This window comes from Massilia jejuensis, assembly GCF_042656795.1.
In the GTDB taxonomy this organism is placed as follows: domain Bacteria; phylum Pseudomonadota; class Gammaproteobacteria; order Burkholderiales; family Burkholderiaceae_D; genus Telluria; species Telluria jejuensis.
The window spans coordinates 113,401-160,447 of the sequence record NZ_JBHSMS010000047.1; the positions used below are offsets into that span (position 1 = coordinate 113,401).

At 70.0% G+C, this 47,047-nt stretch carries 42 protein-coding genes (1 of these 42 cut by a window edge); 14 read left to right on the top strand and 28 right to left on the bottom strand.

The genetic code is table 11. The features are described from left to right. Window positions 1-229: the end of an FAD-dependent monooxygenase gene (locus ACFPOU_RS15840; RefSeq protein WP_379723181.1), read on the top strand. The gene continues 1,292 nt to the left of window position 1, outside the view; 229 of the gene's 1,521 nt are visible here — the last part of the coding sequence; the start codon falls outside the window, past its left edge; it ends in the stop codon at window positions 227-229. Between the two features lie 68 nt (window positions 230-297). Here ACFPOU_RS15840 and ACFPOU_RS15845 read toward each other — a convergent pair whose 3' ends face one another. The 5 genes from ACFPOU_RS15845 to paoA all read right to left on the bottom strand — a co-directional run bounded on the left by ACFPOU_RS15845 (window position 298) and on the right by paoA (window position 6,060). After that, the gene (locus ACFPOU_RS15845) at window positions 298-456 is read right to left on the bottom strand and encodes a hypothetical protein (protein ID WP_379723185.1); all 159 of its coding nucleotides are present in this window, start codon (window positions 454-456) and stop codon (window positions 298-300) included. 66 nt (window positions 457-522) lie between these two features. Continuing rightward, a complete protein-coding gene (locus tag ACFPOU_RS15850; protein ID WP_379723188.1) occupies window positions 523-2,139 on the bottom strand; it encodes a TerC family protein in 1,617 nt (538 codons plus the stop codon). Between the two features lie 96 nt (window positions 2,140-2,235). Beyond that, window positions 2,236-4,437, bottom strand: coding sequence for an aldehyde oxidoreductase molybdenum-binding subunit PaoC (gene paoC, locus ACFPOU_RS15855; protein ID WP_379723191.1), 2,202 nt, complete (start codon window positions 4,435-4,437; stop codon window positions 2,236-2,238). Window positions 4,438-4,441: 4 nt separating this feature from the next. Further along, window positions 4,442-5,395 (bottom strand): FAD binding domain-containing protein, encoded by a 954-nt coding sequence (locus ACFPOU_RS15860; protein ID WP_379723194.1) that lies wholly within the window; start codon window positions 5,393-5,395, stop codon window positions 4,442-4,444. Next, a complete protein-coding gene (gene paoA, locus ACFPOU_RS15865) occupies window positions 5,392-6,060 on the bottom strand; it encodes an aldehyde dehydrogenase iron-sulfur subunit PaoA (RefSeq protein ID WP_379723318.1) in 669 nt (222 codons plus the stop codon). Before paoA ends, ACFPOU_RS15860 begins: the two co-directional genes overlap by 4 nt. Window positions 6,061-6,347: 287 nt before the next feature. Between paoA and ACFPOU_RS15870 the strand changes: the two genes are divergently transcribed. Then, window positions 6,348-7,241 carry a LysR family transcriptional regulator gene (locus ACFPOU_RS15870; RefSeq protein ID WP_379723197.1) on the top strand — a complete coding sequence of 298 codons (894 nt, stop codon included), beginning with the start codon at window positions 6,348-6,350 and terminating at the stop codon, window positions 7,239-7,241. Window positions 7,242-7,309: 68 nt separating this feature from the next. On the opposite strand, the gene ACFPOU_RS15875 is transcribed toward ACFPOU_RS15870, so the two are convergent. Beyond that, a complete protein-coding gene (locus tag ACFPOU_RS15875; protein ID WP_379723200.1) occupies window positions 7,310-8,365 on the bottom strand; it encodes an NAD(P)-dependent alcohol dehydrogenase in 1,056 nt (351 codons plus the stop codon). Window positions 8,366-8,520: 155 nt separating this feature from the next. Then, window positions 8,521-9,120 carry a CHRD domain-containing protein gene (locus ACFPOU_RS15880; RefSeq protein ID WP_379723203.1) on the bottom strand — a complete coding sequence of 200 codons (600 nt, stop codon included), beginning with the start codon at window positions 9,118-9,120 and terminating at the stop codon, window positions 8,521-8,523. Window positions 9,121-9,445: 325 nt separating this feature from the next. Between ACFPOU_RS15880 and ACFPOU_RS15885 the strand changes: the two genes are divergently transcribed. Beyond that, entirely contained in the window at window positions 9,446-10,270 is an 825-nt protein-coding gene (locus ACFPOU_RS15885; RefSeq protein WP_379723206.1) for a universal stress protein, read from the top strand. A gap of 100 nt (window positions 10,271-10,370) precedes the next feature. Here the strand turns inward: ACFPOU_RS15885 and ACFPOU_RS15890 are convergent, their stop codons facing one another. The 3 genes from ACFPOU_RS15890 to ACFPOU_RS15900 are packed head-to-tail and all read right to left on the bottom strand — an operon-like array spanning window position 10,371 to window position 13,941. Next, on the bottom strand, window positions 10,371-11,117 hold the full coding sequence (locus ACFPOU_RS15890) for an ABC transporter ATP-binding protein (RefSeq protein WP_379723209.1): 747 nt from the start codon (window positions 11,115-11,117) through the stop codon (window positions 10,371-10,373). After that, window positions 11,117-12,889, bottom strand: a complete 1,773-nt coding sequence (locus tag ACFPOU_RS15895; protein ID WP_379723211.1) for a branched-chain amino acid ABC transporter ATP-binding protein/permease — start codon at window positions 12,887-12,889, stop codon at window positions 11,117-11,119. The genes ACFPOU_RS15890 and ACFPOU_RS15895 overlap by 1 nt, the downstream gene beginning before the upstream one ends. Next, window positions 12,886-13,941, bottom strand: a complete 1,056-nt coding sequence (locus ACFPOU_RS15900) for a branched-chain amino acid ABC transporter permease (protein ID WP_379723214.1) — start codon at window positions 13,939-13,941, stop codon at window positions 12,886-12,888. Before ACFPOU_RS15900 ends, ACFPOU_RS15895 begins: the two co-directional genes overlap by 4 nt. Before the next feature lie 302 nt (window positions 13,942-14,243). Between ACFPOU_RS15900 and ACFPOU_RS15905 the strand changes: the two genes are divergently transcribed. Then, window positions 14,244-15,410, top strand: coding sequence for an ABC transporter substrate-binding protein (locus ACFPOU_RS15905; RefSeq protein ID WP_379723217.1), 1,167 nt, complete (start codon window positions 14,244-14,246; stop codon window positions 15,408-15,410). 117 nt (window positions 15,411-15,527) lie between these two features. Here ACFPOU_RS15905 and ACFPOU_RS15910 read toward each other — a convergent pair whose 3' ends face one another. Further along, entirely contained in the window at window positions 15,528-18,224 is a 2,697-nt protein-coding gene (locus tag ACFPOU_RS15910) for a bifunctional acetate--CoA ligase family protein/GNAT family N-acetyltransferase (protein ID WP_379723220.1), read from the bottom strand. 293 nt (window positions 18,225-18,517) lie between these two features. Here ACFPOU_RS15910 and ACFPOU_RS15915 point away from each other — a divergent pair, with 293 nt between their 5' ends. Genes ACFPOU_RS15915 through ACFPOU_RS15930 form a run of 4 tightly spaced genes read left to right on the top strand, consistent with a single transcriptional unit; the run spans window position 18,518 to window position 23,450 of the window. Continuing rightward, window positions 18,518-19,354 (top strand): universal stress protein, encoded by an 837-nt coding sequence (locus ACFPOU_RS15915; protein ID WP_379723223.1) that lies wholly within the window; start codon window positions 18,518-18,520, stop codon window positions 19,352-19,354. Window positions 19,355-19,398: 44 nt separating this feature from the next. Then, entirely contained in the window at window positions 19,399-20,451 is a 1,053-nt protein-coding gene (locus tag ACFPOU_RS15920) for an NAD(P)-dependent alcohol dehydrogenase (RefSeq protein ID WP_379723226.1), read from the top strand. 27 nt (window positions 20,452-20,478) lie between these two features. Continuing rightward, on the top strand, window positions 20,479-20,934 hold the full coding sequence (locus tag ACFPOU_RS15925; protein ID WP_379723229.1) for a universal stress protein: 456 nt from the start codon (window positions 20,479-20,481) through the stop codon (window positions 20,932-20,934). Continuing rightward, complete coding sequence (locus tag ACFPOU_RS15930) at window positions 20,931-23,450, top strand: cation-translocating P-type ATPase (protein ID WP_379723231.1); 2,520 nt, start codon at window positions 20,931-20,933, stop codon at window positions 23,448-23,450. Before ACFPOU_RS15925 ends, ACFPOU_RS15930 begins: the two co-directional genes overlap by 4 nt. Window positions 23,451-23,527: 77 nt before the next feature. Here the strand turns inward: ACFPOU_RS15930 and ACFPOU_RS15935 are convergent, their stop codons facing one another. Then, complete coding sequence (locus tag ACFPOU_RS15935; protein WP_379723234.1) at window positions 23,528-23,737, bottom strand: hypothetical protein; 210 nt, start codon at window positions 23,735-23,737, stop codon at window positions 23,528-23,530. 180 nt (window positions 23,738-23,917) lie between these two features. Continuing rightward, window positions 23,918-24,133 carry a hypothetical protein gene (locus ACFPOU_RS15940; RefSeq protein WP_379723237.1) on the bottom strand — a complete coding sequence of 72 codons (216 nt, stop codon included), beginning with the start codon at window positions 24,131-24,133 and terminating at the stop codon, window positions 23,918-23,920. A gap of 334 nt (window positions 24,134-24,467) precedes the next feature. Between ACFPOU_RS15940 and ACFPOU_RS15945 the strand changes: the two genes are divergently transcribed. After that, window positions 24,468-25,499, top strand: a complete 1,032-nt coding sequence (locus tag ACFPOU_RS15945) for an extracellular catalytic domain type 1 short-chain-length polyhydroxyalkanoate depolymerase (RefSeq protein ID WP_379723240.1) — start codon at window positions 24,468-24,470, stop codon at window positions 25,497-25,499. Here ACFPOU_RS15945 and lhpI read toward each other — a convergent pair. The 11 genes from lhpI to ACFPOU_RS16000 form a co-directional block, all read right to left on the bottom strand. After that, window positions 25,496-26,422, bottom strand: a complete 927-nt coding sequence (gene lhpI, locus ACFPOU_RS15950) for a bifunctional Delta(1)-pyrroline-2-carboxylate/Delta(1)-piperideine-2-carboxylate reductase (protein ID WP_379723243.1) — start codon at window positions 26,420-26,422, stop codon at window positions 25,496-25,498. The two genes, ACFPOU_RS15945 and lhpI, sit on opposite strands and share 4 nt — an antisense overlap. 275 nt (window positions 26,423-26,697) lie before the next feature. After that, window positions 26,698-28,053, bottom strand: coding sequence for an MFS transporter (locus ACFPOU_RS15955; RefSeq protein ID WP_379723246.1), 1,356 nt, complete (start codon window positions 28,051-28,053; stop codon window positions 26,698-26,700). Between the two features lie 44 nt (window positions 28,054-28,097). Further along, entirely contained in the window at window positions 28,098-29,363 is a 1,266-nt protein-coding gene (locus ACFPOU_RS15960) for a benzoate/H(+) symporter BenE family transporter (RefSeq protein WP_379723249.1), read from the bottom strand. A 38-nt stretch (window positions 29,364-29,401) separates the two neighbouring features. Next, entirely contained in the window at window positions 29,402-30,181 is a 780-nt protein-coding gene (pcaD, locus tag ACFPOU_RS15965) for a 3-oxoadipate enol-lactonase (protein WP_379723252.1), read from the bottom strand. A 2-nt stretch (window positions 30,182-30,183) separates the two neighbouring features. Then, window positions 30,184-30,969, bottom strand: a complete 786-nt coding sequence (locus ACFPOU_RS15970) for a 1,6-dihydroxycyclohexa-2,4-diene-1-carboxylate dehydrogenase (protein WP_379723255.1) — start codon at window positions 30,967-30,969, stop codon at window positions 30,184-30,186. A gap of 14 nt (window positions 30,970-30,983) precedes the next feature. Next, the gene (gene benC / locus ACFPOU_RS15975) at window positions 30,984-32,009 is read right to left on the bottom strand and encodes a benzoate 1,2-dioxygenase electron transfer component BenC (RefSeq protein ID WP_379723258.1); all 1,026 of its coding nucleotides are present in this window, start codon (window positions 32,007-32,009) and stop codon (window positions 30,984-30,986) included. A gap of 39 nt (window positions 32,010-32,048) precedes the next feature. Further along, entirely contained in the window at window positions 32,049-32,540 is a 492-nt protein-coding gene (gene benB / locus ACFPOU_RS15980; RefSeq protein ID WP_379723261.1) for a benzoate 1,2-dioxygenase small subunit, read from the bottom strand. After that, entirely contained in the window at window positions 32,537-33,928 is a 1,392-nt protein-coding gene (benA, locus tag ACFPOU_RS15985) for a benzoate 1,2-dioxygenase large subunit (RefSeq protein WP_379723264.1), read from the bottom strand. The genes benB and benA overlap by 4 nt, the downstream gene beginning before the upstream one ends. Before the next feature lie 23 nt (window positions 33,929-33,951). Next, entirely contained in the window at window positions 33,952-34,872 is a 921-nt protein-coding gene (gene catA / locus ACFPOU_RS15990; protein WP_379723267.1) for a catechol 1,2-dioxygenase, read from the bottom strand. Window positions 34,873-34,900: 28 nt separating this feature from the next. Further along, window positions 34,901-35,191: a muconolactone Delta-isomerase gene (gene catC / locus ACFPOU_RS15995; protein ID WP_379723270.1), complete on the bottom strand. Its 291-nt coding sequence runs from the start codon at window positions 35,189-35,191 to the stop codon at window positions 34,901-34,903. 23 nt (window positions 35,192-35,214) lie between these two features. Then, on the bottom strand, window positions 35,215-36,324 hold the full coding sequence (locus tag ACFPOU_RS16000; RefSeq protein ID WP_379723273.1) for a muconate/chloromuconate family cycloisomerase: 1,110 nt from the start codon (window positions 36,322-36,324) through the stop codon (window positions 35,215-35,217). Window positions 36,325-36,426: 102 nt separating this feature from the next. Between ACFPOU_RS16000 and ACFPOU_RS16005 the strand changes: the two genes are divergently transcribed. Continuing rightward, window positions 36,427-37,341 (top strand): LysR family transcriptional regulator, encoded by a 915-nt coding sequence (locus ACFPOU_RS16005; RefSeq protein WP_379723276.1) that lies wholly within the window; start codon window positions 36,427-36,429, stop codon window positions 37,339-37,341. 22 nt (window positions 37,342-37,363) lie between these two features. Here ACFPOU_RS16005 and ACFPOU_RS16010 read toward each other — a convergent pair whose 3' ends face one another. Beyond that, window positions 37,364-38,521 carry a glycerate kinase gene (locus tag ACFPOU_RS16010; protein WP_379723279.1) on the bottom strand — a complete coding sequence of 386 codons (1,158 nt, stop codon included), beginning with the start codon at window positions 38,519-38,521 and terminating at the stop codon, window positions 37,364-37,366. A 355-nt stretch (window positions 38,522-38,876) separates the two neighbouring features. On the opposite strand from ACFPOU_RS16010, the gene ACFPOU_RS16015 reads away from it, so the two are divergent. Next, window positions 38,877-39,704 (top strand): universal stress protein, encoded by an 828-nt coding sequence (locus ACFPOU_RS16015; protein WP_379723282.1) that lies wholly within the window; start codon window positions 38,877-38,879, stop codon window positions 39,702-39,704. 29 nt (window positions 39,705-39,733) lie between these two features. On the opposite strand, the gene ACFPOU_RS16020 is transcribed toward ACFPOU_RS16015, so the two are convergent. Next, window positions 39,734-40,756, bottom strand: coding sequence for a zinc-dependent alcohol dehydrogenase family protein (locus tag ACFPOU_RS16020; protein ID WP_379723285.1), 1,023 nt, complete (start codon window positions 40,754-40,756; stop codon window positions 39,734-39,736). Between the two features lie 29 nt (window positions 40,757-40,785). On the opposite strand from ACFPOU_RS16020, the gene ACFPOU_RS16025 reads away from it, so the two are divergent. The 3 genes from ACFPOU_RS16025 (at window position 40,786) to ACFPOU_RS16035 (ending at window position 44,754) form a co-directional block, all read left to right on the top strand. After that, window positions 40,786-42,042: a GGDEF domain-containing protein gene (locus ACFPOU_RS16025; RefSeq protein ID WP_379723288.1), complete on the top strand. Its 1,257-nt coding sequence runs from the start codon at window positions 40,786-40,788 to the stop codon at window positions 42,040-42,042. Window positions 42,043-42,140: 98 nt separating this feature from the next. Then, entirely contained in the window at window positions 42,141-42,965 is an 825-nt protein-coding gene (locus tag ACFPOU_RS16030; protein WP_379723291.1) for a universal stress protein, read from the top strand. Window positions 42,966-42,975: 10 nt separating this feature from the next. Beyond that, window positions 42,976-44,754 carry a PHA/PHB synthase family protein gene (locus tag ACFPOU_RS16035; protein WP_379723294.1) on the top strand — a complete coding sequence of 593 codons (1,779 nt, stop codon included), beginning with the start codon at window positions 42,976-42,978 and terminating at the stop codon, window positions 44,752-44,754. A 5-nt stretch (window positions 44,755-44,759) separates the two neighbouring features. Here the strand turns inward: ACFPOU_RS16035 and ACFPOU_RS16040 are convergent, their stop codons facing one another. Further along, window positions 44,760-45,884 carry an ABC transporter permease gene (locus tag ACFPOU_RS16040; protein WP_379723297.1) on the bottom strand — a complete coding sequence of 375 codons (1,125 nt, stop codon included), beginning with the start codon at window positions 45,882-45,884 and terminating at the stop codon, window positions 44,760-44,762. Window position 45,885: 1 nt separating this feature from the next. Beyond that, on the bottom strand, window positions 45,886-47,047 hold a 1,162-nt coding region (locus ACFPOU_RS16045), incomplete at its 5' end, for an ABC transporter permease (protein WP_379723300.1).

A 47,047-nucleotide genomic window follows, 5' to 3' on the forward strand; every position in this document is an offset into this window, starting at 1 on the left:
CTGGCAGGCCCACCTGTACGGCAGCGCGCGCCCGGACGTGATCACCTGGTGCGCCCTGCACGGCGTGCCGCTGCGCCAGTACGAATGGCATGCCGGCTGCGCGGCGGCTGGCCTGGCGCCCGGGGCCTGCTACCTGTTGCGGCCCGACACCTATGTCGGGCTGGCCGCGGGGACGCCGTCGATCGACGTGCTCGACGGCTACCTGCGGGCGAATGGCTTGCGCTTATGACGCAGCGCCATCCTTGGAAGCCATCCCAGCAGAAATCCGTCGTTGCTGATTCCCGCTGGAATAGGTTCTTAGTGTTTCTTGCCGCCGCCCGAGACCTTGTTCTCGGTTGCCCAGGCGCGCCGTTTCGCCTCGGCCGGCGGCGTGCCCTTCTTCTCGTAACTTTCCTCGATATGCTTGGCCTGACGCTTTTGCTTATCCGTATAGGACGATTTATCTCCACGTGACATGGTATTTTCCTCCTGACAATGTTGGTGTGGGCGGCCTGCGGCGACGCGCCCACGGTGGCGACGCGGCTATGGCGGTCCCGTCGGCCGCGCCTGGGCGCGCGTGCCCGGCACGCCCGGCCCGCGCTGCGTGCGGCCGGGCCGGCGCCCGGCCGGCGGCTCCACCCGCGTCACCAGCACGGCGGCGATGCGCCGATCCTCGACCTCGGCCACCTCGAAGCGCAGGTCGTCGAGCGTGACGCGTTCGCCCACCGCCGGCAGCGTCCCCAGGCGCTCCAGCATGAAGCCGGCCATCGAGGCGTAATCGTCGCTCTCGCTCACCAGCGCATCGATCCCCAGCTCCTGCTGCACGTAATGCAGGTCGGCCGCGCCGTCGATGCGCCAGCGGCCGGGCGCCTGTCGCACCACGGCCGGCTGCTCGTCCTCGTCGGGGAATTCGCCTGCGATCGCCTCCAGGATGTCGATCGGCGTCACCAGTCCTTGCAGGGTGCCGTATTCATCGGCGATCAGGACCAGCTGGCCATGCGAGCGCTTCAGGGTATCCATGACCCGCAGCACGTCGCCCGTCTCGGGAATGATGATGGGCGTCCTCAGATGGGCCGGGTCGATGCGCCCGCCCAGGGCCAGGTCGGCCATCAGGTCGCGCGCGCGCACCACGCCGATGATCTCGTCGAGCTGCCCCTTGCAGACCGGGAAGAAGCTGTGCGGCGTGACCATGATCTGGCCGCGGATCACCTCGGCGCTGGCGTCGATGTCGATCCAGGAAATGTCGGCGCGGTTGGTCATGATCGTGCGGATCGAGCGCTGCGACAGGCTCAGCACGCCGCTGACCATGTTGCGCTCGGCCGGCTCGAAGGCGTCGGCCGGACGCGCCGCCGCCGGTGCCGTGGGCGCGCCGGGCGGCTCGCTTTTCCCGCCCAGCATGCGCAGGATGGCGTCGGCGGTGCGCTCGCGCAGCGGCAAGCGCGCTTCTTCCCTGGCGAGGCTGCGGCCCGCGAGCTGGTTCAGCGCTTCGATCACGACCGAGAAGCCGATCGCCGCGTACAGGTAGCCCTTCGGAATGTGGAAGCCGAAGCCTTCGGCCACCAGCGACAGGCCGATCATCAGGAGGAAACTCAGGCACAGCACGACGACGGTCGGGTGGGCGTCGACGAACCGGGTCAGCGTGCTGGAGGCGAACAGCATCACGCCCATCGACACCACGACCGCCGCCATCATCACCCACAGCTCGTCGACCATGCCGACCGCCGTGATCACCGAGTCGAGCGAGAACACGGCGTCGAGGGCGATGATCTGCGCCACGACCACCCCGAACGCGGCGTAGTCGACGACGCCGCCGCGTTGCGCCGCCCTGCCTTCTATGCGTTCGTGCAATTCCATGGTGGCCTTGAACAGCAGGAACAAGCCACCCGCCAGCAAGATCAGGTCGCGCCCGGAAAAGACCAGGCCGCCCAGCGAGAACAGGGGTGCGGTCAGGGTGACGAGCCAGGACACCATGGTCAGCAGGGCGATCCGCATCAGCATCGCCAGCAGCAGGCCGAGCAAGCGCGCGCGCTCGCGCTGCTCGGGCGGCAGCTTTTCCGCGAGGATGGCGATGAAAATCAGATTATCGATGCCAAGGACGATCTCGAGGACGACGAGCGTGGCAAACCCTATCCAGATGTTCGGGTCGACAAACCATTCCATGCTGCGCCTGGCCTCCTCGATGCGATGTTGTTCCCTTGCGGCGCGAGATGCGCGGGAACCGGCGCCGCATGCGGACCGGTCCCGGCCGGCCGGGGCTTACACGTAGGCCGGCATCTTCGGCAACAGCTTGTCGAGCGTGATCGGATAATCGCGCACGCGCACGCCGGTGGCATTGTAGATGGCATTCGCCACCGCCGCCGCCACCCCGCAGATACCGAGCTCGCCGACGCCCTTGGCCTTCATGGGCGAACTGGTCGGATCGGTCTCGTCGAGGAAGATCACCTCCTGGTGCGGGATATCGCCGTGTACCGGCACTTCATACCCGGCCAGGTCGTGGTTGACGAAAAAGCCGATACGCTTGTCGACCACGAGGTGCTCCATCAGGGCCGCGCCCACGCCCATCGTCATGCCGCCGATTACCTGGCTGCGGGCCGATTTCGGATTGAGGATGCGCCCGGCCGCGCAGACGGCCAGCATGCGCCGCACCCGTACTTCGCCGGTGGCCGCGTCGACCCCGACTTCGACGAAATGGGCGCCGAAGGTCGATTGCTGCATTTTCTTTTCGAGGTCGCCGTATTCCATCATGTCCTCGGCGCTGATTTCGCCGTCCCTGGCGGCCTGGGCCAGCGGCACCGTCTTGCCGCCGGCGCGCACGCCGCCGTCGATGAACTCGGCCATGGCCGGGTCGACACCGAGCTTGGCGGCGATCGCCTCGCGCAGCTTGACGCAGGCCGCGTACACGCCGGCGGTGGACGAGTTGCCGCCCCACTGGCCGCCCGAACCGGACGATACCGGGAAGCTGGAGTCGCCCAGGCGCACCACGACGCGCTCGATCGGCAAGCCCATCATTTCCGCCGCGGTCTGGGCGATGATGGTATAGCTGCCGGTGCCGATGTCGGTCATGTCGGTTTCGATCGTGACCACGCCGTTGCGCTCGAGGCGCGCGCGCGCGGCCGACTTCATGTTCATGTTGTTGCGGAAGGCCGAGGCCACGCCCATCCCGACCAGCCAGCGGCCGTCGCGGAGCTTGCCGGGTTCGGCGCTGCGGTTCTTCCAGCCGAAGCGCTCGGCGCCCTGGCGCATGCATTCGACGAAGCGGCGCTGCGAGAACTTGCGCGAGCGTTCTTCCGGGTCGACCGTCGTGTCGTTGACGATGCGGAAGGTGACCGGGTCCATTTTCAGCTTTTCCGCCATCTCGTCGACGGCGATTTCGAGCGCCATCATCCCCGGCGCTTCGCCCGGCGCGCGCATGGCGTTCGCTTCCGGCAAGTCGAGCACGGCCAGCTTGAGCTGCGTGAACCGGTTCGCGCCCGCATACAGCAAGCGGGTCTGCTGGACCGCCGTTTCCGGCTGGCCGCCGGGCAAGTCGCCGGAGGTGCTCTCGTGGGCGATGGCCGTGATCCGTCCTTCGCGCGTGGCGCCGATGCGGATGCGCTGGATGGTCGACGGGCGGTGCGTGGTGTTGTTGAAGATCAGCGCCCGCTGTAGCGCGACCTTGACCGGACGGCCCGCGGCGCGCGCGCCGAGCGCGGCCAGCAAAGCTTCCGAGCGCAGGAACAGCTTGCCGCCGAAGCCGCCGCCGATATACGGCGAAATCAGGCGCACATTCTCCTTCGGAATGCCGAGCGTCTTCGCCAGGTCGCCCTTGCCCCAGTCGATCATCTGGTTCGCCGTCCACAGCGTGAGCTTGTCCCCTTCCCACACCGCCAGCGACGCATGCGGCTCCATCATCGCGTGCGACTGGTCGGGCGTGGTGTAGGTGGCGTCGAGCTTGACCGGCGCGCTCGCAAATCCGGCGGCGAAGTCGCCGACCTTCGATTCCGGCTTGTCTTCCTTCTTCGGCAGCTTGGCGCTGCCCTTGACCTCTTTCAGGTCGTATGCACCTTTAGTCTTGACGTATTCGATCTTGACCAGGCCGGCGGCGGCGCGCGCCTGCTCGAAGGTCTCGGCCACCACCACGGCCACGGCCTGGTGGTAGTGCTGGACTTCGGGGCCGGCCAGCAGGTGCGCCGTGTTGAACTTGCCCTTGCCGAGCTTGCCGGCGTTTTCATACGTGACGACCGCCAGCACGCCGGGTGCGCGTTTCGCGGCGGCGCTGTCGATCGAGGCGATCCTGCCCTTGGCGACGGCCGCGCCGATCACATGGCCGTAGGCGGCGTTCGGGGCCGCCGCGTGCTGCTCGTAGGCGTACGGCGCGGTGCCCGTGGTTTTCATCGGACCGTCGATGCGGTCCAGCGGTTTGCCGACGACCTTCAGCTGGTCGATCGGGTTGGTCGTGGCGGGTGTGGTGAATTTCATGCCCTCAGCCTTTCTTTGCGTCGGCCAGCACGCTCTCGAGCGTGCGCCCGATGAGTGGGACCTTGTAAGCGTTCTCGCTCGTCGTCTTGGCGCCGGCGAGCAGGGTGTCGAGCGTGGCGCGGGCGCCGCGCGGCAGGACCGCGTCGGCCGCCGGCACGCGCCAGGGCTTGTGCGCCACGCCGCCGAGGGCGACGCGTCCGCTGCCGTCTTTCTGGACGACGGCGGCCACCGCCACCAGGGCGAAGGCATACGAGGCGCGGTCGCGCACCTTGCGGTAGGTATGGAAGCCCCCGAGCGGACGCGGCAGCACCACGCCGGTGATCAGTTCGCCCGGCTGCAGGGTCGTCTCGATATGCGGGGTGGTGCCCGGCAGGCGATAGAAGTCGGCGATCGGGATCACGCGCGTGCTGCCGTTGGCGCGCACCGTCTCGACGCCCGCGTCGAGCAGCTGCATGGCTACCGCCATGTCGCTCGGATGGGTGGCGATGCAGGCCTCGCTCTGGCCGACGATCGCGTGGTTGCGCGTATAGCCGCCGATGGCCGAGCAGCCGCTGCCCGGCATCCGCTTGTTGCAGGGCAGATTGGTATCGTAGAAGTAGGGGCAACGGGTGCGCTGCAGCAGGTTGCCGGCGGTGGTGGCCTTGTTGCGCAGCTGGGCCGAGGCGCCGGCCAGCAGGGCGCGCGAGAGCACGGCATAGTCGCGCCGCACGCGCGCGTCGCTGGCGAGCTCGGTATTACGGACCAGGGCGCCGACCCGCAGGCCGCCGCCCTCGACCGGCTCGATGCGGTCGAGTTTCAGGCCGTTGACGTCGATCAGGTGGGGTGGCGCCTCGATCTCGAGCTTCATCAGGTCGAGCAGGTTGGTGCCGCCGGCGATGAAGCGCGCGCCGGGGTTGTTCTCGGCCGCGGCGGCCGCCTCGGCCGGGGAACGGGCGCGTTCGTAAGTGAAGGCCTTCATGCTTTTTTCTCCTGGCGTGGCGCGCCGGCGACTTCGGCGATCGCGTCGAGGATGTTCGAATAGGCGCCGCAGCGGCAGATATTGCCGCTCATGCGTTCGCGGATTTCATCCATGCTCAGCAGCGGTTTCACGTTCAGGTCGGCACTCACGTGGCTCGGAATGCCGGCGCGGATTTCCTCGATCACCGAGAGCGCGGAGCAGATCTGGCCCGGCGTGCAATAGCCGCACTGGTAGCCGTCGTGCTTGACGAAGGCCGCCTGCATCGGATGGAGCTTGCCGGGGGTGCCAAGGCCCTCGATGGTCGTGACCTCGTCGCCGTCGTGCATGACCGCCAGGCTCAGGCAGGAGTTGATGCGGCGGCCGTTGACGATCACGGTACAGGCGCCGCACTGGCCCTGGTCGCAGCCCTTCTTGGTGCCGGTCAGTTTCAGGTGTTCGCGCAGGGCGTCGAGCAGCGTGGTGCGCGTGTCGACGTCCAGCTCGCGCCGCTGGCCGTTCACGCGCAGCGTGGTCTTCGCGCTGGCCGGCGGCGGATTGACGGGCTGGCGCGCGCCCGCCTGGGCCGCGGCCGTGCCGGGCATGGCGGTGGCGGCGGCGGTCGCGGCGGCCGCCCCGGTTTTCAGCAAGTCGCGGCGCGACAGTTTCAAGTCGCTCAAGTCGTCCATCATGTTCGTCAAGCCTTTTGAAGTGTGGGCGCGTCGCAGCGCCCGGCGTGGATGGTTTCCAGCCGGGACGCGCGAGCGGCCCTCTGGGAAGTCGTCTTATGATAAAGACATTCATGAAGGTGGGCGGCACGGTTGACCGCGCACCGGCGTGGTGCGCCCTGGCGCCGTGGCGCCCGGTTCGCAGCGGGCTGGGCTGGCACGGATTCATGAGCGGAACGCATGAATCGGCTGTTAGAATCAGTGAAAATTCTCATCGACTGCCCGACCGATTCCAGGAGCCCGCCCCCATGGCCCGCGACAACCTCGACGACCTGCTGGTCTTTTTCGCCGTCGCCCGCGAGCGCAATTTCACGCGCGCCGCCGCCAGGCTGGGCATGACCCAGTCGGCCCTCAGCCACATCGTGCGCGCGCTCGAGGCGCGCCTGGGGGTGCGCCTGCTCACCCGCACCACGCGCAGCGTCTCGCTCACCGAAGCCGGCGAGCGCCTGCTGCAGAACGTGGCGCCGCGGATCGAGGAGATCGAGGCGGAAATCGCCGCCATCAGCGAACTGGGCGGCAAGCCGGCGGGCACGATCCGCATCACCGCCGTCGACCATGTCATTTCCAGCGTGCTGTGGCCGCGCATCGCGCCCCTGCTGCCGCTCCACCCGGACCTGCACGTCGAACTGAGCGCCGACTACCGCATCGTCGACATCGCCGCCGAACGCTACGACATCGGCGTGCGCCACGGCGACCAGGTCGACAAGGACATGATCGCCGTGCGCCTGACGCCCGACATCCGCATGCGCATCGTCGGCGCGCCGTTCTATTTCGCCGATCGCGCGGCGCCCGCCTCGCTGGCCGATCTGATGCAGCACAACTGCATCAACCTGCGCCTGGCCAGCAGCGGCGGCATCTATGCCTGGGAACTGCGCCATGAGGGCCGGGACGTCGAAGCGCGGGTGCGCGGCCAGGCGGTGTTCACCGATGCGGGCCACATCCTGGAAGCGGCGCTGGACGGGGCCGGCCTGGGCTTCCTGCCGGACGAACTGGTGGCGCCGCACCTGGCCGCCGGGCGCCTGCGCAGCGTGATGGAAGACTGGTGTCCGCTCTGGCCCGGCCTGCATGCGTACTACCCCAGCCGGCGCCATTCCTCGCGCGCGCTGGGCCTGGTGATCGACGCGATCCGCCACAGGGCTTAAGGAACGCGCGCCCCGGCGCGCACGCGGCGCGGTCGGGAACGGGAGCCGATGCCGCATGCCTGTCCCGCTCAGGCGCCGGCCTTGAGCGAGGCCATGTCGATCACGAAGCGGTACTTCACGTCGCTTTTCAGCATGCGCTCGTAGGCGCCGTTGATCTCTTCGATGGCGATGGTCTCGATGTCCGCGGTGATGCCGTGCTTGCCGCAGAAGTCCAGCATCTCCTGGGTTTCCGCGATGCCGCCGATGAGCGAGCCGCCGACCGATTTGCGGTTCATGACCATCGGCACCGTGTTCAGGGCCGGCTCGAGTTCGCCCAGGTAGCCGACCAGGACCAGCGTGCCGCCGGTGGCCAGGGTCGGAATGTAGGGATTGAGGTCGTGCACGTAGGGCACGGTGTCGATGATGAGGTCGAACCGGCCCGCGACCGCGGCCATCGCGCCGTCGTCGGTCGACAGCACCACCCGGTGCGCGCCGAGGCGGCGGGCATCGTCTTCCTTGCCGGCCGAGCGCGTGAACAGGGTCACGTCCGCGCCCAGCGCATTGGCCAGTTTCAGCGCCATGTGGCCGAGCCCCCCGAGGCCGACGACGGCGACCTTGCTGCCCGGGCCGACCTTCCAGTGGCGCAGCGGCGACCAGGTGGTGATGCCGGCGCACAGCAGCGGCGCGGCGCCCGCCAGGTCCAGTCCCTGCGGCATCTTCAGCACGAACCTATCCGAGACGACGATGCGCTCGGAGTAGCCGCCGTGGGTCGGCGTCCCGTCGTGACGGTCGAGCCCGTTATAGGTGTAGGTGGCCTGGTTCTCGCAATACTGTTCGTAGCCGTGTTCGCAGGGCGCGCAGTGCTGGCAGGAGTCGACCATGCAGCCCACGCCGACGCTGTCGCCCTCCTTGAAACGCGTGACCCCGGCGCCGACGCCGACCACGCGGCCGACGATCTCGTGGCCGGGCACCACCGGATACATCGAATTGCCCCAGTCGTTGCGGGCGGTGTGCAGGTCGGAGTGGCAGACGCCGCAATACAGGATGTCGATGACGACATCGCTTGGCCGCGGCGCGCGGCGCGCGACGGTGAGCGGCGCCACATCGGAAGTGGGGGAAGTGGCGGCATAGGCGCGTACATCCATGGGTGTTTCTCCTGGCTGGGTGTCGATGCGGCGACTCTAACCCGGCCGGGGACCCATGATAAGGGCGCATTAATGACATACGCTTATGAACTGGCGTCATGAATGGACCCGCCGGCACGGTGCCGGCGGGTCCGGGTCCTGCGCCAGGACCGCGCTCAGCGCGCCAGGCGCGCGGCGCGGCGCCGCAGCGTCGCCAGTCCCAGCGCGCCCAGGCCGAGCAGGGCCAGGCTGCCCGGTTCCGGCACTTCGGTCAGGAAGCCGCGGATCTCGCCGCCGGGAAAGGCCGTCGTGTGGATGTTGAGGTAGCTGCGTCCCGACGCCAGTCCGGCCAGGAAGGCCAGCCGCGCGCTTTCCACGGTGCCGCCATTGCCGGCGATGAAAGTGGCGTTATAGGTCGCGGCATTCGACAGGTCGAAGGTTTCGCGATGGGTCCCTTCCGTCACCCCGATGGGAAAGGCGAAAAAGGAAGGCAGCGCGGTCGCCACCCCGGCTCGGGCGGTGAATGGATCGACGGTGCAACAGTGGATGTGCGAGGCCGTGGTCGGGCCCAGCAGGCCCGAGAAGGTGGCCCGCAACGTCATCGTGTTGGCGGCCTCGTCGATCAGGACCGTGGTGCGGCCGGTGGCGGGCGACTCGTTGCGGGGATCTTCGGCCGGACCGCTCAGTGCCGCCCCGTATTTGATCACGGCGGCATTCGCCATGCCGGCGCAGCACAGCAGCAAGGAGGTGGACAAACCGAGAACAAGACGTTTCATGACGAATCCTCCGAAATGGGTGTGCCTTGTAGCGAGCATAAAACGTGCCGATCGGGGCGCACGGGGCGTCGGGCGGCGCGCGCACTGCCGAGCTGTAAAGACGGTCGACACGCGATCGATACCGGCCGTCATCGCTCGATGCCTCGTGGACTCTTCCCGCTTGCCCGGCGTCGCTTGCCCGATGCCCGCCGCCGGCCGGCCACGAGCGTCTACTGCGCCCGCCTTTGCGCATTGTCGCGCGTGCGCGAGACGGCGCGGCCGGCCAGGCGTACACTCGTGATGGCGAAAACGCTTTTCCCACTGTGTCCTTGCGCAAGGAGACGACATGTACAAAACAATCGTGGTGCACGTCGACGACGGCCGCGGCATGGAAGCGCGCCTGCGCGCGGCCACGCTGCTGGCGAAGGCCTTCGACGCCCATCTGGTCGGCAGCGCCGCCACCGGCATGTCCTGGCCCTCGTACGCCTTGCTGACCGGCTCGATGGCGGTCACGCCGATCGACGAATTCCACGCCATGTGCGACACGGCGCGCGCCAGCCTGCGCAGCTTCGCCGAACGCGCGCGCCGGCTCGGGGCGGAGTCGGTCGAGGAGCGCCTGGTCGAGGACGACCACCGGCGCGCCCTGCTGCTGCAGTCGCGCTATGCCGACCTGGTCGTCACCAGCCAGGACACGCGCGGGCTCGACACCGTGCGCGGCCTGCCGCAGTACGTGGCCGTGCATGGCGCGCGGCCGCTGCTGGTGGTCCCGGAAGGCTACGCCGGCGCGCCCCTCGGCGACGACATCGTGGTCGGCTGGGATGGCAGCGCGCAGGCGATCCGCGCCATCCACGCGGCTTTGCCGATGCTGGTGCGCGCCTGCAGCGTGCGCCTGGCGCTGGTCAACGCCGACGCCGAGTCGGGCCTGCACGGCGAGGAACCCGGCGCCGACATGGCCCTGTACCTGGCGCGCCACGGCGTGCGCGTCGACGTGGTGAAGGAAGAGACACGCGGGCCGGTCGGCGAAGCGCTGCTCGGCGTCGCCCGCGACTGCGGGGCGGGCTTGCTGGTGGCCGGGGCATTCGGACACAGCCGCTACCGCGAGCTGGTGCTGGGCGGGGTGACGCGGGTGTTGCTGCAGGAGAGCGAGTTGCCGGTGCTCGTCGCGCATTAGCCGGCGGCGGCCGCCGCCGGCCGGGACCGGGGTCGCGCCGATGCCTGCGCATCACCGCGCGCATCACGGTGCGCATCACCGTGAATGGCCGGTTCCACGCTCATGCCTGCTTCTTGTTCAGTCCCAGATAGGTAGCGATGACGTTCGGGTCGTTCGCCAGGTCGGCGGCCGCCCCTTCCAGCACGACCCCGCCCGTTTCCAGCACATAGGCGTAGTCGGCCGCCTGCAGCGCGGCGCGCGCGTTCTGCTCGACCAGCAGGATGCCGACCCCGGTTTCCTTCAGGCGCACGATGACGCGGAAGATCTCCTTGACGATCAGCGGCGCCAGCCCCAGGCTGGGTTCGTCCAGCATCAGGAGCGTGGGCCTGGCCATCAGGGCGCGCCCCAGCGCCACCATCTGGCGTTCGCCGCCGGACATGGTGCCGGCCGCCTGGGCACGCCGTTCGCGCAGGCGCGGAAACAGCGCATAGACGTCGTCGAGCTGCGCCGCGTAATCCTTTTCGCCGCGCTTGTAGCGCGTGTAGGCGCCCAGCAGCAAGTTGTCCTCGACGCTCATGGTCGTGAACAGGTCGCGGCTTTCGGGCACCAGGCTCATGCCGCGGGCGACGCGCCCCTCGACCGGATAGCCGCCCACGTCGACGCCGTCGAGCAGCACCGCGCCCGTGGCCGAGGCATTGGGCACCAGCGCGCCGGCCAGAGCATTGAGCATGGTCGACTTGCCGGCGCCGTTGGGGCCGATGACGGTGACGATCCGGCCGGCCGGCACCACGATGTTCAAGCCATGCAGGGCCTCGACCTTGCCGTAGGCGACGCGCAAGTCCTTCACTGCCAGGATCGGCGCGGCCATCAGTCGATCCCTCCCAGGTAGGCTTCCAGCACGGCCGGGTCCTGCTGCACCTGGGCCGGACTGCCCTCGGCGATCTTGGTGCCGAATTCCATGACGATCAGGCGATCGGTCAGGTTCATGACGAAATCCATGTCGTGCTCCACCAGCAAGATGCTCATGCCCTCGCCTTTCAGTTTGTTCAGCAGGGTCGCCAGCGCCTCTTTTTCCTTGTAGCGCAGGCCGGCCGCCGGTTCGTCGAGCAGCAGCAGGATCGGGTCGCAGCAGAGCGCGCGCGCGATCTCGAGGATGCGCTGCTGGCCCAGCGCCAGGTTGCCGGCCTGTTCGTACAGGAGTCCGCCGAGGCCCACCCGTTCGAGCTGGCGCTTCGCTTCGAACAGCAGCGCCGCTTCGCCGGCGCGCTCCAGCGACAGCGAACTGGCCAGCACGCCCTGCCCGGCCCGCAGGTGGGCGCCGATGGCGACGTTCTCGAGCACCGTCATCTCCGGCAGCAGGTGCACGTGCTGGAAGGTGCGTCCGATGCCCAGCCTGACGATCTCGCGCGCGGGCAGCGCGTCGATCCGGCGCAGCTGCTCGCCCGCGCCGAAGCGGATCGCGCCGCCCGTCGCCGGCAGCACGCCGGTCACGAGGTTGAACATGGTCGACTTGCCGGCCCCGTTCGGACCGATCAGCCCGACGATCTCGCCGCTGTTCACGGCAAACGCCAGGTCGTTGACCGCGACCAGGCCGCCGAACTGCTTGCGCGCCTTGTCGACCACGAGCAGCGGCCGGCCCGGGGCCGGCCTGGCCCGCTGCGGCAGGCCCGGCGCGCTCGCCGGCGCGACCGCGTCGGGCCTGGCCGGCAGGTAGCGCGCGATGAAGGGCCAGATGCCGTGACGTGCGTGCTGCAGCAGGACCACCATCAGGATGCCGAAGACGATGATCTCGAAATTGCCGCTCGAACCGAGCAAACCGGGCAGGTAGCTTTGCAGCTGGTCCTTCAGGACGGTGAGCACGGCCGCGCCCAGGAGCGCGCCCCACAGGTGGCCGGCGCCGCCGATGACGGCCATGAACAGATATTCGATGCCCGAGTTCAGCCCGAAAGGCGACGGGTTCACGGCGCGCTGCAGGTGCGCGTACAGCCAGCCCGAGACGCAGGCGAGCAAGGCGGCGATGACGAAAATGCGGATCTTCATGGCCGCCGTGTTCACGCCCATCGCCTCGGCCATCAGGCCGCCGCCCTTCAGGGCGCGGATCGCGCGGCCGGAGCGCGAATTGAGCAGGTTGCGCAGCAGCGCGACCGAGACCAGCAGGATCAGCCAGATCAGGAAGTACATCTTCTCGCCGGAACCGAGGTCGATGCCGAACAGGCGGATCGGGGGAATGCCGCCGAGGCCGTCGTACTTGCCGAGCGCTTCCAGGTTCCCGAACAGAAAGTACAGCGACAGGCCCCAGGCGATGGTCCCGAGCGGCAGGTAGTGGCCGGACAGGCGCAGCATGATGACCCCGATGAACAGCGCCGAAGCGGCGGTGATCGCCAGCCCTGCCACCAGGCCGAGCCAGGGCGAGATGCCGTGCGCCGTCGACAGGTAGGCCGTGGCGTAGGCGCCCAGGCCGACGAAGGCGGCCTGGCCGAAGGAAGTCAGGCCGCCGACCCCGGTGAGCAGCACCAGGCCGAGCGCGACGATCGCGTACAGGCCGATGTAGTTGCCGAGCGTGATCCAGTAGGCCGGCAGCGGCAGCAGGCCGAAGACGAGGGCGGCAACGGCGAGCAGGGTCAATGGGTGGCGCGTCACGCTTCGCCCTCCTCGACCTGCGGATGCACGATCGAGCGCCACAGCAGTACCGGAATGATCAGCGTGAAGACGATGACTTCCTTGAACGCGCTGGCGTAGAACGAGGAATAGGCTTCGAGCAGGCCGACCAGCAGGGCGCCGGCGGCCGCCAGCGGATAGCTGCCCAGGCCGCCGATGATGGCGCCGACGAAGCCCTTCAGGCCCATCAGGAAGCCGCTGTCGTAATAGATCGTGGTGAGCGGCGCGATCAGTACCCCGCACAGGGTGCCGATGGTCGAGGCCAGCAGGAAGGCCAGGCGCCCGGCCTGGGTGGTGCCGATGCCGACCAGGCGCGCGCCGCGCCGGTTCACGGCCGTGGCGCGCAGCGCCTTGCCCGACAGGGTACGGTCGAAATACAGGTACAGGGCGCCGATCAGCACCAGCGCGGTCGCGATCACCACGATGCTCTGGCCCGAGATGGCGAGCGTGCCGACGGCGAAGGCGGCATCGGAAAATGGCGTCGTGCGCGAGCCCTCGGCGCCGAAGATGACGAGGCCGATCCCCATCAAGGCCAGGTGCACGGCGACGGCCACGATCAGGAGCACCAGCACCGGGCTCGCGGCCAGGGGCTGGAAGGCCAGGCGATAGATCATCGGTCCCATCGGCGCGACGATGGCGAAGGTCAGCGCCAGCTGCGCCGCCATCGGCCAGCTGGCGCCGTCGGCGGTTCTCGCGGCCAGCAAGACGGCGCACGGGAACAGCACGAATTTCACCAGGCCGATGCCGAGCGCGCGCGCGCGGTCGACCTGGCCGGCGGGACTGCGCACGGCGGCATGGGCTTCCTGCAGGAAGGCGGCCACGCCCAGCACCAACAGCAAGACCGCGCTGGCGGGCGTCTTGCCCGCCTGCAGGGCGGCCATGGTCAGGGCGCCGAAGGCGAGGAATTCGCCGAGGGGAATGAAGATGACGCGGGTGATCGAGAACACCAGCACCAGCGCCAGCGCCAGCAGCACGTAGACCGCCCCGCTGGCGATGCCGTCCTGGGTCAGGATGGCGAAAATCGTGAAATCCATACCGCTGCCCGGGGCATGCCGGTCCTTGCGCGGGCGCGAAACGTCGCCCCGGCCCGCACGCGGCCCTGCCTTGACGGCCCTCCTTTTCGTGATTCGTTATCGGCAAGGTGGCGCGCGCCGGCCGCGGCGGCCCGCAGGCACGCTCCGGTTTCCCTCCACCATCGATAAATGATATGCGAAAACTGTTGAGGAACCGACATTTTTTGTGCAGGGGCGGCCTATACTAGCGCGCAGGCGGCGTGACCGGGCGTCCCCGGGCGGCCTCGCCGGCGTACATTTCAAAACACAATGAAGGAGACAGCATGACCCGCATTTCCCGCCTCACCCTTGTGTCAAAGAGCATCGTCCTCGTGGCCGCCCTGGCGGCCGCTTTCAGTGCCCACGCGCAGATCAAGGTCGGGGTGTCGATCTCGACCACGGGCCCGGCGGCCTCGCTCGGCATTCCAGAAAAGAACACCTTCGCGCTGGTGCCGAACGAGATCGGCGGCCAGAAGGTTCAGTACATCATCCTCGACGACGCCTCCGACGCGACCCAGGCCGTCAAGAACGCGCGCAAGCTCATCTCCGAAGACAAGGTCGACATCCTGATCGGCTCCTCGGTCACGCCGACCTCGCTGGCGATGCTGGAAGTGGCGGCCGAAACCGAGACGCCGATGATCACGATCGCCGGCGCGGCGCGCATCGTCGAGCCGATGGATGCCAAGCGGCGCTGGATCTTCAAGACCACCCAGCACGACGGCCAGATGGCCACCGCCATCACCCAGCACATGTCGAACGCCGGGGTGAAAACGATGGGCTTCATCGGCTTTGCCGACGCCTACGGCGAAGGCTGGTACGGCGAGACCAGCAAGTTCGCCCCGGCGCGCAAGATCAAGATCGTCGCCAACGAGCGCTTCGCGCGCACCGACACCTCGGTCACCGGCCAGGTCCTGAAACTGATGGCCGCCAATCCCGACGCGATCCTGATCGCCGGCTCCGGCACCCCGGCCGCCCTGCCGCAGAAAGCCCTGCGCGAGCGCGGCTACAAGGGCAAGATCTACCAGACCCACGGCGTGGCCAACAGCGACTTCCTGCGCGTCTGCGGCGCCGATTGCGAAGGCACCTTCGTTCCGGTCGGCCCGATGCTGGTGGCCAACCAGCTCCCGGACAGCAATCCGGTCAAGAAGACCGCGCTGGCCTACGTGAACAAGTACACGGCGGCGCACGGCAAGGACAGCGTGTCGACCTTCGGCGGCCATGCCTGGGACGCGGCGGTCCTGCTGGAAGCGGCGGCGAAGACCGCGCTGCCGAAGGCCAAACCCGGCACCAGGGAATTTCGCGCCGCCCTGCGCGATTCGCTCGAAGGCATCAAGAACGTGACGGCCTCGCACGGCGTCTTCAACATGAGCCCGACCAACCACCAGGGCCTGGACCAGCGCTCGCAGGTGATGGTGAAGATCGAAAAGGGTGCCTGGAAATACGTGCCTTGACCGCGTGCGGGCAGGTCCGCATGCAATCGGCCCCGGCGGCTTGGGCGCGCGCCGGCGCGTGGCACGGGCGCGGCCGCTGCCGGTCGGGATGGCCCTGGGCGACCAGGAGCGCCGCGCTCAAGGCGCCCCGGCCTGCGGGTTCAGCACGCGCCGCATCTCCACCGTCCCGTCGGCGGCGCTGCACAGCGTGAAGCCGAGCTTGCGCGCCAGCGCATGCATGCGGGTGTTGTCGGACAGCGCCAGGCCGACGATCGCCCCGGTCCCGCGCGCCCGGGCATAGTCGAGCAGCGCCGCCAGCAGGAGGCTGCCCAGTCCCTGCCCCTTCAGGTCCGAACGCACCACGATCGCGAATTCGCCGACGATATTGTCCGGATCGGTAACCAGGCGCGCCACGCCCAGGGTCTCGCCCTCGCCCGCCGGCCCCGGCCGGGTCAGGATGAAGGCCATCTCGCGCGCGTAGTCGATCTGGGTGAAGCGCGCCAGCTGGGCGGGCGACAGTTCGCGCTGGCTGCCGAACAGGCGGAAGTGGACATCCTCGGGCGTGAGCGCGTGGAAGAACACCTGGTGCGCCGCGCCGTCCTCGGGCCGGATCGGGCGCAGGGTGAGCACCCCGATGCGGGTATCGACCCGGCGCTCGAGCTCGTCCGGATAGGGCAGGATCGCCAGACGCGCCAGAGCGTCGCCCGCGGCGGGCGGCGGCGCGATGCGCATGCGCGCGTCGAGCGCCAGCACGCCGGCGCTGTCGGCCAGCAATGGGTTGATGTCGAGTTCGCACAGCGCCGGCAGGTCGGCCGCCATCTGTCCGACCCGCACCAGCACGTCGGCCAGGGCGTCGAGGTCGGCCGGGGGACGGCCGCGGTAGGCACCGAGCAAGCGCGCCACGCGGGTGCGGCCAATCATGTCCCTGGCCAGAACCCGGTTCAGCGGCGGCAGGCCGATCGCGCTGTCGGCCGCCGCCTCGACCGCCACCCCGCCCTGCCCGAACAGTACCACCGGCCCGAACACCGGGTCCGTGCCCAGCCCGGCGATCAGTTCGACCGCCTGCGGACGGCGCGCCATCGCCTGCACGGTAAAGCCGGCCAGGCGCGCCCCCGGGCGCAAGGCCGCGAGACGCTGGCGCATGGCACGCGCCGCCTGGCGCAGCGCCGCCTCGTCGTCGAGGTCGAGCGCGACGCCGCCCACGTCCGACTTGTGCGAGACCTCGGGGGAGACGATCTTCAGGGCCACCGGGTAGCCGATGCGCGCGGCCGCCTGCACCGCGTCCTCCTCGTCCACGGCGCTTGCGGTGGCCACGAGCGGGATGCCGTAGGCCGACAGCAGCGCGCGCACCTCTTCCTCGGGCAGCACGGCGGCGCCGCCTGCCGCCAGCGCCGCCATCCGCGCGCGCGCCTCCTCGCGCTGCGGCGGCGCCAGCCGCACGGCGCCCGGCACCTCGGTCAGGAGCGCCTGGTTGCGTTGGTAGTCGAGCAGCTGCAGCCAGGCGCGCACCGCTTCCTCGGGCGTGTCGAACTGCGGCACGCCGGCCTCGGCGCACAGGCTGCGCGCCGGCGCCGCGCCGGCTCCGCCGAGCCAGCAGCACAGCACGGGCTTGGCCGCCTGGCGCAGCGCGGGCAGGACGGCGCGCGCCACCTCGGCGCTGGTGACGATCGCGGTCGGCGCATGGATCAGCAGGACCGCGTCGGCTTCCCCGCTCTCGAGCAGCACCCGCAGGGCATGCTGGTAGCGCGCGGCGGGCGCGTCGCCGATGATGTCGACCGGATTGGCGCGCGACCAGTTCGGCGGCAAGCCCGCATCGAGCCGCGCGAGCGTGGCCTCGGCCAGCCGTGCCGGCGCGCCGCCGCCGGCGACCAGGGCATCGGTGGCCAGCACGCCGGGACCGCCGCCGTTGGTGAGGATCGCCAGCCGCCCGGCGCCGGTCCCGGCGGCGCGCGGCCGCGCGAGGATGGCCACCGCGTCGAACAGCTCGGCGGTGGTGAACACGCGCAGCATGCCGGCGCGCCGGATGGCGGCGTCGTAGACCAGGTCGGCCCCGGCGAGCGCGCCGGTATGGCTGAAGGCCGCATGCGCCGCCTCGGCCGTGCGGCCGGCCTTGACGATGACGGTGGGCTTGGCGCGCGCCGCGCTGCGCGCGGCCGACATGAACTTGCGCGCCTGGCGCACGCTCTCGGCATACAGCAGGATGGCATCGGTGCCCGGATCCCCGGCCAGGTAGTCGAGCAGGTCGCCGAAGTCGACGTCGGTACCGTCGCCGAGCGAGACGAAGCAGGAAAACCCGATGCGCCGCTCGCGCGCCCAGTCGAGCACGGTCGTGACGAGCGCGCCCGACTGGGCCACGAAGGCGAGCCGCCCCGGCAGCGCGGCGGTCGGCGCGAAACTCGCGTTCAGGCCGATGCCCGGCACCAGCAGGCCGACGCAGTTGGGGCCGAGGATGCGCAGCAGGTGCGGCCGGGCGGCGTCGAGCATGGCCTGGCGCAGGGTGCCTCCGCCGGGGGCCGGTGCATCGAGCCCGGCGCTGATGACGACGGCCGCGCGGCAGCCCATGGCGCCCAGGCGCGCGACGATGGCCGGCACGGTGGCGGCTGGGGTGCAGATGACGGCCAGGCCGGGCGCGCCCGGCAGATCGGCGACATCGCGGAAGGCCTTGATGCCGCCGATTTCCCCGGAGCGCGGATTGACCGGCCAGATGGCCCCGCGAAAACCGCCGGCGGCCAGGTTGGCGAACACGGTCGCGCCGACGCTGCCGGGCCGCGCCGAGGCACCGACCACCGCCACCGAGCGCGGCGTGAAAAAATGATCCAGGTAACGCACACTCATGATCGGGCTCCTCCGCGACCCTGTGAGCCTAGCCGCCGCGCACGGCAGAATCCATGATGCACATCAAGGATTATAGCTGGCATCCGGTTTAGCGAACCCGGCAGTGAGCGGCCGGCCGGGGCCGCCGCACCCGGCGGCGGCCTGCGCCGGGCCGTGCCCGCAGGCGTTGTTTTTTTCGCCAATCGGCGCGTGTCTTGGCGATTTTGATGCAGATCAAATACAAACAAGAACGCACCGGGGAGACTCGATCCCAGCAAGCGCCAACCGGCGCGCGCCGCCGTCGGAGATCCGCCATGGACTACAAGACCATCCTCGTCCACGCCGACCTGTCGCGTCATGCCGATGCGCGCGTCGACCTGGCCGCACGGCTGGCGGTCGAGCATGGCGCCCACCTGATCGGCGCCGCGATGACGGGCCTGTCGCGCTTCGTCGTGTCCGCCGGGCGCCCGTTCGCGCCCGGCAGCATCGAGGCCGGCTGCTTCGCGCCGCTCGACACCCTGGCCACGCGCGCCTTGCGCCAGTTTGCCCAGGTCGCCGCCAGGCATGGGCTGACGGCGGAAAAGCGGCTGGTGCGCGACCAGGCGGACGAGGCGCTGGCGCGCCTGGCACGCTTCGCCGACCTCGTCGTGATGAGCCAGGACGACCCGGACGAAGCCCTCGGCGAGCAGCCGACCCGCCTGCCGGAATCGGTGATCCTCGCGCAGGCGCGGCCGGTGCTGGTCGTGCCGCGCGCCGGTTGCCGCGGCCCCAGGTTCGACAAGGTCCTGCTGGCCTGGGACGGCGGCAAGGAAGCGGCGTTCGCGATCGCCGCTTCCTTGCCGCTGCTGCGGCACGCGGCGGCCGTCACGATCGCCGCCTTCCATCCCGACGAGGCGGCCGAGGCCGAGCGCCCGCCCGACATTCCCGACCTGGAGCGCTACCTGCTGCGCCACGGCGTGCGCAGCGAGGTAACCCTGCGCCGGCCGGCGCCCGACCCCGGCGCCGCCCTGCTCGCGCTGGCCGCCGAGCTCGGCACAGACCTGCTGGTCATGGGCTGCTACGGCCACAGCAGGTTCCACGAGCTGATCCTGGGCGGCGCCAGCAAGACCGTCCTGGCCGACACCACCCTTCCCGTGCTGATGGCGCACTGACCCGCGCCCCGCCCGTACCCCGCCCGTACCCCTGTCAGGAGACCATGATGGCGATGATGAACGCAGCAGTATTCACCGGCCCGGGCCGCATCGTCCTCGGCCGCAAGCCGGTTCCGGTCGCCGGCCCCGGCGAAGCCGTGATCAAGGTGACGATGACGACCATCTGCGGCACCGACGTGCATATCCTCAAGGGCGAATATCCGGTCGCGGAGGGCTTGACGATCGGGCACGAACCGGTCGGCGTCGTCGCCGAGCTCGGCGCCGGCGTCACCGGCTACAAGATCGGGCAGCGCGTCCTGGCCGGCGCCATCACCCCCTGCGGCCAGTGCCATACCTGCCTCGACGGCCATGGCGCGCAATGCGGCGGCCATGCCATCGGCGGCTGGCGCTTCGGCAATACGATCGACGGCTGCCAGGCCGAGTACGTGAAGGTGCCGCACGCGATGGCCAACCTGGCGCCGATCCCCGATGGCCTCTCGGACGAACAGGTGCTGATGTGCCCCGACATCATGAGCACCGGCTTCGGCGGCGCCGAGAACGGAGCGATCCGCATCGGCGACACGGTCGTCGTGTTCGCCCAGGGGCCGATCGGCCTGTGCGCCACCGCGGGAGCGAAACTGCGCGGGGCGAGCCGCATCGTCGTCGTCGACGGCGTGCCCGAGCGGCTGGCGATGGCGCGCCGCCTGGGCGCCGACGAGACCGTCGATTTCCACGCCGGCGACCCGGTCGAGCAGGTCATGCGCCTGACCGGCGGCGCCGACGTGGCGATCGAGGCGCTCGGCACCCAGCAGACCTTCGAGAGCTGCCTGCGGGTCCTGAAACCGGGCGGCACCCTCTCCAGCCTGGGCGTGTACTCGGGCAAGCTCGGCCTGCCGGTGGACGCCTTCGCCGCCGGCCTGGGCGACCACCGCATCGTCACCACCCTGTGCCCGGGCGGCAAGGAGCGCATGCGCCGCCTGATGAATGTGCTGGCCTCGCGCCGGGTCGACCTCGGTCCCCTGGTCACGCACCGCTTCCGTCTCGAGGAAATCGAACTGGCCTACGACCTGTTCGCCAACCAGCGCGACGGCGTGCTGAAAGTGGCGATCACGCCCTGAGCGCGCCCGATGTCCACAGGAGCCGCCATGTTCAAGCGCATTCTGGTCCCGACCGACGGTTCCGCGCCCGCGCGCGCGGCCACGGCGGCGGCGATCGGCCTGGCCACGGAGATGGGCGCCGAGATCGTCGCCTTCTCGGTCGTCCAGCCGGCGCCCCTGCTGTTCGCGGCCGACAACGCGATGGCACTGGCCGGCGGCGCGGACCTCGGCATCCTGGAAGACGAGGCGCGGCGCATCGTCGGCGAGGTGGCCGCGGCGGCGCACGCGGCCGGCGTGCCCTGCCGCGCGCTCACGGCCATGTCGCTGGCGACCGGCGACGAGATCGTCGACGCGGTCCGGCGCGCGGGATGCGACCTGGTCGTCATGGGCTCGCACGGCCGGCACGGCCTGGCCAGGCTGAAAGTCGGGAGCCAGACCATGCGCGTGTTGTCCACCTCGCCGGTGCCGGTACTGGTGTTACCGCCGTCCGCGCCGCGCGCATGAACGACGCCGCCGCCGATCCTGCGTCCCAGGGCCTGAGCGAGGCCGAGGCCGCGCGCCGCCTGGCCGAGACCGGCCCCAATGCCCTGCCCGAAGCGCGCGGACAGCGCTGGCGCGCCATCGTGCGCGACATGGCGCGCGAGCCGATGTTCGTGCTCCTGCTCGGCGCGGCCGGTCTCTACCTGGCGCTCGGCGAGACGCGCGAGGGCATCTTCCTGCTGCTGATGGTACTGGCCATGCTGGGCCTGACCTTGTACCAGCAAGGCCGCACGGAACGCGCCCTGCAGGCGCTGCGCGAACTGGCCACGCCGACCGCGCTGGTCGTGCGTGGCGGCCAGCGCCGCCGCCTGCCGGCGGCCGAACTGGTGCCGGGCGACCTGGTCGAACTCGGCGAAGGCGACCGCGTCCCGGCCGACGCCTGGCTCACCGCCGGCGCCGGCCTGCAGGCCGACGAATCGATGCTGACCGGCGAATCGGTACCGGTCGCCAAGTGCGCGGCGCCGGGCGAGCCGCCGGCCGCCGTCCCCGGCGGCGACGGTTCGCCCTGGGTGTATGCCGGCACGCTCGTGGTGCAGGGTCACGGCCTGGCGCGAGTGGCGCGCACCGGCGTGCACAGTGAACTCGGCCGCATCGGCAGCGCCCTGCACGCGATCCGCCCGCCGCCCAGCCGCCTGCAGGGCGAGACCGGGGACCTGGCGCGGCGCCTGGCGCTGCTGGGCGCCGCGGTCAGCCTGTTCCTGATCCTCATTCTCCGCCTGCGCGGCGGCCCCTGGCTCGAATCGATGCTGGCCGGGGTCGCGCTGTCGATGTCGGTCCTGCCGGAGGAGTTCCCGGTCGTCCTGACCGTGTTTCCGGCGCTCGGCGCCTGGCGCCTGGCGCGCATGCAGGTGCTCACGCGGCGCCTGGCGGCCATCGAGATCCTGGGCTCGACCTCGGTCCTGTGCGTCGACAAGACCGGCACCCTGACCGAAAACCGCATGGCCGTGCATGCGCTCTGGTGCGAAGGCCGCCAGGTGCCGCTCGCCGGGAGCGCGCCCCTGGCGCCGCCGTGCCGCGAGCTGCTGCGCTTTGCCCTGCTGGCCAGCCGCCCCAACGCGAGCGACCCGATGGAATCGGCCTTCGAGCGCGCCGCCCGCGCACGGCTGGCGGCCGACGCCCTGGCGCCGCCCGGCCCGCTGGTGCGCGAATACGGCATCACGCCGACGCGCCCGGCACTCATTCATGTGTGGGCCGATGGCGGCGCGCTGACGGCCGCCATCAAGGGCGCGCCCGAAACGGTGGCCGCCATGTGCGGGCTCGGCGCGGCGCAGGCCGCGGCCGTGCTGGCCGCCGCCGCGGCGATGGCCGCCGAGGGCTTGCGGGTACTGGCCGTGGGCCGTGCCCGCGCGCCCGCCGCGCTGCCCGATGACCCGGCCGACCTCCCTTTCGAGCTGCTCGGCCTGGCCGCCCTGGCCGACCCGCTGCGCGCCGACATTCCGGATGCGGTGGCCGATTGCCGCGCCGCCGGCATGCGCATCCTGATGATCACGGGCGACCATCCGGCCACGGCCCAGGCCATCGCGCACCAGGCCGGACTCGGCGCAGGCAGCGTGCTCACCGGCGCCGAGATGGCGGCCATGGACGACGCCCTGCTGCAGCAACGCCTGGCCGGCGCGGCGGTCTGCGCGCGCATCGTGCCGCGGCAAAAACTGCGCATCGTGCAAGCCCTGCAGCGCGCCGGCGAGGTGGTCGCCATGACCGGCGACGGCGTCAACGACGCGCCGGCCCTGCGCGCGGCGGACGTCGGCGTCGCCATGGGGCTGCGCGGCACCGATGTCGCGCGCGAGGCGGCCGAACTGACCCTGCTCGACGACCGTTTCGCCTCGCTGGTGCAGGCGGTGCGCGCCGGGCGCCGCATCTACAGCAACATGCGCAAGTCGATGGCCTATGTGATGGCGATCCATGTGCCGATCGCCGGGATGGCGCTGCTGCCGGTGCTGCTCGGCTGGCCGGTACTGCTGTATCCGGTGCACATCGTGTTTCTCGAACTGGTGATCGACCCGGCCTGTTCGCTGGCCTTCGAGAGCGAGCCGGACGAACCGGGGCTGATGCGGCGCCCGCCGCGTGCGCGCGCCGAGCGCCTGTTCGGGCGCGTCGACATTCACCGGGCAGTGCTGGCCGGCGGCTGGTCGCTGTTGCTGACGGTGCTCGCCTACGGCTACGCGCTGGAACACCTGCCTGAAGCGCAGGCACGCGCCTTCGCCTTCGCCGTCATGGTGCTATGCAATCTCGGCTTGCTGCTGCTGAACCGCCAGGGCAGGCTGCGCGACGCGCTGCGCGCGGCCAACCCGGTTTTCTGGGCGATCGCGGCGCTCGCGCCCGGCTTGCTGCTTGCGGCCGTCTACATCCCCAGCCTGGCCAGCCTGTTCCGGTTCGCGGCGCCGCCCTTGACCTGGATCGCCATGGCGGCCCTGCTTGCCCTCGGCATGCTGGCCGGCGCCGAAGCGGCGCGGCGGCTGGCGGCGCAATCGCGCGCTTGAGGACGCGCCCGCGGGCGGCGGTGCCGGCCCGGCATGGCCTGGTCCTCACTCATATCCAGAAGGCGCCCGGCTGCGCACTACCTGTCAGCGGCCCCGGTCCGCGCCGGGCGCGCCGTATCGGCGCCGGGCCTCAGGCGGTAGATGCGCCACACCTGGTTCATGTCCTCGGTCGACGCGACCGGCACGACGAGACGGCTGCCAATCTTTCGCAAGAAAGCCGCAGCGTTGTTCAACAAATTTGCTTGTGGGACCGGCGTCGCTGCCTGGACGCCTTCGATGCTGGACATGCTTTGACTCGCTGCTAATCGGATACGGACAGTATGATGCTTTTGAGAAATAAATCTAATTGTATTCCCGAATAGCGGACATTCAACAGTTGTATGCCCCGTCCAGGCGTACGCGATCGCGGCGGCGGGCCGGTATCCCTGCGCCCCTCGGCTTTCGGGGACGGCACGGTGCCCGCCGGGCTAGCCTGCCTGGCCGGCGCGCCGGCGCGCCATCATGTCGAGCTTGCGGGTGACGCCCGGACGGACCGAGTCGACGCCACGCGTCATGCGATAGAGCTGCCAGAGATCGCCGTTGGCATCTCCTGCCGCGGGACCCGCGACGAGTTTCTTCGCGAACTGGACTGCCCGCTCGAACAGGGTGCTTTCCAGCAGGGCGACGGTAGGGCTCGTGGACATGATTTCCTCGTTGTGTGACTGGTTGGTATGTCACCAGTATGGCGCCTACTGCCGAAAAATCTAATTGCATTTCAGAATGATGGCAATTCATGACGTGAATGTCGTCTCGAATTACGATAAACCTTAGTTGTTGCTCCCACATCATTCTTCACCATGCTGCCCTCTACGCCCGTTGGCCGGCATGACGGCAGATCGATCGGTCGTGGCTGTTTCACCGGGGTCGGACCATTCTCCTACGCGCTCTAGCGTTATCGACTGACATGCTGCGGCGCAGCATTTCTATATAGTTGCCGGATATGCGGAAGGCGTCCAATTCGACTTCGACGGAGTAAACATGATCGATCCAGCAACCGGGCAGTGGCCTTTTTTTAGTTTCAATCCGTGGGCAAGCCTGTTGGCGCCCGGTGTGCCTGCGTGCGCGCAGACGCCGAACCAGGGACAGTTCCTGTCGGGCCGCTTCGACAGCGGGGCCGCTTCCATCCCCTACAGGCTGTACGTGCCGAGCGGCAAACGCGACACGGCCATGCCGCTGGTGGTGATGCTGCACGGCTGTGGACAGGATGCAGCGGACTTCGCGCTTGGCACCGGCATGAACGAACTGGCCGAACAGTCGCAATGCCTCGTCCTGTATCCCGAACAATCGACGCAAGTGAGCTGGAACCGCTGCTGGAACTGGTACGACCAGGCCCACCACGAGCGCGACGAAGGCGAGCCGGCGCTGATCGCGGCCCTGACCCGCTCGATCATCGCCGACTACGACGTCGACGCTGCCTGCGTGTCGATTGCCGGCCTGTCGTCGGGCGGCGCGATGGCGGTCATCATGGGACGGACCTATCCCGACCTGTTCAAGGCGGTCGGCTGCCATTCCGGCCTGCCGCACCGGAGCGCCACGAGTAGCACGAGCGCCATGTCGGCCATGCGCGACGGGTCCGACCTGAGCGCCGCCAAGCAGACCGTGCCGATGGCCAGCATCCCGGTCATCGTCTTCCACGGCGACGTGGACCACACGGTCCACCAGAAGAACAGCGCCGACGTCGTCCAGCAATCGATCGACTGCTACATGGCGCGCACGCCGAGCCAATCCTGCGAGCTGGCCGTGCTGGCCGAGACGGGCGAGGCCAGCGGCCGCAGCTTCACCAGGCAGACCCATCGCGGCACGATGGGCGACGTGGTGGCGGAACACTGGACCATCCACGGCGCAGGCCATGCCTGGTCCGGCGGCGACCGGCGCGGCAGCTACACCGACACCAGCGGCCCCGACGCCAGCCGCGAGATGCTGCGTTTTTTCATGCGCCAGCCAGCCCCGAGCTGCAGAGCTGGGGTCACGTCTGACATTCGGACACGGCCTCAAGTAGAAATCGGCTAGCGGACGGCCAGGCTCCGTAGTGCCACGCGCGCGGCCGCCAGGTCCCAGGCGGCGGTGCCGACGCTCTTGAACACCGCGGGGCGCGCGCCGTCGACGCTCGCGCGCAGGAGTGCGCCGAGCGACGCCATGCGCGACCAGTCGACGCCGGCCCTGAGCAGGTCGCCGGCTTCGTGCCGGGCGCCGGCCGGATCGTCGGCATAGATGTCGCTGCCGGCCAGCAGGCGCGCGCCCAGTTCCGCCATCGACGGCTTGAAGGCGCCCACGCCGATCACCAGCCGCCCTGCCCGCGGCGCCTCGTCGTACACCGGTTCGGTGCTGGTCGTGAGCGTCACCACGACGTCCATCGCGGGTGCTCCATCCGCGCAGGGCGCGAGTTGCGCGTGCAGCATCCGGTTTTCCTCGCAAAAGCGCAGCGCCGCCTGCGCGGTCCGTCCCCGCACCCACACCCGTGCCTGCGGATGCAGGGCCTGCATGGCCTGCACGTGGTAGCGCGCCTGCGAGCCGGTGCCGACGACCAGGACGTGCTGCGGCGCGCGCGGCAGCAGATGGCGCATCGCCAGCAGCGTCACGGCGGCGGTGCGGCGGCCCGTCACTTCCGGCCCGTCGAGCACGCAGATGATGCGGCCGGTCGCCGCTTCGCACACGGTGACGGCGCCGTGAATCGTCGGCAAGCCGCGGCCCGCGTTGTCCGGGTGGACGTTGACCAGCTTGTGGATGGCGATATCGGCGGCCGCCGCCGGCATGCTGAGCATGACCGCGCCGCCGCCGAGCGGGATCACCAGGCGCTCCGGGCTCAGGATGGCGCCGGCCTCGCGTTCGGCCGCCGCAGCGGCGACGGCGTCGACCAGTTCGGCATAATCGAGCAGCGCGGCGGTCTGCCGGCGGTCGTGGACGACGATGTCGGCGGAAAGTGAATCGTGCATGCGTTCTTCCTGTTGTCGGCGTGCCGGCGAGCGGCGTAGGGGCGTGTCCGGCCAGCGCGGCACCGGCACCGGCGTCGGGCACGATTATGAAGCGCTTTGCGCCGACTGGCCGATAAACTTTCAGATGACGATGCTGCCGGCGCCGGTCCCGTGCCGGGCAGGCCGTTTTCGCGGTGCAGGAAGACGTCGCGGCCGGCGGGCGGGAAACCGGCCGCCGGCCGGGAAAGCACGGCGCGAACGCGCGCGCCGTGCGGATTGGGCAGCGTGCGCGGCGGTCACGCGGTCGTGCGCACCGGGCTTGCCTGCGGCTCGGCTTCGACGACGGCCGTGGCTGAGCGTTCATGGCGGATCAGCAGGACCGCGAGCGTCGCGACGACGGCGGGAATCGCGATCGCCACGAAATTCTGCTGCAGCGGCAGCGCCATGCCGACCAGGGTGCCGATCACGATCGGCGCCAGGATGGCGCCGCTGCGGCCGACGCCCGATGCCCAGCCGATGCCGGTCGCGCGCACCGCGCTCGGGTAGAACTGGCCCGCATAGGCATAGGTCACGATCTGGGTGCCGATGGTCGAGGCGCCAGCCAGCCCGACCAGCAGGAACAGCACCGGCGTCGAGACCGGATAGCCGAGCAGCGAAATCGACACCGCGGCCAGCGCATACATGGCCACCAGCACGTACTTGATGTGGAAGCGGTCGGCCAGCCAGCCGCCGCCGACGGCGCCGATCACGGCGCCGAAGTTCAGCACCAGCACGAAGGTCAATGCCGAGCCGAGGCTATAGCCGGCGCCGGCCATCAGCTTGGTCAGCCAGGAACTGAGGGCGTAGACCATGAACAGGCACATGAAGAAGGCGACCCAGAACATCAGCGTGGAAAACGCCCGCCCTTCCTGGAACAGCTTGCCCACCGGCGCGCCCGATGCGCGGTCGACCGCGGGCAGCGCGAAGCTGTCGCCCGACTGGGCACGGTAGGAAGGATCGAGGCGCGACAGGATCGCCTTGAGCTCGTCGAGGCGCCCCTGCCGGACCAGGAAGGGCATCGATTCCGGCATCGATTTGAGCACGAAGGGAATCAGGAGCACCGGCACGCCGGCAGCCAGGAACACCGATTGCCAGCCGTATTGTTCGATCAATCCCTTGCCGAGGATGGCCGCCAGCATGCCGCCGACGGCATAACCGCTGAACATGAGGGTGACCATGGTCGCGCGGATCTTGCGTGGCGAGTACTCGGTCATTTGCGCGACCACGTTCGGCATCACGCCGCCGATGCCCAGGCCCGCCAGGAAGCGCAGCGCGCTGAACACGTACGGGTCGTGGGTCAGGCCGGCGGCGGCCGTGAAGACGGAAAACAGCGCGACGCAGATGGCGATGGCCCAGCGGCGGCCGATGCGGTCGGCCAGGGTGCCGAGCGTGATGGCCCCGAACATCATGCCGAACAGCGCGGAGCTGACCATGAAGCCGGCGTTCTGGGCGGTGACGCCCATGTCCTTCATGATCGAAGGCAGGGCGATGCCGGCCACGGCCAGGTCGTAGCCGTCGCAGATGATGATGATGCCGCACCACATCAGGAGCGAGCCGTGGAAGCGGTTGAAGGTCGCCGTGTCGGCGAGTTTGTGGATGTCGAAGTGTCGCATGGTACGTGTCTCCGTTATCGTTTGTGTGTGTGTGCGAACCCGTGCTACTTCACTTCGTACTTCTGTTTTTGCTGCGGTTTGAAAACGTTCCCGTGCAGGATCCAGCAGGCGGCCATGCCGATCGCGATCCCCCAGAACGCCGACCCAAGGCCGAGAAAGCGCATGCCCGACGCGGTGGCGAGAAAGGTGACGACGGCCGCTTCGCGGTGGTCGTCGGCCTGGATCACGCCGGCCAGGTTGGCCGTGATCGGCCCGAGCAGCGCCAGGCCCGCGAGCGTGACGACGAGCTCCTTCGGCAGCGCCGCGAACAGCATCACGATGGAGCCTCCGCACAAGCCCGCCAGCAGGTAGAACACGCCGTTGGCGATGCCGGCCACGTAGCGCCGGCGCGGGTCCTCGTGGGCGTCGGGACCGGTGCACATGGCGGCGGTGATCGCCGCGATCGCGATCGTGATGCCGCCGGTGCAGGCGACCAGCAGCGAAACCACGCTATTGACGCTCATGATCGGGCGTACGCTGGCCGCATAGCCGGAGGTATGCAGCACCGCCATGCCCGGCAGGTACTGGCCGGCCAGCGTCACCAGGACCAGCGGCAGGGCCAGGCTGAAGGTGCTGGCCCACGACCAGGCGGGCACAATCAACTGCGGCGCCACGAGTTGCAGGCTGACGCTGGAAAAGTCGGTCGCGTCCGTGGCGAGCGCCAGCAGCACGCCGGCGGCCAGCAGCAGCATCACGCTGTAGCGCGGCACCCAGCGCCGCAACACCAGGTAGGCGGCCACCATGCCGAAGGCGAGCAGCGGCAGCGAGCCCGTCGAGCGGAAGGCATCCAGGCCGAAGGGCAGCAGGATCCCGGCCATCATGCCGCTGGCGACGCCCTTGGGGACATGCGCCATCAGGCGGTCGAAACTGCCGGAGAGCCCGATGACGAGCAGGATCGCGGCGGCCGTCAGGTAGGCGCCGACCGCTTCGCCCAGCGACAGCCCCGGAAACAGCACGACCAGCAAGGCGGTGCCGGGCGCCGACCAGGCGGTGATGACGGGCATGCGCAGCGTCCAGCTCAGCACGATGCCCGACACGGCGGCACCGATCGAGATCCCCCAGACCCAGGACGCGAAAGTCGCGCTGTCGACCTGGGCCGCCTGCGCGGCCTGGTAGAAGATCGCCAGCGGCCCGGTGAAGGAAACCAGCACGGCGAGGAAGCCGGCGCTGACCGCCGAGGCCGACCAGTCGGACCAGGCGGACTGCAGCGCTGGCGGGCGCGGGACGGCTTGCGCCGCATCGACGCGCTGCTCATGACGGGACTGGCGCATGTCCGCTCCTTGGCTAGGTGGCTCGAAAGGCGTCGGCCTCAGGCCGACAGGAAGTCATTGAGCGCGCCGGTAAAACGGTCCGGCGCTTCGAGGTTCGACAGGTGCGAGGCTTGCAGGCCGACCAGGCGCGCGCCTGCGATCCCTGCCGCCAGGGAGCGGGCGTGCGCCACGGTCGTGACAGGGTCGCAGGCCCCCGCAATGACCAGGGTCGGCGCCACGATGCGGCTCAGCTGCATCGTCAGGTCGGCATCCATCAGGGCTTCGCAGCAAGCCGCGTAGCCATCGGGGCTTTGCGCGCGCAAGGTCTTCTGCATCGAGCCGACCAGCACCGGCTGGCGCGCCGCGAAGTCAGCGGTGAACCAGCGCGCCGGCGCGCCGGCCGCGATCTCGCCCATGCCGTGCGCGCGCACCGCGGCGGCGCGTTCGCGCCATCCGTCCGGCGTGCCGATACGCGACGCGGTGTTGGCCAGCACGAGCTTGTCCAGGCGCTCGGGCGCATGCGCGCCCAGCCACTGGCCGATCACGCCGCCCATCGACAGGCCGACGAAGTGGGCGCGTCCGATGTCGAGATGGTCGAGCACGGCCAGCACGTCCGCGCCCAGTTGCGCGATCGTGGCCGGTCCCGGCGGCGCGCTCGAGCCGCCGTGGCCGCGCGTGTCGTAGCGCACGACGTGAAAGCGCAGGGACAGCACGGCCGCTTGCGCATCCCACATCGACAGGTCGGTGCCGAGGGAATTGGACAGCAGCACCGCGGGGCGGCGGCGGTCGCCGTCGCAGCGGACATGCAGGGTGGCGCCGTCGACTGGAATGGTCGCCATGTTCACCCCTGGTCGCCGCCACCGACCGGCAGCACGCTGCCGGTGATGTAGGACGCCTCGGCCGAGGCGAGGAACAGGATCGCGCCGACCTGCTCGTCGATCGTGCCGTAGCGGTGCATCAGGCTCGAGGCGAGCGTCTGGTCGACGATGCCCTGGTACCAGACCTGTTCCTGTTCGCTCAGCGGTTCCGGGTTGCGCGGCACCACGCGCGGGGGCGCCTCGGTGCCGCCGGTGGCCACGCCGTTCACGCGGATGCCGTCCTGCGCGTGCTCGAAGGCCAGGCTCGCGGTCAGCGCATTGACGCCGCCCTTGGCCGCCGAATACGGAATGCGGTGGATGCCGCGCGTGGCCACCGAGGACACGTTGACGATGGCCCCGCCGCGCTGGGCGATCATGGCCGGCAGCACCGCGCGGCAGCACCACAGGGTCGGAAACAGCGAGCGCCGGATCTCGGCCTCGATCTGCGCTTCGGCGTATTCCTGATAGGGCTTGGCCCAGATGGTGCCGCCCACGTTATTGACCAGCACATCGATGCGGCCGAATTCGCGCAGGGCCGTCCCGGCCAGTTCGCACGCCCCGGCATAGGTCTCGAGGTCGACGTTCGCCAGCGTCACCAGCGCGCCCAATCCCTGGGCCTCGGCCCCGACCTCTTCCAGCAGCCGCGCGCGGTCGGCCAGCACCAGCTGCGCCCCTTCCCGCGCCGCCGCCAGGGCCACGCCGCGGCCGATCCCCTGGGCCGCGCCGGTGACGATCATCACCCGGTCTTCGAAACGTCGACGCTTGTCCATGCTCATGCTCCTGCTCATGCTCCTGCTCCCCCGTTCGGCGAGAATTTCTCGTAGTGGAAACTGGCGGGCGCGACCCCGGTCTCGTTCAGCCAGCCGCGTACCGCATCGACCATCGGCGGCGGGCCGCACAGATAGACGTCGACCGCGCCGCCATGCATCCAGCCCGGCTCGACATGGGCGGTGGCATAACCCTTGCGCGGGTGGGTGCTCTCGGGCGCGGCCACGCAGCTGACGTAAGTGAAATTGGCATGTGCCGCCGCGATGCGGTCGAGTTCATCCAGGCCGACCAGGTCGCATTCGTTGGTCACGGCATAGACCAGGCGCACCGGATGGGGAAATCCCGTCTTCTCCAGCGACGCGAGCATCGACAGGAAAGGGGCGATGCCGGTCCCGCCGGCCAGGAACAGCACCGGGCGCGTCACGGGCCGCAGGTAGAAGCTGCCGAAGGGACCGAGGAAGGTGATGGCGTCGCCCGCCGCCGCCTGGCCGGCCAGGTAGCCGCTCATGCGCCCGTCGGGGACGTTGCGCACCACGAATTCGACGCGGCCGGCGCCGGGCGCCGAACTGAACGAGTACGAGCGCGTCAGCGCCGTCCCTGGAATCTGGACGTTGACGTACTGGCCCGGCAGGAAGCCGGGCGCCGCGCCCTCGTCGACATCGATGGCGAAGCGGATGGTCGAGGGCGAGAAGTGCTCGACCGTGGCCAGCTTGCCCTGGTAGCTGTGCGCCCCCGACTTGCAGGCTTGCGAGGTCGCCAGGATCTTGACGACGCAGTCCGAGGTCGGCCGCATCTGGCAGGCCAGGACCACGCCCCTAGCGGCATCCTCGGGTTCGAGCGCGTCTTCGATATAGCTCGCTTCGGGCATGTCGTAGCTGCCCGACTCGCAATGCGCGCGGCAGGTGCCGCAGGCGCCGTCGCGGCAGTCGAGCGGAATGTTGACCCGCTGGCGATAAGCGGCGTCGGACAGCTTCTCGTTCTCGTTGCACGCGATGAAGCGGGTGATCCCGTCTTCGAACTGCAGGGCGATGTGATGGCTCATCGTCTGTCTCCTCCCCGGTCTCCCCGGGTTTGCATGGCGTTAAATGTGGTACACGTCGATGACCTGGTGGATGTAGTCGTTCTTCAGCACGATGTACTTGTCCAGGATGCGCGGCGTCTCGCCGCCGAAATCGATGCGGTAGCGCGACATGCCGAAATGACTGAAATCGGTCTTGTAGCGATGGCTCAGCGTGTGCCAGTTGAAGCGCACCGTGAGCACGGCGCCTTCCTGTCGCTCGACTTCGATGTTGGCGATGTTGTGGCTGGTGCGCGTGTCCGGCACCGTCGCGCTCGAGCGCTCGGTCTTGATCCGGAACACGCGGTCTTCCAGGCCCTGGCGGGTCGGGTAGTAGATCAGCGAGATCTCGCGCTGCGGGTCGCTGACCAGCTGGCCGTCGTCGTCCCAGGATGGCATCCAGAACTGGGCGTCCGGGTGGTAGCAGTCGAGCCAGGCGTCCCATTGCTCGTCATCGAGCAGGCGCGCCTCGCGGTACAGGAAGGCGGCCACGTCGGCGATGGCGATCGGGTTCATGCCTGCGCTCCCTGCGCCTTGCGGGCGCGCTGCATGACGCCCAGCCAGTACCGGTGCTGGACCGTGTACAGGCCTTCGTCCTCGGTACGCGCGCCGCTCAGCACCGGGGCCAGGCCGATTTCCCTGGCCGCCTCGTCCGGCCCCTGGATCCAGTGGGTGGCGCCGCGGCACATGTCGTTCCAGGCCATGGCGCTGCCGGCATAGCCGCTCTGGCAGGCGCGGAATTCTTCCAGGTCGTCGGGCGTCGCCATGCCGCTGACGTTGAAGAAGTCCTCGTACTGGCGGATGCGGCGGGCGCGCGCCTGGTCCGACTCGCCCTTGGGCGCGATGCAATAGATGGTCACCTCGGTCTTGTCGACCGCGATCGGGCGCAGCAGGCGGATCTGAGAGCCGAACTGGTCCATCAGGTAGACGTTCGGGTACAGGCACAGGTTGCGCGAGCGGTTGATCATCCAGTCCGCGGTCGGCTTGCCGAACTGGGCGGCATACTCGGCATGGCGCGGGTAGTTCGGCCGGTCTTCCGGATTGGCCCACTGGGTCCAGAGCAGCATGTGGCCGTGCTCGAAGGCGTAGAAACCGCCGCCCTGGCGGCCCCACTTGCCGGCGTCCATGGCGCGGATCTTGTCCTCGCGCTCGGCCGGCGCTTCCTTCCTGCGGCTGGTCGTGGCGGCGTAGTTCCAGTGCACCGCCGAGACGTGGTAGCCGTCGGCGCCATTCTCGGCCTGCAGCTTCCAGTTGCCTTCGAACGTATAGGTCGACGCGCCGCGCAGCACTTCCAGCCCGTCGGGCGACTGGTTGACGATCATGTCGATGATCTTCGCCGCTTCACCGAGGAATTCCTCGATCGACGGCACGTCCGGGTTCAGGCTGCCCAACAGGAAGCCCTTGTAGTTGGCGAAGCGCGCGACCTTCTTCAGGTCGTGCGAGCCTTCCTTGTTGAACGACTCGGGATAGCCGGCGTCTTCCGGGTCCTTCACCTTCAGCAGCTTGCCGCTGTTGTTGAAGGTCCAGCCGTGGAAGGGACAGGTATAGGTCGCCTTGTTGCCGCGCTTGAGGCGGCACAGCTGGGCGCCGCGGTGGCTGCAGGCGTTGATGAAGGCGTTCAGCTCCCCCTGCCGGTTGCGCGCGATGAACACCGGCTGGCGGCCCATGTGGGTCGTGTAGTAGTCGTTGTTGTTCGGGATCTGGCTTTCGTGCGCCAGGTAGATCCAGTTGCCCTCGAAGATGTGCTTCATTTCGAGTTCGAACAGGCGTTCGTCGGTGAAGGCGCTGCGGTGCAGGCGATAGTCGCCGCGCGCGTGGTCTTCGACCAGCAGCGCATCGAGGTCGAGCCCCGCGGCGGCGGCCGGGTCCGGGGAACCCGCGGACACGGGATGAATGGGAATCATGGTGTTCTCCTGGTGGTCCGGGTTCAGGCGGCGGCGCGCTGGCGCTCGACTTGCGCCGGCGGCGCTGTCGCGACCTCGCGGTGCAGGTGGAAATCGAAGTCGATCGACGCGAACGGCTTGTCCAGGCCACGCTCGGCAATGGCCGCCGGGTCCGTGACGCGCGTCAGCGGCGGCACCAGGCCCTCGCGGCTGGCAAAGGCGAAGTCGTCCCACAGGTATTCGTCGCCGTCGATGTTGATCTGGGTAGTGAGCATGCGCTGGCCCGGCGCGCTCACGAAGAAGTGGACGTGGGCCGGACGCTGGCCATGCCGGCCCAGCTGGTCGAGCAAGGTGGCGGTACTGCCGCCCGGTGGACAGCCGTAGCCCTTCGGCATGATCGACCGGAAGGCATAGCGGCCCTCGCCGTCGGTGATGATCGTGCGGCGCAGGTTGAACGGCGACTGGGTGCTGTCGAAGAAGGAGTAGTTCCCGACCAGGTTGGCGTGCCAGACTTCGACCTTCGCCCCCGCGACCGGCTGGCCGTCGGCGTCGAACACCGTGCCCTGCATGAACAGCACTTCGGCCCGGTCCGATACGGTGCCGTCGTCCAGGCGCGCGAAACCCCGGCTTTCCGGCGCACCGGCCACGTACAGCGGGCCTTCGATCGTGCGCGGCGTACCGCCTTCGATCCCGGCGCGCGCCTCGGCTTCGTCGGCGCGGATGTCCATGAAGCGCTCCAGGCCGAGACCCGGGGTCAGCAGGCCAAGCTCGTTGTTCTTGCCGGCGTTGGTGAGGAACTCGACACCCTTCCAGAATTCGGCGGGCTCGATATCGAGGTCTTCCATGGCCTTGCACAGGTCGGACACGAGGCGCAGGACGATCGCCTGCACACGCGGGTTGGCGGGGCGGTCCGCCGCGTCGACGATCCACGCCTTGGCCAGCCGGTCGATTTCTTGATGGTTCATGGTTGTCTCCTGATGGTTGTTTGAAGGATTAAAGATCGCCGGCGCGCACCGAGGACGGGTGCCGGCACATGGGTGTGACCTCGATGCGCATGTACGGGAACAGGGGCAGCGACAGCAGCAGCGCGTGCAGCTCCTCGTTTCCGGGCACGTCGAAGATGCTGACGTTGGCGTACTTGCCGGCGACGCGCCAGAGGTGGCGCCAGCTGCCCTCTTCCTGCAGGCGCCGCGCGAGCGCCTTTTCTTGCGCCTTCAGTGCATCGGCCTGGTCGTTCGGCATCGAGGGCGGCAATTGGACTTCCATCGTTACGTGAAACAGCATGGCGAACTCCTCCGGGTGATGTGTTACTGGCGGCGCATGCGGCGCAGTTTGTCGGCATCGATCCGCACGCCCAGGCCGGGCTTGTCGGGCACGCGCAACGCGAAGTCGGCGTAGACCAGGGGCTCTTCGAGCAATTCCTCGGTCAGCAGCAGCGGCCCGAACAATTCCGTGTCCCAGGACAGGTCGGTGAAGGTGGAACACAGGTGCGCGGTGGCCGCGGTACCGACGCCGCCCTCGAGCATCGTGCCGCCGTACAGGCCGATGCCCGCCAGCTGGGCCACGGTGGCCACCTGCTGCGCCGGAACGAGGCCGCCGGACTGGGCGATCTTCACGGCGAAGACGTCGGCGCCGCCATTGCGGGCGATATCGAAGGCGTCGAGCGGGCCGTGCAGGGCCTCGTCGGCCATGATGGCCACGTCGAAGCGCGCGGCCAGGCGCCGCAGGGCGGCCCGGTTCTCGGCGCGCACGGGCTGCTCGACCAGGTCGATGCCGCCCTCTTCCAGCGCCGCGATGCCGCGCACGGCCTCCAGTTCGCTCCAGGCCTGGTTGACGTCGACCCGCACGCTGGCGCGCTCGCCCAGTGCGCGCTTGATCGCCAGCACATGGGCCACGTCTTCCTTCAGGCCGCGCGCGCCGATCTTGAGCTTGAAGATGCGGTGGCGGCGCTTTTCCAGCATCGCTTCGGCTTCCGCGATGTCCTGCGCCGTGTCGCCGCTGGCCAGGGTCCAGGCCACTGGCAACGACGCGCGCACCCGGCCGCCCAGCAGTTCGGAAAGCGGCACGCCGAGGCGCTGGCCCTGCATGTCCAGCAGCGCGGTTTCGATGGCGCACTTGGCGAAGCGGTTGCCCTGGATCGTCTTGCGCAGGTGTTTCATCAGCGGCGCGACGCCCGCGCCCTCGGTGCCGACGAGCAGCGGGGCGATGTGGGCATCGATGTTGGCCTTGATGCTTTCCGGGCTTTCCTCGCCGTAGTTCAGGCCGCCGATGGTGGTCGCTTCGCCCCAGCCCTCGATGCCGTCCTCGCAGCGCACGCGCACCAGCACCAGCGTCTGCGTCGTCATGGTGGCCACCGACAACTTGTGCGGGCGGATGGTCGGAACGTCGACCAGCGTGGTTTCGATATCGCGAATCATATTCGGTTCGTATAATGTGTGACGGTGTGTCCACGATATTCCCGAACAAATGGGCCGTCCAACACTGAATTAGTATGGCTTTGATACCCTGGAGGTATGAACATGGAGCTGCGCCATCTGCGCTATTTCGTCGCCGTGGCCGACGAGAAGAATTTCACGCGCGCCGCCGCGCGCCTGCACATCGCGCAGCCGCCGCTGTCGCGCCAGATCGGGCAGCTCGAGGATGAGCTAGGGGTGGTGCTGATCGAGAAGGGGACGCGCCCGCTGCGCCTGACCGAGGCCGGCAAGTTCTTCCACGCGCATGCCCAGGAACTGCTGAACAAGGCGGCCGACCTGAAGGCGATGACCCAGCGCGTCGGCAAGATCGACCGCAAGTTCGCGATCGGCTTCGTGGCCTCGACCCTGTACGGGCTGCTGCCGGAAATCGTGCGCCGCTTCCGCAACCGCTTCCAGTCGGTCGAGATCAGTTTTCACGAGATGACCACCATCGAGCAGTTGCAGGCGTTGAAGGAAGGCCGCATCGACGTCGGCTTCGGGCGCCTGAAAAGCGAGGACCCGGCGATCCGGCGCATCGTGCTGCGCGAGGAGGCGCTGATCGTCGCCCTGCCCGTCGGCCACCGGCTTGCCGCGATCGAGCGCCCCCTGGCGCTGGCGGAAGTGGCGCAGGAAGCGCTGCTGGTGTACCCGCAGAATCCGCGCCCGAGCTTTGCCGACCAGGTGCTGGCCATCTTCAGGGAGCGCAACCTGGTGCCGCAAAAAGTGATCGAAGTGCGCGAGCTGCAGATCGCGATCGGGCTGGTGGGCGCGGGCCAGGGCGTGGCGATCGTGCCGCAAAGCCTGCAAGGCATGATCCGCACCGACGTCGTCTACCGTCCCCTCGACGACGGCCGCGCCGTCTCGCCGATCATCTTCAGCGCGCGCCACATGGACCGCTCGCCGGAACTGGTCAACATGCTCGAGGTGATCTACGAGATCTACGACGAGCTCGGGATCTCCTACGCGAAGCAGGTGCTGTAGGCTTGGTCGTGCGCGCGCCCGGTCATGTCGCGCGCCGTGCCCGGCTGAACAGCGCGCCGACCTGGCGCCCGGCGCGCTGCAGCAACTGCTCGGCATTCTCCATCGCATACGCGAGACTCACCGGCCCCGGCTGGATCGAGAAACATCCGCCGTCGAACGCCGCTTCCAGCTGCGCGTCGGAATCGACCGCGCCGGAGAGCAGGGTCACGGGAATGCCGCTCGCGCGCGCCAGGCGCGCCACCTCGGCCGGGCCCTTGCCGAGCAGGGTCTGGCGGTCCGAGCGCCCTTCGCCGGTGATCACCCAGTCGTAGTCGACGGCGCCGGCGACCAGGCGGTGCGCTTCGAGCACGAATGCGGCGCCGGGACGCAGCACGCCGCCCAGCAGCGCGACGGCGAAGCCGAGGCCGCCCGCCGCGCCGCTGCCTGCGGCCTCGCGCAAGTCGCGTCCGAGCAGCGCGGCGCAGCAGTCGGCGAAGTGCGCCAGCACGGCGTCCGCCGCGGCCGGGTCCTGGAAACCCTTCTGGGGGCCGAACACCATGCTCGCGCCGTCCGCGCCGGTGAGCGGGCTGGTCACGTCGGTCAGGCCGATCAGCCTGAGTCCCTGCAGCCATTCGCTGCCGCGACGGCGCTCCAGGACCCGCACCCGCCCCAGGTTGTCGAACACCGGATCGAGCGGCGCTCCGGCGCCGTCGCGGCAGACGAAGGCCAGTTCGGCCAGCAGTCCGGCGCCGGCATCGTTGGTCGACGAGCCGCCCAGGCCGAGCGCGATCGTGCCGAAACCGCGATCGTGGATGGCGCGGATCGCCTGCCCCACGCCGCGCGTGGTGCGGGCGCCGGGCGGCGCGACGGCCGCCGGCAGGCCGACGATCTCGGCGACGTCGAAGACGGCGAACGGTCCGAGCGCGGGACTATGGCAGGCGGCGAAGGGCACGGCGACCGGCTTGCCGTTGGCGTCGACCGCCTCGACCTCGTCCCACTTTCCCTGCAGGCCCTGCGCGATCGCGCTGGCCGAGCCCTCGCCGCCGTCGGCGATCGGCGCCTCGACCACCACGCAGCCGGGAATGGCGGCGCGCACGCCGGCGGCGATGCTGGCCGCGACCAGCGAGGCCGACAGGCTGCCCTTGAAGGAATCCGGGGCGACCAGCACCCGCACCGGCGTGGTCTCACGTACTGAAGTCATGCATGTCTCCGAAGAGTGGATCGACCGCGCCGGAGCAGCCGGATGGCCGTCATCGAGGACGCTTGCATCCGGATGGCGTTGCAGGCGCCGGCGCCGTTGCTTTTTCGCCATGAAAAGAGTAGCTGAAGCATAGCCGATTTCGACCGCGCCGGGGACGTCGCGGACGCGCCGGCGCGCCGCATCGCGGCGAGGAGGTGGCGCGGCGGCGCCGATTCCGCTAGACGACCTCAGCCGTGCCCGTTTTGATCTGCATCAAGGACATTACGGTTGCCAGGCACCATGCTGGGACCATCGCATTGCGGACGGCCTGGCGCGGGTGGCCGGCCAGGCCGCTTGCCCACCTGCGGGAGCACCCATGAGCTACAAGACCATTCTGGTACATGTCGACGATGCCCCCCAGGCGGCCACGTCGATCGCCCTCGCGGCGCTGCTGGCGATCCGCTTCGACGCCCACCTGCTCGGCGTGGCGACGAGCGGCGTGTCCCGTTTCTTCTACCGCGACGCCGGCGCCGACCTTGCCCGTACCGTGCTCGCCCCGTACATGGACGAACGCCTGCGCACGGCCGAGAGCCTGCTGGCCCGTTTCGAAGCGCTGGCCGCGCGCACCGGCGTGCGCTGGTACGAACGGCGCCTGATCGACGACGAGACCGGCGCCGCGCTGGCCCTGGCCACGCGCTACGCCGACCTGGCCGTCCTCTGCCAGCCGGACCCGGCGCGGCCGAATGCGGCGGGCGGCATCGACCTGCCGGCCTACACCCTGCTGGCCGGCGCCCATCCGCTGCTGGTGGTTCCCTACATCCAGACCGGGGCCGTCGTCGGCCAGTGCATCCTGGTGGCCTGGAACGGGAGCAGGCAGGCCGCGCGCGCCGTCTCGGCCGCCCTGCCCCTGCTGCGCCAGGCCGACAGCGTCGTCATCGCCGTCGTCGGCACGCCACAGGCGCCGGCGCAGTCCGACGATGAACTGCTGGCCTGGCTGGCGTCGCACGACGTGGACGCCGAACTGGTGGCCGACACGACCAGCCTCGAGGTCGGCGATTGCCTGCTGTCGCTGGCGGCCGACCGCGCCAGCGACCTGCTGGTCATGGGCGGCTACGGACATGCGCGCGTGCGCGAACTGCTGCTCGGGGGCGCCACGCGCACGATCCTGAAGACGATGACCATCCCGGTGCTGATGGCGCACTGAGCGGTCGTATGGCCCGCCCCGGCGCCCTGCTATCCGGACGGCGCGGCAGCGCCCGCGGCCTGGCCCGGTTCGTCGGGCACCAGGACCGCGGCGCCGTCGATCGCGCCGGCGCGCAGGCGCGCCAGGGCCAGGTTCGCCTGCGACAGCGGGAACACGGCCGGGGCGGTCGCGACGCGGCCGTCGGCCACCAGCGCGAAGAAGGCTTCGCCATCGGCGCGCGTGAGGTTCGCCACCGAGCGCACGACCCGCTCGCCCCACAGCAGGGCGTAGGGAAAGCCGGGGATATCGCTCATGTGGATGCCGGCGCAGACGACCACCCCGCCCTTGGCGGTGGCCGCCAGCGCCTGGGGCACGAGTTCGCCGGCCGGGGCGAACAGGATGGCGGCGTCCAGCGGACGCGGCGGCGGCTCGTGCGCGGCGCCGGCCCAGCAGGCGCCGAGCGAGCGCGCGAAGCGGCGCGCGCCTTCATCGGCCGCTCGGGTGAAGGCGTACACCTCGGCGCCCTGGCGCACCGCCAGCTGGGCCACGATATGGGCCGCCGCCCCGAAGCCGTACAGGCCGAGGCGGTGCGCGGCGCCGGCCATGCGCCAGGCCCGGTAGCCGATCAGGCCGGCGCACAGGAGCGGCGCGGCATGCACGTCGTCATACGCGTCGGGCAGGCGGAAACAGAAGCGTTCGTCCGCCAGTGCCAGGCTGGCGTAGCCGCCGTGCCGGTCGCGTCCGGTGAAGACGGCACGGTCGCACAGGTTCTCGCGTCCGCCAGCGCACCAGGCGCAGGTGCCGCAGGTTGCGCCGAGCCAGCCGACCCCGACCCGCTCGCCGGGCGCGAAGCGCGCGCACTCCGGGCCGCGCGCCTGCACCACGCCGACGATCTCGTGCCCGGGAACGAGGGGCCGCAGCAGCGTCGACAATTCGCCATCGACGATATGCAGGTCGGTCCGGCAGACGCCGCAGGCACGCACCCGCAGCAGCAGCTCGCGCCCCTGCGGCACCGGGTCGGGCAGCTCGGCCTGGCGCAGTGGCCCGCCGCCGTCGAATACCATCGCTTGCATCGCTGGCTCCGTCGCGCCGGAGGTCCGGCATGCCCGATTATACAGCGCTGGCGCAGCGCGCCTGCGCGGCGCGCGCAGCGGCCGCAGCGTGCCTGTCGCGAAACGCAGGCCGCCATGGAGGCGGCGTGAGCGGGGGCGTGCGCGCCAGCGCGGCGGTGGCCCGGCGGCGCGCCCTGGCCTTGCTGGCGCCGTTGCGCCGCAGGCTCGACGCCGAGGACGAACGCGCGTTCGGCGAGAGCATCGACCGCAGCCTCGAGGCGCTGCTGCCGGTGCTGGGGCCGGCCTTCGGCCTGGTCGTCGTCCTGTTCGGCTTCTGGGATGTCTGGATCGATCCCGTCCCCGCCGGCCCGACCCTGCAGGTGCGCCTGGCGCTGGTGCTCGCGGGCGCGCTCGGCTACGGCCGCTTCCCGCTGGGCTGGACCGTGTTCGCGCGCTGCGTGCTGGTGTACGGCACCCATGCCGGCGCCATGGTGGCGGCGGCCGCGATGCTCGACGGCGGCCTGGCGCTGGCGCTGCCGGGCATCGCGGCATCCATGTTCCCGCTGGCACTGGTCGAACCGCGGCCGCGGCGCTGCCTGGCGGCCATCCTGCCGCCGGCGCTGCTGCTGGCGGCACTGGCGGCCTGGACGCTGCCGCCCAAGCTGGTGGTCAACAGCCTGTTCCTGTTCGCCCTGGCCCTCGCCCTCGCCTGCGCCGTGGCGCAGACCCAGGGCCGCCTGCGGCGCGAGGCTTTCCTGGCCCAGAAAGCCCTGCTGCACGCCTGGCGCCACGACAGCCTGAGCGGCGCGATGTCGCGCAGCTACCTCACCGAGACGGCCATGCGCGACCTGATCCTGGCGCGCCGCCACGGCCGTCCGCTCGCCGTCGCCATGCTCGACATCGACCATTTCAAGCGCGTCAACGACTGCTATGGGCACGAGGCCGGCGACGCCGCGATCCGCGTGCTGGTCGCCACCTGCAACGCCGCCATGCGCGGCAGCGATTACGTCGGACGGATCGGGGGCGAGGAGTTCGTCTGCGTGATGCCCGAGACCGACGCCGCCGAGGCGCTCGCCTGCGCCGAACGCATCCGCGCGCTGGTCGAGGCGCAGCGCCTGCCGGTCGCGGGCGGCACGCTGCGCTTCACGGTCAGCCTCGGGGTCTGCGTGCTCGATGCGCGCCATCCCGACTGGGACGCCCTGCTGCGCGAGGCCGACGGGGCGCTGTACCAGGCCAAGTCCGGCGGACGCAACCGCGTGGTGCTGGCGGCGCCGTCCGGGCCGGTGTTCCCTGCGGAAAATTCTTGAGTTTTTTGATCTGCATCATTCGTGCGCCTGACGCGGCGCCAGCCCCGGCGTAGAGTCGTCCCTGCGCCCCCAGTCACCCTGCCATCGAAAGGATGTCCATGTACAAAACGATCGTGGTGCACGTCGACGACAGCGCGTCGATGGAAAGCCGGCTGCAGGCAGCCGCCGCGCTCGCCGTCGCGCACGGCGCGCGCCTGGTGGGCGTGGCCTCGACCGGCTTGTCCCTGAGCGCCTACGCGCGCCTGGCCGCATTGCCGGCGCTGCCGCCGGCGGACGAATTCGAGGCCTTGCGCCAGGGCGCGCAGGCCAGCCTGGCCCGCTTCGCGGAAGGCGCGCGCGGCCTCGGCGTGGCTGCCACGGGGCAGCGCCTGATCGAGGAAGAAAGCGGCCATGCGCTCCTGCTGCAGTCGCGCTATGCCGACCTGGTCGTCGCCAGCCAGGATGGCGAGGAAGGCGCCGCGCCGCACGGCATGCCCGCCTACGTCGCGCTGCACGGCGCGCGGCCGGTGCTGGTGGTGCCGCCGTCATGGGCCGGGCAGCCGCTCGACGGCCAGATCCTCGTCGGCTGGGACGGCAGCCTGGCGGCGACACGCGCCATCGACGGCGCCCTGCCCCTGCTGTGCCGCGCCGGCAAGGTGCGCCTGGCGCTGGTCAATCCGGACCGCGAGAGCGGCCTGCACGGCGAGGAGCCCGGTGCCGACATGGCCCTGTTCCTGGCGCGCCACGGGGTGCAGGTAGAGGTGCTGGCCGAGCGGACCGCATTGCCGGTCGGCGAGGCGCTGCTGGGCATGGCGCACACGTGCGGCGCCGGCCTGCTGGTGGCCGGCGCCTTCGGGCATGGCCGCCTGCGCGAGATCGTGCTCGGCGGGGTCACGCGCATCCTGCTCGAGCGCGCGCCGCTGCCGGTGCTGCTGGCCCACTGAGGACGAAACCATGAACGAACGCGCATTTCCCGCTTCGACCGTGCGCGAGCGCGATGCCAGCGCCTGGCAGGGCACGCGCCACCCCTATCCGGACACCGATGTCACCCATGCCGCGGCCGACCTGGCCCTGAACGCCTGGATCGGACGCTTCACCGGCCATGTCTCGCCGGCCGCGCTCGGCCTGGCCTGGTTCGACTGGTGCAGCCACCTGCTGCTTTCGCCCGACAAGCAGGTCGAGCTCGTCAGCCACGGCATGACCGCGCTGGGGCGCTGGCTGCAGTATTGCGCGGTCGGCGCCATCGCCGACGCGCCGGGACCGGTGACGCCGCTGGCCCAGGACAAGCGTTTCGACGATCCGGCCTGGCAGCGCTGGCCCTTCAACCTGATCAGCCAGGGCTTCCTGACGCAGCAGCAGTGGTGGCACCGGGCCACGCGCAGCGTGCGCGGCATGTCGGCCCACCATGCCGACGTCGTCACCTTCGTGACGCGCCAGCTGCTCGACTGCGCGGCGCCTTCGAACTTCGTGGCCACCAACCCGGTCGTGCTGCAGACCACCTGCGAGCGCGGCGGCATGAACCTGGTCGCCGGCACCCTGCGCGCCTCCGGGGAAGCCTGGCGCGCGGCGCGCGGGCAGGCGGCGGTGCCCGCGTTCCGGCCCGGACGCGAAGTGGCCGTCACGCCCGGCAAGGTCGTGCTGCGCAACCGCCTGATGGAATTGCTGCGCTACGAACCGTCGACGCCCCAGGTCCATGCGTCGCCGCTCCTGATCGTGCCGGCCTGGATCATGAAGTACTACATCCTCGACCTCTCGCCCCACAATTCCCTGGTGCGCTACCTGGTCGGGCAAGGCCATACCGTCTACATGATTTCCTGGAAAAACCCGCGCGCCGAAGACCGCGGCATGGGGCTGCACGACTACCGGTGCCTCGGCGTGATGGAAGCGCTCGACGCCGTCGGGCGCGACAGCGGCGCATCCCGGGTCAATGCATGCGGCTATTGCCTCGGCGGCACGCTGCTGGCCATCGCGGCCGCGGCCATGGCGCGCGAACGGGACGAGCGCCTTGCCAGCCTTACCCTGCTGGCGGCCCAGGTCGATTTCACCGAGCCGGGCGAGCTGTCGCTCTTCATCGACGAGAGCGAAGTGAGTTTTCTCGAGGCCACGATGTGGAGCCAGGGCTACCTCGACACGCGCCAGATGGCGGGCGCCTTCCAGCTGCTGCGCTCGAACGACCTGATCTGGTCGCGGCGGCTGCGCCATTACCTGCTCGACCTGCCCGACCGCGAGACCGACCTGATGTCCTGGAACGCGGACGCCACCCGCATGCCCTTCCGCATGCATTCGGACTACCTGCGCCGCCTGTTCCTCAACAACGACCTCGCCAGCGCCCGCTACCAGGTCGACGGCAAGCCGGTTGCGCTCACCGACATCGAGGTGCCCATCTTCGCCGTCGGTACCCGCACCGACCATGTCGCGCCATGGCGCTCGGTGTACAAGATCGGCCTGCTCAGCGATGCCGAGGTCAGTTTCCTGCTGACCACCGGCGGCCACAACGCGGGCGTGGTCGCGCCGCCGGGCGGCGCCGGGCGCAGCTACCAGCTCGCTACCCGGGCGCCGGACGCGCCCTATATCGATCCCGAGCGCTGGCAGCAGGAGACGCCCCCGCGCGAGGGCAGCTGGTGGCCGGCCTGGACCGCATGGCTGGCGCACCAGGCCGGGCCGCTGGCCGCGCCGCCGCCGATGCCGCCCGGCCTGGGGCCTGCGCCTGGCGAATACGTGCTGGCGCGCTGAGCGGCTCAGGCGGCGCGCATGCCGCGCGTGAAACGCGCCAGCGCCGCCCCGAACAGCACGGCGCCGATCGCCAGCAAGGCCAGGCAGGCGGGCCAGACCACGTCGAAGCCGGCGCCGCGAAACAGGATGGCCTGGCTCAGCTCGACGAAATGGGTGGTGGGCGCGGCCAGCATCAGTTCGCGCAGCACGAACGGGATGCTTTCGCGCGGGGTGGTGGCGCCCGAGAGCATCTCCAGCGGCAGCAGCGCCAGGATCACCAGCAGCCCGAATTGCGGCATGCCGCGCGCCAGGGTCGCCAGCAGGATGCCGAGCGAAGTGGTGGCGAACAGGTGCAGCAAGGTGCCGCCGAGAAACAGCAGGACCGACCCCTGCAATTGCATCGCCAGCAGGCCGCGCACGACCCCGAGCAGGGCAATGACGGTGGCCAGCATGACCACCGCGGCCATCGACCACAGCTTGGCCAGGAGGATTTCCAACGGCAGCACCGGCATCACCAGCAGGTGCTCGGCCGTGCCGTGCTCGCGCTCGCGGATCAGGGCGGCGCCGGCCAGGATCACCGACAGCATCGTGATGTTGTTGACCAGTTCCATCAGGCCGCCGAACCAGGACGGCGTGAGCGCCGGATTGAAGCGCGCGCGCAGCGCCAGCGTCACCGCGGGCGGCGTCTCGCGCCGCACGCCCTGGAGGAATGCGGCCACCTCGCCCAGGGCGATCTGCTGCACATACACGCTGCCGGTAAAGGCCTGGCTCATGCGCGTGGCGTCCACGTTCAGCTGCAGGCTGGCGGCGCGTCCGGCCAGCACGCGTCGCTGGAAGCCGGCCGGGATGACCAGCACGAAGGTGGCGTCGCCGCGGTCGAGGCGCGCATCGGCCTGGCCGAGGTCGACCAGTTCGGGCGGCACGAACTGCGGCGGCACATAGGCGTTGCGGATGCGCAGCGACAGCGGCGACTGGTCTTCGTCGACGATCGCCAGCGCGGCCCGGTTAAGGGAGTCGGGATGGGCGGTCGCGGCCACGTACACGGCCAGCGTGAAGGTGTAGACGATCAGGCCGAGCAGTACCGGGTCGCGCGCCAGGCTCCACCATTCCTTGATGCCCAGGCGCCAGACCTTGGACCAGGACAGGCGCATGTCAGCGCTCCTGCTTGGGCAGCAAGGCGATCGCCAGCCCCATGATCACGGGGATCGCGCCCAGCAGGGCCAGCATGTCGCCGGAAAGCTCGGCCAGTCCCAGCGCCTTGGCGAACACGCCGCGGCTGATGGTGAGCATGTGCGAGGCCGGATAGGCTTCGCCGATCACGCGCCCCGCGCCTTCGAGCGCCGCCACCGGGTTGATCAGGCCGGCGAACTGGATGGCCGGGACCATGGTGCCGATCATGGTCGAGAAAATCGCCGCGATCTGGCTGCGCGTGAAGGTCGAGGCCAGCAGGCCGATGCCGGTCGAGCAGATGCAGAACAGGAACACGGCCAGCGTCAGCGCCGCCACGCTGCCCTTGAGCGGCACGCCGAAGACCGTCACCGCCATCAGCGTCATCACCAGGTAGTTCGCCATCGCCAGCACCACATACGGCGCCTGCTTCCCGATCACGAATTCGCTGCGCCGCAGCGGCGTGACATACAGGTTGACGATCGAGCCCATCTCCTTTTCGCGCACCACGGCCAGCGCCGCCTGCATCGCCGGCAGGTTCAGCAAGAGCAAGGCGATGATCGCCGGCACCATCGCGGGCAGGCTGCGCACGTCGGGGTTATAGCGAAAGCGCGTTTCCACCGCCACCGCCGCGCCGCCGGTCCTGGCCGCGCCCGGCGCGCGCGCGGCCAGCCAGTGCTGGTGCATGCCCTGCACATAGCCGGCCACGGTTTCGGCGCGCACCGGATTGGCACCGTCGATCCAGGCCCCGATCTCGGCCGGGCGGCCGCGCGCCAGGGCGCGCGCGAAGCCGGGCGGGATCTCGAGCGCCAGCGCCAGTTCGCCCGACCGCATGCGGCGGTCGAGCGCCGCGTAGTCCTCGATCGGCGCCTGTTCCAAAAAATAGCGCGAGCCCGACAGGTTCAGCGCATAGTCGCGGCTGAGCGTGGTCTGGTCGCGGTCGAGCACGGCGTAGCGCAGGTCCTCCACGTCCATGCTCAGCCCGTAGCCGATGACGACCATCAGCAGCAGCGAGCCGAGCATCGCCAGCACGGCCCGTACCGGATCGCGCCGCAATTCCAGCGCCTCGCGGCGGCTGATGCCGGCGGCGCGGCGCCACCAGCCGCCGCCGGCGGCCCTGCGCGGCGCGGGCGGCGGCGGCGCAGGC

Coding starts and splice junctions, on each gene's coding strand:
- ACFPOU_RS15845 (WP_379723185.1), bottom strand. CDS start 456: ATGTCACGTGGAGATAAATCGTCCTATACGGATAAGCAAAAGCGTCAG.
- ACFPOU_RS15850 (WP_379723188.1), bottom strand. CDS start 2,139: ATGGAATGGTTTGTCGACCCGAACATCTGGATAGGGTTTGCCACGCTC.
- paoC (WP_379723191.1), bottom strand. CDS start 4,437: ATGAAATTCACCACACCCGCCACGACCAACCCGATCGACCAGCTGAAG.
- ACFPOU_RS15860 (WP_379723194.1), bottom strand. CDS start 5,395: ATGAAGGCCTTCACTTACGAACGCGCCCGTTCCCCGGCCGAGGCGGCC.
- paoA (WP_379723318.1), bottom strand. CDS start 6,060: ATGGACGACTTGAGCGACTTGAAACTGTCGCGCCGCGACTTGCTGAAA.
- ACFPOU_RS15870 (WP_379723197.1), top strand. CDS start 6,348: ATGGCCCGCGACAACCTCGACGACCTGCTGGTCTTTTTCGCCGTCGCC.
- ACFPOU_RS15875 (WP_379723200.1), bottom strand. CDS start 8,365: ATGGATGTACGCGCCTATGCCGCCACTTCCCCCACTTCCGATGTGGCG.
- ACFPOU_RS15880 (WP_379723203.1), bottom strand. CDS start 9,120: ATGAAACGTCTTGTTCTCGGTTTGTCCACCTCCTTGCTGCTGTGCTGC.
- ACFPOU_RS15885 (WP_379723206.1), top strand. CDS start 9,446: ATGTACAAAACAATCGTGGTGCACGTCGACGACGGCCGCGGCATGGAA.
- ACFPOU_RS15890 (WP_379723209.1), bottom strand. CDS start 11,117: ATGGCCGCGCCGATCCTGGCAGTGAAGGACTTGCGCGTCGCCTACGGC.
- ACFPOU_RS15900 (WP_379723214.1), bottom strand. CDS start 13,941: ATGGATTTCACGATTTTCGCCATCCTGACCCAGGACGGCATCGCCAGC.
- ACFPOU_RS15905 (WP_379723217.1), top strand. CDS start 14,244: ATGACCCGCATTTCCCGCCTCACCCTTGTGTCAAAGAGCATCGTCCTC.
- ACFPOU_RS15910 (WP_379723220.1), bottom strand. CDS start 18,224: ATGAGTGTGCGTTACCTGGATCATTTTTTCACGCCGCGCTCGGTGGCG.
- ACFPOU_RS15915 (WP_379723223.1), top strand. CDS start 18,518: ATGGACTACAAGACCATCCTCGTCCACGCCGACCTGTCGCGTCATGCC.
- ACFPOU_RS15920 (WP_379723226.1), top strand. CDS start 19,399: ATGATGGCGATGATGAACGCAGCAGTATTCACCGGCCCGGGCCGCATC.
- ACFPOU_RS15925 (WP_379723229.1), top strand. CDS start 20,479: ATGTTCAAGCGCATTCTGGTCCCGACCGACGGTTCCGCGCCCGCGCGC.
- ACFPOU_RS15930 (WP_379723231.1), top strand. CDS start 20,931: ATGAACGACGCCGCCGCCGATCCTGCGTCCCAGGGCCTGAGCGAGGCC.
- ACFPOU_RS15935 (WP_379723234.1), bottom strand. CDS start 23,737: ATGTCCAGCATCGAAGGCGTCCAGGCAGCGACGCCGGTCCCACAAGCA.
- ACFPOU_RS15940 (WP_379723237.1), bottom strand. CDS start 24,133: ATGTCCACGAGCCCTACCGTCGCCCTGCTGGAAAGCACCCTGTTCGAG.
- ACFPOU_RS15945 (WP_379723240.1), top strand. CDS start 24,468: ATGATCGATCCAGCAACCGGGCAGTGGCCTTTTTTTAGTTTCAATCCG.
- lhpI (WP_379723243.1), bottom strand. CDS start 26,422: ATGCACGATTCACTTTCCGCCGACATCGTCGTCCACGACCGCCGGCAG.
- ACFPOU_RS15955 (WP_379723246.1), bottom strand. CDS start 28,053: ATGCGACACTTCGACATCCACAAACTCGCCGACACGGCGACCTTCAAC.
- ACFPOU_RS15960 (WP_379723249.1), bottom strand. CDS start 29,363: ATGCGCCAGTCCCGTCATGAGCAGCGCGTCGATGCGGCGCAAGCCGTC.
- pcaD (WP_379723252.1), bottom strand. CDS start 30,181: ATGGCGACCATTCCAGTCGACGGCGCCACCCTGCATGTCCGCTGCGAC.
- ACFPOU_RS15970 (WP_379723255.1), bottom strand. CDS start 30,969: ATGGACAAGCGTCGACGTTTCGAAGACCGGGTGATGATCGTCACCGGC.
- benC (WP_379723258.1), bottom strand. CDS start 32,009: ATGAGCCATCACATCGCCCTGCAGTTCGAAGACGGGATCACCCGCTTC.
- benB (WP_379723261.1), bottom strand. CDS start 32,540: ATGAACCCGATCGCCATCGCCGACGTGGCCGCCTTCCTGTACCGCGAG.
- benA (WP_379723264.1), bottom strand. CDS start 33,928: ATGATTCCCATTCATCCCGTGTCCGCGGGTTCCCCGGACCCGGCCGCC.
- catA (WP_379723267.1), bottom strand. CDS start 34,872: ATGAACCATCAAGAAATCGACCGGCTGGCCAAGGCGTGGATCGTCGAC.
- catC (WP_379723270.1), bottom strand. CDS start 35,191: ATGCTGTTTCACGTAACGATGGAAGTCCAATTGCCGCCCTCGATGCCG.
- ACFPOU_RS16000 (WP_379723273.1), bottom strand. CDS start 36,324: ATGATTCGCGATATCGAAACCACGCTGGTCGACGTTCCGACCATCCGC.
- ACFPOU_RS16005 (WP_379723276.1), top strand. CDS start 36,427: ATGGAGCTGCGCCATCTGCGCTATTTCGTCGCCGTGGCCGACGAGAAG.
- ACFPOU_RS16010 (WP_379723279.1), bottom strand. CDS start 38,521: ATGACTTCAGTACGTGAGACCACGCCGGTGCGGGTGCTGGTCGCCCCG.
- ACFPOU_RS16015 (WP_379723282.1), top strand. CDS start 38,877: ATGAGCTACAAGACCATTCTGGTACATGTCGACGATGCCCCCCAGGCG.
- ACFPOU_RS16020 (WP_379723285.1), bottom strand. CDS start 40,756: ATGCAAGCGATGGTATTCGACGGCGGCGGGCCACTGCGCCAGGCCGAG.
- ACFPOU_RS16025 (WP_379723288.1), top strand. CDS start 40,786: ATGCCCGATTATACAGCGCTGGCGCAGCGCGCCTGCGCGGCGCGCGCA.
- ACFPOU_RS16030 (WP_379723291.1), top strand. CDS start 42,141: ATGTACAAAACGATCGTGGTGCACGTCGACGACAGCGCGTCGATGGAA.
- ACFPOU_RS16035 (WP_379723294.1), top strand. CDS start 42,976: ATGAACGAACGCGCATTTCCCGCTTCGACCGTGCGCGAGCGCGATGCC.
- ACFPOU_RS16040 (WP_379723297.1), bottom strand. CDS start 45,884: ATGCGCCTGTCCTGGTCCAAGGTCTGGCGCCTGGGCATCAAGGAATGG.